This is a genomic window from uncultured Enterovirga sp. (assembly GCF_964242715.1).
Lineage (GTDB): Bacteria > Pseudomonadota > Alphaproteobacteria > Rhizobiales > Beijerinckiaceae > Enterovirga.
Genome location: NZ_CAXTAZ010000025.1, coordinates 20,015 through 67,517, shown reverse-complemented (window position 1 = coordinate 67,517; position 47,503 = coordinate 20,015). Strand labels below are relative to the sequence as shown.

At 67.4% G+C, this 47,503-nt stretch carries 45 protein-coding genes and 1 pseudogene; 22 read left to right on the top strand and 24 right to left on the bottom strand.

Annotation, left to right across the window (positions count from 1 at the left end; all coding sequences use genetic code 11):
- From ACFE87_RS13875 to ACFE87_RS13865, 3 genes are all read right to left on the bottom strand, one after another.
- Window positions 1-1,214, bottom strand: a 1,214-nt coding sequence (locus ACFE87_RS13875; protein ID WP_375460231.1) for a replication-associated recombination protein A, incomplete at its 3' end; no start/stop codon positions are given.
- Window positions 1,215-1,724: 510 nt separating this feature from the next.
- Window positions 1,725-3,155 (bottom strand): Do family serine endopeptidase, encoded by a 1,431-nt coding sequence (locus tag ACFE87_RS13870; RefSeq protein ID WP_375460230.1) that lies wholly within the window; start codon window positions 3,153-3,155, stop codon window positions 1,725-1,727.
- A gap of 80 nt (window positions 3,156-3,235) precedes the next feature.
- Window positions 3,236-4,480, bottom strand: a complete 1,245-nt coding sequence (locus ACFE87_RS13865; RefSeq protein ID WP_375460229.1) for a glycosyltransferase — start codon at window positions 4,478-4,480, stop codon at window positions 3,236-3,238.
- 154 nt (window positions 4,481-4,634) lie between these two features.
- On the opposite strand from ACFE87_RS13865, the pseudogene ACFE87_RS13860 reads away from it, so the two are divergent.
- A pseudogene (locus ACFE87_RS13860) lies at window positions 4,635-4,871 on the top strand (BLUF domain-containing protein); the annotation flags it as partial.
- Window positions 4,872-5,158: 287 nt separating this feature from the next.
- On the opposite strand, the gene rplQ reads toward ACFE87_RS13860, so the two are convergent.
- The 5 genes from rplQ to ACFE87_RS13835 form a co-directional block, all read right to left on the bottom strand.
- Window positions 5,159-5,581 (bottom strand): 50S ribosomal protein L17, encoded by a 423-nt coding sequence (gene rplQ / locus ACFE87_RS13855; protein WP_375460228.1) that lies wholly within the window; start codon window positions 5,579-5,581, stop codon window positions 5,159-5,161.
- Between the two features lie 96 nt (window positions 5,582-5,677).
- Window positions 5,678-6,694, bottom strand: a complete 1,017-nt coding sequence (locus ACFE87_RS13850; RefSeq protein WP_375460227.1) for a DNA-directed RNA polymerase subunit alpha — start codon at window positions 6,692-6,694, stop codon at window positions 5,678-5,680.
- A 108-nt stretch (window positions 6,695-6,802) separates the two neighbouring features.
- Window positions 6,803-7,192 carry a 30S ribosomal protein S11 gene (gene rpsK, locus ACFE87_RS13845; RefSeq protein ID WP_375460226.1) on the bottom strand — a complete coding sequence of 130 codons (390 nt, stop codon included), beginning with the start codon at window positions 7,190-7,192 and terminating at the stop codon, window positions 6,803-6,805.
- Between the two features lie 188 nt (window positions 7,193-7,380).
- Window positions 7,381-7,749: a 30S ribosomal protein S13 gene (rpsM, locus tag ACFE87_RS13840; protein ID WP_375460225.1), complete on the bottom strand. Its 369-nt coding sequence runs from the start codon at window positions 7,747-7,749 to the stop codon at window positions 7,381-7,383.
- Window positions 7,750-8,275: 526 nt separating this feature from the next.
- Entirely contained in the window at window positions 8,276-8,410 is a 135-nt protein-coding gene (locus ACFE87_RS13835) for a hypothetical protein (RefSeq protein ID WP_375460224.1), read from the bottom strand.
- Between the two features lie 845 nt (window positions 8,411-9,255).
- Between ACFE87_RS13835 and ACFE87_RS13830 the strand changes: the two genes are divergently transcribed.
- Together ACFE87_RS13830 and ACFE87_RS13825 are read left to right on the top strand one after the other, a co-directional pair.
- A complete protein-coding gene (locus ACFE87_RS13830; protein ID WP_375460223.1) occupies window positions 9,256-9,672 on the top strand; it encodes a DEAD/DEAH box helicase in 417 nt (138 codons plus the stop codon).
- A gap of 3 nt (window positions 9,673-9,675) precedes the next feature.
- Window positions 9,676-10,080 carry a hypothetical protein gene (locus tag ACFE87_RS13825; protein WP_375460222.1) on the top strand — a complete coding sequence of 135 codons (405 nt, stop codon included), beginning with the start codon at window positions 9,676-9,678 and terminating at the stop codon, window positions 10,078-10,080.
- A 15-nt stretch (window positions 10,081-10,095) separates the two neighbouring features.
- Here the strand turns inward: ACFE87_RS13825 and ACFE87_RS13820 are convergent, their stop codons facing one another.
- Window positions 10,096-10,380 (bottom strand): hypothetical protein, encoded by a 285-nt coding sequence (locus ACFE87_RS13820; RefSeq protein WP_375460221.1) that lies wholly within the window; start codon window positions 10,378-10,380, stop codon window positions 10,096-10,098.
- Between the two features lie 125 nt (window positions 10,381-10,505).
- Between ACFE87_RS13820 and ACFE87_RS13815 the strand changes: the two genes are divergently transcribed.
- The 8 genes from ACFE87_RS13815 (at window position 10,506) to ACFE87_RS13780 (ending at window position 20,284) form a co-directional block, all read left to right on the top strand.
- Window positions 10,506-11,450 (top strand): polyprenyl synthetase family protein, encoded by a 945-nt coding sequence (locus ACFE87_RS13815; RefSeq protein WP_375460220.1) that lies wholly within the window; start codon window positions 10,506-10,508, stop codon window positions 11,448-11,450.
- 81 nt (window positions 11,451-11,531) lie between these two features.
- Window positions 11,532-13,460, top strand: a complete 1,929-nt coding sequence (gene dxs, locus ACFE87_RS13810; protein ID WP_375460219.1) for a 1-deoxy-D-xylulose-5-phosphate synthase — start codon at window positions 11,532-11,534, stop codon at window positions 13,458-13,460.
- A 17-nt stretch (window positions 13,461-13,477) separates the two neighbouring features.
- Window positions 13,478-14,473 carry a hopanoid-associated sugar epimerase gene (hpnA, locus tag ACFE87_RS13805; RefSeq protein ID WP_375460218.1) on the top strand — a complete coding sequence of 332 codons (996 nt, stop codon included), beginning with the start codon at window positions 13,478-13,480 and terminating at the stop codon, window positions 14,471-14,473.
- Entirely contained in the window at window positions 14,470-15,357 is an 888-nt protein-coding gene (gene hpnC, locus ACFE87_RS13800) for a squalene synthase HpnC (protein WP_375460217.1), read from the top strand. Before hpnA ends, hpnC begins: the two co-directional genes overlap by 4 nt.
- Window positions 15,354-16,196: a presqualene diphosphate synthase HpnD gene (gene hpnD / locus ACFE87_RS13795; RefSeq protein ID WP_375460216.1), complete on the top strand. Its 843-nt coding sequence runs from the start codon at window positions 15,354-15,356 to the stop codon at window positions 16,194-16,196. Before hpnC ends, hpnD begins: the two co-directional genes overlap by 4 nt.
- Window positions 16,193-17,482: a hydroxysqualene dehydroxylase HpnE gene (gene hpnE / locus ACFE87_RS13790; protein WP_375460215.1), complete on the top strand. Its 1,290-nt coding sequence runs from the start codon at window positions 16,193-16,195 to the stop codon at window positions 17,480-17,482. Before hpnD ends, hpnE begins: the two co-directional genes overlap by 4 nt.
- A complete protein-coding gene (gene shc / locus ACFE87_RS13785; protein ID WP_375460214.1) occupies window positions 17,479-19,449 on the top strand; it encodes a squalene--hopene cyclase in 1,971 nt (656 codons plus the stop codon). Before hpnE ends, shc begins: the two co-directional genes overlap by 4 nt.
- Before the next feature lie 25 nt (window positions 19,450-19,474).
- Window positions 19,475-20,284 carry a phosphorylase gene (locus tag ACFE87_RS13780; RefSeq protein WP_375460213.1) on the top strand — a complete coding sequence of 270 codons (810 nt, stop codon included), beginning with the start codon at window positions 19,475-19,477 and terminating at the stop codon, window positions 20,282-20,284.
- On the opposite strand, the gene hpnH is transcribed toward ACFE87_RS13780, so the two are convergent.
- The 5 genes from hpnH to ACFE87_RS13755 all read right to left on the bottom strand — a co-directional run bounded on the left by hpnH (window position 20,234) and on the right by ACFE87_RS13755 (window position 24,360).
- The gene (gene hpnH, locus ACFE87_RS13775; protein ID WP_375460212.1) at window positions 20,234-21,394 is read right to left on the bottom strand and encodes an adenosyl-hopene transferase HpnH; all 1,161 of its coding nucleotides are present in this window, start codon (window positions 21,392-21,394) and stop codon (window positions 20,234-20,236) included. The genes ACFE87_RS13780 and hpnH overlap by 51 nt on opposite strands.
- Window positions 21,395-21,422: 28 nt before the next feature.
- A complete protein-coding gene (gene ispH, locus ACFE87_RS13770) occupies window positions 21,423-22,379 on the bottom strand; it encodes a 4-hydroxy-3-methylbut-2-enyl diphosphate reductase (protein ID WP_375460235.1) in 957 nt (318 codons plus the stop codon).
- 319 nt (window positions 22,380-22,698) lie between these two features.
- A complete protein-coding gene (gene ybgC / locus ACFE87_RS13765) occupies window positions 22,699-23,106 on the bottom strand; it encodes a tol-pal system-associated acyl-CoA thioesterase (protein ID WP_375460211.1) in 408 nt (135 codons plus the stop codon).
- Complete coding sequence (locus ACFE87_RS13760; protein WP_375460210.1) at window positions 23,103-24,008, bottom strand: metallophosphoesterase; 906 nt, start codon at window positions 24,006-24,008, stop codon at window positions 23,103-23,105. Before ACFE87_RS13760 ends, ybgC begins: the two co-directional genes overlap by 4 nt.
- Before the next feature lie 43 nt (window positions 24,009-24,051).
- Window positions 24,052-24,360 (bottom strand): hypothetical protein, encoded by a 309-nt coding sequence (locus ACFE87_RS13755; RefSeq protein WP_375460209.1) that lies wholly within the window; start codon window positions 24,358-24,360, stop codon window positions 24,052-24,054.
- A 313-nt stretch (window positions 24,361-24,673) separates the two neighbouring features.
- Between ACFE87_RS13755 and ACFE87_RS13750 the strand changes: the two genes are divergently transcribed.
- From ACFE87_RS13750 to ACFE87_RS13715, 8 genes are all read left to right on the top strand, one after another.
- Window positions 24,674-24,919 carry a hypothetical protein gene (locus ACFE87_RS13750; RefSeq protein WP_375460208.1) on the top strand — a complete coding sequence of 82 codons (246 nt, stop codon included), beginning with the start codon at window positions 24,674-24,676 and terminating at the stop codon, window positions 24,917-24,919.
- Window positions 24,920-24,961: 42 nt separating this feature from the next.
- The gene (locus tag ACFE87_RS13745) at window positions 24,962-26,008 is read left to right on the top strand and encodes a putative FMN-dependent luciferase-like monooxygenase (protein ID WP_375460207.1); all 1,047 of its coding nucleotides are present in this window, start codon (window positions 24,962-24,964) and stop codon (window positions 26,006-26,008) included.
- 45 nt (window positions 26,009-26,053) lie between these two features.
- The gene (locus ACFE87_RS13740) at window positions 26,054-26,656 is read left to right on the top strand and encodes a CMD domain protein (protein WP_375460206.1); all 603 of its coding nucleotides are present in this window, start codon (window positions 26,054-26,056) and stop codon (window positions 26,654-26,656) included.
- Between the two features lie 13 nt (window positions 26,657-26,669).
- Complete coding sequence (locus ACFE87_RS13735) at window positions 26,670-27,275, top strand: alkylhydroperoxidase domain protein (protein ID WP_375460205.1); 606 nt, start codon at window positions 26,670-26,672, stop codon at window positions 27,273-27,275.
- Between the two features lie 155 nt (window positions 27,276-27,430).
- Entirely contained in the window at window positions 27,431-28,480 is a 1,050-nt protein-coding gene (locus ACFE87_RS13730) for a rhamnosyl transferase (protein WP_375460204.1), read from the top strand.
- A gap of 28 nt (window positions 28,481-28,508) precedes the next feature.
- The gene (locus tag ACFE87_RS13725) at window positions 28,509-30,617 is read left to right on the top strand and encodes a glycosyltransferase (RefSeq protein ID WP_375460203.1); all 2,109 of its coding nucleotides are present in this window, start codon (window positions 28,509-28,511) and stop codon (window positions 30,615-30,617) included.
- A 42-nt stretch (window positions 30,618-30,659) separates the two neighbouring features.
- A complete protein-coding gene (locus tag ACFE87_RS13720) occupies window positions 30,660-32,726 on the top strand; it encodes a glycosyltransferase (protein ID WP_375460202.1) in 2,067 nt (688 codons plus the stop codon).
- 127 nt (window positions 32,727-32,853) lie between these two features.
- A complete protein-coding gene (locus tag ACFE87_RS13715; protein WP_375460201.1) occupies window positions 32,854-33,771 on the top strand; it encodes a class I SAM-dependent methyltransferase in 918 nt (305 codons plus the stop codon).
- A gap of 37 nt (window positions 33,772-33,808) precedes the next feature.
- Here the strand turns inward: ACFE87_RS13715 and rfbD are convergent, their stop codons facing one another.
- From rfbD to ACFE87_RS13685, 6 genes are all read right to left on the bottom strand, one after another.
- Window positions 33,809-34,675 carry a dTDP-4-dehydrorhamnose reductase gene (rfbD, locus tag ACFE87_RS13710; RefSeq protein ID WP_375460200.1) on the bottom strand — a complete coding sequence of 289 codons (867 nt, stop codon included), beginning with the start codon at window positions 34,673-34,675 and terminating at the stop codon, window positions 33,809-33,811.
- On the bottom strand, window positions 34,672-35,214 hold the full coding sequence (rfbC, locus tag ACFE87_RS13705) for a dTDP-4-dehydrorhamnose 3,5-epimerase (RefSeq protein WP_375460199.1): 543 nt from the start codon (window positions 35,212-35,214) through the stop codon (window positions 34,672-34,674). The genes rfbD and rfbC overlap by 4 nt, the downstream gene beginning before the upstream one ends.
- Window positions 35,214-36,473, bottom strand: a complete 1,260-nt coding sequence (locus ACFE87_RS13700) for a methyltransferase domain-containing protein (RefSeq protein ID WP_375460198.1) — start codon at window positions 36,471-36,473, stop codon at window positions 35,214-35,216. Before ACFE87_RS13700 ends, rfbC begins: the two co-directional genes overlap by 1 nt.
- A gap of 25 nt (window positions 36,474-36,498) precedes the next feature.
- Window positions 36,499-37,587: a CDP-glucose 4,6-dehydratase gene (gene rfbG / locus ACFE87_RS13695; protein WP_375460197.1), complete on the bottom strand. Its 1,089-nt coding sequence runs from the start codon at window positions 37,585-37,587 to the stop codon at window positions 36,499-36,501.
- Window positions 37,572-38,345, bottom strand: coding sequence for a glucose-1-phosphate cytidylyltransferase (gene rfbF, locus ACFE87_RS13690; RefSeq protein ID WP_375460196.1), 774 nt, complete (start codon window positions 38,343-38,345; stop codon window positions 37,572-37,574). Before rfbF ends, rfbG begins: the two co-directional genes overlap by 16 nt.
- A 102-nt stretch (window positions 38,346-38,447) precedes the next feature.
- Window positions 38,448-38,666, bottom strand: a complete 219-nt coding sequence (locus tag ACFE87_RS13685) for a hypothetical protein (protein ID WP_375460195.1) — start codon at window positions 38,664-38,666, stop codon at window positions 38,448-38,450.
- A gap of 350 nt (window positions 38,667-39,016) precedes the next feature.
- Between ACFE87_RS13685 and ACFE87_RS13680 the strand changes: the two genes are divergently transcribed.
- Window positions 39,017-39,223 carry a hypothetical protein gene (locus tag ACFE87_RS13680; protein ID WP_375460194.1) on the top strand — a complete coding sequence of 69 codons (207 nt, stop codon included), beginning with the start codon at window positions 39,017-39,019 and terminating at the stop codon, window positions 39,221-39,223.
- A 15-nt stretch (window positions 39,224-39,238) separates the two neighbouring features.
- Here ACFE87_RS13680 and ACFE87_RS13675 read toward each other — a convergent pair whose 3' ends face one another.
- Together ACFE87_RS13675 and ACFE87_RS13670 are read right to left on the bottom strand one after the other, a co-directional pair.
- Complete coding sequence (locus tag ACFE87_RS13675; RefSeq protein WP_375460193.1) at window positions 39,239-41,539, bottom strand: putative bifunctional diguanylate cyclase/phosphodiesterase; 2,301 nt, start codon at window positions 41,537-41,539, stop codon at window positions 39,239-39,241.
- Window positions 41,540-41,798: 259 nt separating this feature from the next.
- Complete coding sequence (locus tag ACFE87_RS13670; protein ID WP_375460192.1) at window positions 41,799-42,740, bottom strand: enoyl-CoA hydratase-related protein; 942 nt, start codon at window positions 42,738-42,740, stop codon at window positions 41,799-41,801.
- Window positions 42,741-43,037: 297 nt separating this feature from the next.
- On the opposite strand from ACFE87_RS13670, the gene ACFE87_RS13665 reads away from it, so the two are divergent.
- Both ACFE87_RS13665 and ACFE87_RS13660 read left to right on the top strand, forming a co-directional pair.
- A complete protein-coding gene (locus ACFE87_RS13665) occupies window positions 43,038-44,501 on the top strand; it encodes an amidase (RefSeq protein WP_375460191.1) in 1,464 nt (487 codons plus the stop codon).
- A complete protein-coding gene (locus ACFE87_RS13660) occupies window positions 44,498-44,761 on the top strand; it encodes a hypothetical protein (RefSeq protein WP_375460190.1) in 264 nt (87 codons plus the stop codon). The genes ACFE87_RS13665 and ACFE87_RS13660 overlap by 4 nt, the downstream gene beginning before the upstream one ends.
- A 28-nt stretch (window positions 44,762-44,789) precedes the next feature.
- Here ACFE87_RS13660 and ACFE87_RS13655 read toward each other — a convergent pair whose 3' ends face one another.
- On the bottom strand, window positions 44,790-45,752 hold the full coding sequence (locus ACFE87_RS13655) for a Bug family tripartite tricarboxylate transporter substrate binding protein (RefSeq protein ID WP_375460189.1): 963 nt from the start codon (window positions 45,750-45,752) through the stop codon (window positions 44,790-44,792).
- 50 nt (window positions 45,753-45,802) lie between these two features.
- On the bottom strand, window positions 45,803-47,446 hold the full coding sequence (locus tag ACFE87_RS13650) for a thiamine pyrophosphate-binding protein (RefSeq protein WP_375460188.1): 1,644 nt from the start codon (window positions 47,444-47,446) through the stop codon (window positions 45,803-45,805).
- Between the last annotated feature and the right edge of the window lie 57 nt (window positions 47,447-47,503).

The window sequence follows — 47,503 nt, the reverse complement described above, 5'->3', positions numbered from 1 at the left end:
TGCCGCCCGAGCTTGTCCGGCCAGTAATCCTGGCCCGAGAAGGCGTCCGGCTCGTCGTGGTCGTAGCGGTAGCTGGCTCCGTAACCGACGCTCTTCATCAGCTTCGTCGGGGCGTTCAGGATCGTCTTCGGCGGCATCAGGGAGCCATGCTCCTTGGCGCTCGCGGTCGCCTCCTTGAAGGCCGTGTAGAGCGCGTTCGATTTTGGAGCGGTGGCGAGATAGACGGCCACCTGCGCCAGCGCCAGCTCGCCCTCCGGTGATCCGAGAAAGTCGTAGGCATCCTTGGCCGCGTTCGCGACGACGAGGGCCTGCGGGTCGGCCATGCCGATATCCTCGAGCGCAGCCCGAACGAGCCGCCTGGCGATGAAGAGCCTGTCCTCGCCGGCATCCAGCATGCGGGCGAGATAATAGAGCGCCGCGTCCGGGTCCGAGCCGCGGATGGTTTTGTGGAGCGCGGAGATCAGGTTGTAATGCCCCTCCTGCGCCTTGTCGTAGATCGGCGCCCGCCGCTGAACGATCTCCTGCAGGGCCTCCTGATCGAAGACCTCCCCGGGCTTCGCGGAACGCCACACCTCCTCGGCAAGGGTCAGCGCGGCGCGGCCGTCCCCGTCCGCCATCCGGGCGAGGGAGGCGCGCGCAGTCTCGTCGAGCGGAAGCGCCCTCCCCTCCGTCGCTTCCGCTCGGGCGAGGAGCTGGGTGATCGCGGCCTCGTCGAGCGCGCGGAAGATCATCACGCGCGCTCGGGACAAGAGCGCGGCGTTCAGCTCGAATGACGGGTTTTCGGTCGTCGCCCCGACCAGCGTGACGGTGCCGTTCTCCATCACCGGCAGGAAAGCATCGAGCTGGGCGCGGTTGAAGCGATGGATCTCGTCCACGAACAGCATGGTGCCCTGCCCGGTCGACCGCCGCCCACGCGCAGCCTCGAACAGCTTCTTCAGGTCCGCCACGCCGGAGAAGATGGCCGAGATCTGCTCGAAATAGAGCGATGTTTGTCCGGCGAGGAGACGGGCGACCGTGGTCTTGCCGGTGCCTGGCGGACCCCAGAAGACGAGTGAACCCATCGAGCCGGCCTCGATCAGGCGGGTGAGCGCACCTTGCGCACCCACTAGGTGGTCTTGGCCCACGACCTCGGCGAGCAGGGTCGGCCGGAGCCGGTCCGCGAGCGGCCGCGCCACGTCCTCCTCCAATCCGGCGCTGCTGAAGAGATCCGTCATGTCGCCCCGCGGTCGCAGCTTTCGTCGAACCGCGGTACCCGACCTTAACGTCGTTCCTCAACCTTCCGCTCAAGTTCTCCGGCGATACTCGGGCCCGAACAGGTCGGTCCGCATGCCTCGCCTCACACTCGCTTTCGCCTTTTTCGCGCTGGCCGCCGGCACCTTGGCTGCAGAGGCCCGGCCCCGCTTCCGCCTCGGGACGTCCCCGAAGCCTCCACCAGTTCCCGCCGCGTCGACCCGGGCACCGGGCAGGGAGCCTAGCACCGGCTCCTACCGTCCTGGCTTCGTCGTCCTGCCGGGAGCCCGTAGCCCGATTTCGAGCACCTCGCGGCCCGACCTGCCGACCGGATCCGTCGTGCCGGCTCTGGTGACGCCGGCGGTCGCGACTCAGGGCGCACCGAAGGAACATGCCAGGCCGTCACGGGACCCCTGCCCCTCCAGCCAGTTGTTCGGCACCGGGGTAGGCTTCTGTGCGGTGGACTAGGCCTCGATCAGAATCACAGGCCGCGCTCAACCACCGAACACGCTCGTCAGCGTCTGGCCACCACGGTTGATCGTCACCTGCCAAACGTTCGCACCTGCCCTGACGGTCCTGTCCAGGTCCTTGGTGGAGGCAAGCCGGTCGTTGTTGATCGCCAGCACGATGTCGTTCTTCTGAAGGCCTACGCGCTCGGCCGTACTGCCCTCCTCCACGTCCGCCACGACCACACCGTCGGAGATGTCGAGACGCATCTCGTCCGCGACCGCGGGCGAGATGTTCACGAAGGTCGCGCCCGTGAACGGGGTGCGGCCTCGCGGTGCGACCGGCTCCCGGGCCGGGATCTCGGGCGGTCCCTGGAGGCGGACCATCAGGGTCCGACGCACGCTGCCGCGGTTGATCCCGAGCGGCGTCTCGCCCGAGATCCCCCTCAGCGCGAAGCGCCAGCCGAAGGCATCCGGATCGTCGATGGCGCGGCCATCAACCTCCAGGATCACGTCGCCTCGTTTCAGACCCGCGACGTCGGCCGGGCTCTTGTCACGGACCGCAACGACGAGCGCCCCTGAAGGCGGGTCGAGGCCGAGCCCTTCGGCGATGTCGGCACTGACCCGCTGCAGCGAGGCCCCGAGCCAGGGCCGCTGCATCGTCTTCGCGCCGGCCTTCGCGGAGGCCACGACCGCCTTCACCATGTTGGCCGGGATGGCGAAGCCGATTCCGACGCTGCCGCCCGATTGCGAATAGATCGCCGAGTTGACCCCCACGAGCCGCCCGCGCATGTCGACCAAGCCGCCACCCGAATTGCCGGGATTAATGGCAGCGTCGGTCTGGATGAAATAGCCGTAATCGGTGACGCCGACATTCGTGCGCGCGAGGCCCGACACGATCCCCTGAGTAACGGTCTGGCCGACGCCAAAGGGGTTGCCGATCGCGAGAACCAAGTCGCCGACCTCGAGCCCATCGGCGTCGCCGATCTCGATCGCCCTGTACTTGCCGGCTCCCTTGAGCCTAAGGACCGCGAGATCGGCGCGCGGGTCGCGGAGCAGGATCTCGGCCTCGACCTCGCGCCGATCGTTCAGCGCGACCTTCACCTCGGTCATGTTCTCGATGACATGGTGGTTCGTGACGACGAGCCCCGACGCGTCGACAATGACCCCCGAACCCAGCGACCTCTGGGTGCGATCCGGCGCCATGTTGGGCGCCTGCTCCCCGAAGAAGCGGCGGAAGAACTCGTCCATCACGGCCCTGCGGCGGTTCTTCTCCACTCGCGCCCCATAGACGTTGACGACGGAGGCCGTGACGCCGCGCACCACGGGCGCGAAGGAGAGCTGAACGTCCGTCGCGCTCCCCGGTACCGTACGGGCCGTTTCCACGGCCCGGTTCTCCTGTCTGGCAGGTGCCTGTGCTGCCGCGATCCCGGGGATGGCCAGGATCAGCGCCGCAAGGGCATATCGCGGAAGTCGCATGGCTTGATCCGATCGAGGGCGCGCGCTCAAGGCGATATATGATCTTTGACGGAATCCTGGAAAGGGGCCGTGCCGCGGCGTCAGGTTGAGGCCGCCCAGCTCTGAGAAATCGCTGGCCGACCGGCGAGCATCCCGTCGTAGAGACGGATCAGTTTCCGAGCGTGCGAATCAGGATCGAGCGGTGCCGCCCAATATCGCTCGTGGGCCAGACGACCCATCCGGGCGACCAACTCGTCGTCGCGGAGTAACCGGAACGCGGCCGCGAGCGCCTCGATGGAGGGTTCGACGACGAACCCCGTCGCCCCGTCAGCCACCTTCTCGGCCGCGCCCGAACGCCCGGACGCGACCACCGGGACGCCGGCCGCAAGCGATTCGTAGATCGTGAGAGGGCCTGTCTCGTACCAGCGCGAAGGGGCTGACACGGCCCGGATGCCGCCTCGAAGCAACGCATCCACCTCTTCACGCGACCGCCAGCCCAGGAGAATCGCGTCGGGGTTCAGGCGGCGGATCTCGGCCTCTGCCGGCCCTTCGCCGACGAAGAGGACCGGCATGCCGGCGTCCCGTCCGGCCGCGGCCACGAGATCGGCCCCCTTCTCCCGCGTGAGACGACCGAGGAAGGCGATCCGGGCATCCGGCGCAATCGCGGCCGCCTCTCGGCGCTCCGCCTCGACGGGGTTGTCGATCCGGTGCTGAACGAGCCCCCGAGGCAGGAACGGCACGATCGTATCCCGGCCACGGTCGGAGACATGCACCACATCGAGCCGGGCCTCGCGAATTGCCGATCGGGTGGCTGCGGTCCGGAGGACCCGGATGGCCTTGTGCAGGGAGGAACGCGGATCGCAGGGAGCTGCGAGGCAGGCCGACGATAGCGGGACCAGGCCACAAGGCTCGCCCTCGTCGAAGCGGTAATAGACGCCGTTCGGACAGGCCATGAAGTAGTCGTGCAGCGTCACGGCGGCAGGATGGGACTGACCCAGCAGGACGGGCAGGACCGAGGGCGAGAGCGAGCGCGTCCATTGGTGGAGGTGCAAGATCGTCGGCCCACTCGGCAATCTCGCGAGCGCCTCCCCGAGGCGCCGGGCTGCCAGACGATTCCAGATACCGGCGAGGGCAGCCTTCCGTCCGGGCAGCGTCCAGACGTCGGCGAGCCCGAGCGAGACGACGTCGATGCCGGCCTCCTGCAGCCGCGGATCCACCGGGGCCGCGATGCCGTGGACGTAGGTGACGGCCATCCCGAGCCGGGCAAGCGCCAGAGCCGAGAGGATGGCGACCGCCTGCGCCCCGCCTGACGGCTCCGCGAAGTCGGCCAGGATCACGACGCGCATGGACCCTCCGTGCTCGCGCCGCAGATTAGCGCGAGGAACCTTTCCAGACCCTCGAGCCTGAAGCTGCCGCAAACCGAGACGTTCGGCCCGCCGATTTCGGGTTTAGCGGCCCCTTAACACGGTTCGGGAACACTTGCCCGAGCGGGAGCATCCTATGGCCCTAACTCAGATCGTGTATTTCAGCCGCAACAAGGCCGCTGAATCGGGCGAGCGGGCGCAATTGGAACTGCTTCGGTCCGTCCTGTCCTCGTCGCAACGCAACAATGCCCGAAACGGGATCACGGGATTTCTGCTGTTCGACCGAACCCGGTTCTTCCAGATCCTGGAAGGTGAGCGTGGGCCTGTGCTCGCGACCTATGAACGGATCCAGAAGGACCGGCGCCACGGCGACGTGACCCTGATGGCCCTCCGGGACGCGAAATCACGCGCCTTCTCGACCTGGTCGATGGGCGGCGCCGTGCGCAACATCGACCAGGACGAGATTTTCTGCGGCACGGCATCTCGGGCCCACTTGACCCGTCCCGGGTTACGGCTCCGACGCTCGTCGCCCTCGGCATGGACCTGCAGGATCACCAGACGGCGCAGCGACTGTGCGCCACCAAAGCGGCGGCCTGAGCCGGCACCGCCGACGCGCTCAGGTCAGGCGGAGCGACCGAGGCCGTTCCGCCGGGTCTCAGGTCAGCCGGCGGCCTCGTCGGACTGGACTGTCTGCACCGGACCGGAATCCAGCCCTTTCGCATTCACGTCGCGGTCGACGAATTCGATCACGGCCATCGGGGCGTTGTCGCCCTGCCGGAAGCCCGCCTTCAACACGCGGAGATACCCGCCCGGACGCGCCTTGTAACGGGGCCCGAGCACGTCGAAGAGTTTCTTGGTCATCGCCAGATCGCGAAGGTCCGACATGACGTTGCGGCGGGCATGAAGGTCGCCGCGCTTGGCGAGCGTCACCATCTTTTCGACGACGGGACGCAGGTCCTTCGCCTTCGGCAGCGTCGTGATGATCTGCTCATGCTTGATGAGAGCGGCCGACATGTTGGCGAACATCGCCTTGCGGTGCTCAGTCGTGCGGTTGAACCGCCGACCCCGGAATCCGTGACGCATCTGGCTCTCCTGTGTTTACGGCCGCCGTGCCAAGGTACGGCCGTCCTTTGTGGTTCTGCGTCCGCCTCTCCCCGCTAGCGGGAAGAAGAGAGGGCGTCAGTAATGCTCCTCGAAGCGCTTCGCGAGGTCGTCGATATTCTCCGGCGGCCAGCCCGGCACTTCCATGCCGAGATGAAGCCCCATGCCGGCGAGCACTTCCTTGATCTCGTTCAAGGACTTGCGGCCGAAATTCGGGGTCCGCAGCATCTCGCCCTCGGACTTCTGGATGAGGTCGCCGATATAGACGATGTTGTCGTTCTTCAGGCAGTTCGCCGAGCGGACCGAGAGTTCGAGCTCGTCGACCTTCTTGAGGAGCGCGGGGTTGAACGGCAGCTGCGGCGCAAGCGTCTGCGCCTCCTCGCGGCGGGGCTCCTCGAAATTCACGAAGACCGAGAGCTGGTCCTGGATGATGCGGGCCGCATAGGCGACCGCGTCTTCCGGAGTGACCGCGCCGTTGGTCTCGACGACCATCGTCAGCTTGTCCTTGTCGAGATCCTGGCCCTCGCGCGTATTCTCAACCCTGTAGGACACCTTGCGAACCGGCGAGAACAGGCTGTCGACCGGGATCAGGCCGATCGGCGCGTCCTCGGGGCGATTGCGCTCCGACGGGACGTAGCCCTTGCCGGACGTGACCGTGAACTCCATCCGGATCTCGGCCGCCTCGTCCAGCGTGCAGAGCACGAGTTCGGGGTTCAGGATCTGGATGTCGCCCGTGGTGTTGATGTCGCCTGCCGTGACCGTGCCCGGGCCGGTCTTGCGAAGCGTCAGGCGCTTCGACGTGTCGCCCGTCATCCGGATCGCGATCGTCTTCACGTTGAGGACGATATCGGTCACGTCCTCGCGGACGCCCGGGATCGAGGAGAATTCGTGCAGGACGCCGTCGATATGGACCGCGGTCACGGCCGCGCCCTGGAGCGACGACAGCAGCACTCTCCGGAGCGCGTTGCCGAGCGTCGTCCCGAAACCGCGCTCGAGCGGCCCGGCGACCATCGTGGCCGTACGCTTCGGGTCATCGCCCGCCGAGATCTGCAGCTTGTCGGGTCTCGTCAGTTCTTTCCAGTTTTTCTGTATCACGGGCCTACCCCTAGGACGGCGGATGCGGGGCCGCGATTCGCACCGCACCCCGCCCTCTCGCATTGGACATTCATGAGCCGGCCGAGCGTGGCCGCCTCTGCGAAGACGTCAGACGCGACGCCGCTTTTTCGGACGGCACCCGTTATGCGGGATGGGCGTGACGTCTCTGATCGAAGTGACCGTGAAGCCGGTCGCCTGCAGCGCGCGAAGAGCCGATTCACGGCCGGAGCCCGGACCCGACACCTCGACCTCGAGGGTCCGCATGCCATGCTCAGAAGCCTTGCGGGCCGCATCCTCCGCCGCGACCTGCGCGGCGTAGGGCGTCGATTTCCGTGAGCCCTTGAAGCCCATCGATCCAGCCGACGACCAGGAGATCGTGTTCCCCTGCGCGTCCGTGATCGTGATCATCGTGTTGTTGAAGGAGGCGTGCACATGGGCGACGCCGGAAACAATGTTCTTGCGCTCCCGGCGCTTCACGCGTGTTGCTTCTTTGGCCATGTCCTGATCCTTCAAGCGCGCCCGTCATACCAGGCGCTCGGGATGTTGAGGTGATCGGTCGAAAGGTATTCGACCCGGTGTCGTGCCGGACTTTGCCCGACCATTCCGATCAGCGCGGCACGGCACTGGATCGGGTCCCTCGGGTCAAGCCCGAGGGTGAGTCCGCGGCGCGCAAAGCGCGCCCAGGCTCACTTCTTCTTGCCGGCGATCGGCTTCGACTTGCCCTTGCGGGTACGTGCGTTCGTGTGAGTCCGCTGGCCGCGGACCGGGAGGTTCCGGCGATGGCGGAGGCCCCGGTAGGAGCCGAGGTCCATCAAACGCTTGATGTTCATCGACACTTCGCGGCGAAGATCACCCTCGACCTGGTAGTCGCGGTCGATCGTCTCGCGGATCTGAAGGACCTCGTGGTCGGTCAGCTGGTTCACGCGGCGCTCTGCCGGGATCGCGACCTTCTCGACGATTTCCTCAGCCTTCTTGGCCCCGATGCCGTGGATATACTGAAGCGCGATCACGACGCGCTTGTTGGTCGGGATGTTGACGCCTGCGATACGGGCCACGTCCACCTCTCCTCGGCCGGGACTGCTCGCCGCCGGACCTGTTGAACTTGCTGAAATCGGCCCAATCAACACGAAGAGCGCGACGACACTCCGGGCCGGAGCATCGCGCGGTCGCATGAGATGGCTCGATTGACGTTCGGCATGTACGGATTCGGGCCCGTCGAGTCAACGATAGTTCCGCTCGGCCGCTACGAGCGGGACCCGCCGAGGGCAGGTAACGGACCTGTGACGCTTCCATGAAGCCAGTGAGCCCTTGGCCGGGAACCGGGATGCAACGGCTCTGTTCACCGCACCGCTCACCATTGTCTTGCGTCAGATGCTCGCCGATGCCCCTGCCCCAGCGTTCCCGTCGTCCTCGCCCCGCCGCGCTCCAGGAGGAGGTGCAAGCGCCGCAGACCGAGGAGGCACTTGCCGTAGCTCTGCTCGGGATGGCTCGCCAGGCGGGTCCGGCAGGGCTTCTCTACATCGCCGGCAGCGAGAGCCGCCTCGATGCGCTGTGGTTCTCGCAGCGCGCGCATATGCCCGCTCAGAGGCCTTCGCCGAGCAGGACCGCGAAGCTTACGAGAGCCGAGTCAGATTCGACCGCGGGCAGGTACGCCCGCTGCCACCGGATCAGCTCTACCTTGGGCCCGACGAGCTCGCTCAACTCCTCGACGAGCACCGGGTGATCCGGTTCACAGAGGGGGAAGAAGAGGGCGCCTCGGAGATCCCTGCCTTCGCGCTAGCCCCCTAGACCGGGCGACGAGCTGCGCGCATTTGTCGCCGGTTAATGCGAAGCCGGACGCCGCGTGGTCGTCGCCGGACCGGCAGACCCGAACCATGACGCAGTCGCCCGGCGCATTGAAGGCGGCTGGCGGGGCGCGCATCATCGCAGCCGATCATTAGGACAAAGTGGCCTCGTCGCCCGCCGGGACCATCCTGACCATGGCCCTGCCCCTCGGTCAGGGCTTCCGCGCCGACGGGACGTCACCGTCATCACGCTCGCCGATGTGATCGGCAGCCGCGCCGGATCCGTGCTTGCCCCTCCGTCAGACGGGCTGCCGGCCGGAGATTTCGGCGAAACCAGCGAGCGTTTCCACCTCGGCGATGCCGTGATCCATCTCGAACACGGGGTCGGATGCTTCGCGGGATCGAGACCGTCGAGACTCCCGGTGCGGAAGCCGCCAATACGATTCGCCTCGAATACGCGGGCGGTGAAATCCTCATGGTTCCCGTCGAGGACATCGAATCAATGTGGCGGTGCGGCACCCTGAGGGAGGGCGTTTCGCTGGCCCGCCTCGGCAGCGATTCCTGGCCGAAGCGCCGGGCCAAAGCGGAAGTCGAGATCGGGGGCGCCGCGGCCTTCCTCGCCCGCCTGACCTCCGCGATCCGGGCACGCGAGGCGCCTCGCCTCGTGCCTCCCCGGCGGGATTACGAGCGTTTCGTCGCTCGATTTCCTATGCCGGAACCCACGGCCAGTTCGCAGCCGCTTCCGATATCCTGCGCGACCTCGCCTCCGGCCGGATCATGGATAGGCTCGTCTGCGGCGACGTCGTTTTCGGCAAGACGGAAGTTGCCTCGCGAGCGGCGGCAGCCGTCGTGCTCGGCGGTCGCCAGGTGGCCGTTGCAGCGCCCCCGACGGTGCTCGTCCGGCAGCATCTCGAGACCTTCCGGAGACGCTTCGCCGATCTCGGCATCGACGTCGCCCACCTCTCGCGCCTGGTCAGCCCGGCAGAGGCCCGGGAGGTCAGGGGCGGCTCCCGTCTGGAAGTATCACCGCCTCCTCGTCGCTGGGGCGATCCTGGACCGGCCCCGGTTCGACGCCGTCGCGGCGGTTCTCGATGCCCTTGCGCGCCGAGCCTTCGATCTCCTTGCGGACAGGCCGGCCCGCATGGCTTAAGGACCCGACGCCCGGCCGAGGACAGCCCGGCCCGCAAGGACTGATCCATGACGCGATGGTTTCGGCTCGCTCTCGCCGGCCCTTGTCTCGCCGCCCTCGTCGGCTGCTCGTTCGACACCGCAACCTACACGCTCGACCGCTACGGGCTGACCAAGGGCGTGAACGTCACGCTGCGATGCCGCGACACCTACGAGGTGTATGACCGCCCGGAGGCCGCGTCGCTGATCGTGATCACCAACGTTCTGAACGAAACCCTGGCGGCATGCGTCGACAACGGGCCTCCCCTGGCTGAACGCCAGCGCGAAGTTGCCCGCATCTTCCTCGACGAGAAGACGAACCGGCCGCTCTGCACCATTGTCGGCGAGACCCCTCTCACGGCGGTGCACCGGGAGTTCAGCTACCGGTGCCCGGCGGATCCCGCGGCCCAGTCTCCGCGGCCGTCGCGCAACTGAGAAGGCGGCGCGGGTTCAGCAGCCGCGGCAGATGCTTCGGGTGACCTTCAGCATCCGGGCCTCCCGGCGCCGATCGCGCTCCTCCGATGCCCGGATGGCGCTGTCGTCGCGGCCGGACGGTCCTGCGGCCGCGGCCGCCGGTGCCGTGGCCTTGGGTGCCGCCTTCGCGGCCGGTGCGGGCCCGGCGGATGGCGCGCGGTCGTTGACAGGGCTCGGCGAGGGGCGTCGTTCGGCGGCCAGGGCTGCCTGACCGACCAGACAGACCGTCGCCGCGATGGCAAACCCGAATGCGATGCGCATGAAGCCTCTCGAACCGGACCCAGACCTTCGGGCAGCCGATGACAGGGCCATACCACGGACCCGGCTGCCACGCTCCACGGAGTTGACCCCGTTTGCCGGATCGGCAAAGCCGCAGTTTCGCGAGGATGTCCGTTTCCGTGAGCCACGACGAGTTCCGCCGCCGCCTCGACCTGACAGCACAGGGGGTCGAGGACCTGCTCGACCGCCTGCTCGAGCCAGATCCGCTCCCGGGTGAGATCATCCGCCCCGGCCGGCTGCTCGAGGCCATGCGCTACGCCATGCTCGGCGGCGGCAAGCGCCTCCGGCCCCATCTCGTGGTGGAGGCCGCCCGGCTCTTCGGGCGAGAGGACCAAGGCGTGCTGCGGGCCGCCGCCGCGATCGAATGCGTCCACGGCTACAGCCTTGTCCACGACGACCTTCCGGCGATGGACGACGACGAGCTTCGCCGCGGCAAGCCGACCGTGCACCGCGCCTTCGACGAGGCGACCGCGATCCTGGCCGGCGACGCGCTCATCACGCTGGCCTTCGACATGCTCGCGGACGAGGCGACCGACCCCGATCCGGCTGTCCGCATCGCGCTCACGCTGTCGCTCGCCCGCTCCTCTGGGATCGGCGGGATGGCGGGAGGGCAGATGCTCGACCTCGAGGCCGAAGGCCGTTTCGCATCCCATGGCCGCCCGCTCCGGGGCGACGAGGCGGACACGCTCCGCCTCCAGGCGATGAAGACCGGTGCCATCTTGGTCGCCTGCCTGGAGATGGGCGCGATCGTCGGCCGGGCCGACGACGAGGCCAAACGGGCGCTCTCGGCCTACGGCCGCGCCATCGGGCAGGCTTTCCAGATCGCCGATGATCTGCTCGACGCGGAGGGCGAAGCCGGACTGGTCGGGAAGGCGACCGGCAAGGATGCCGCCCGCGGCAAAGCGACCCTCGTGTCACTGCTCGGGATCGAGACGGCCCGCGCTCGTCTGTCGCGCCTCGTGGACGAGGCGCAGGGGGCGCTTCAGCCCTTTGGTCCGCGAGCGGACACGTTGCGGGAGACGGCGTCCTTCGTGGCCGCGCGCCGAAGCTGAGGGCGCCGTAAACCTCGCCTGCGGTTTTCGGTTCTCTTTTGGGTCAAAACGGTGCAGGAGAGCCTGGAACGAGATCAAGAAATGGCGAGTGCCGCGTTGCCCATAACGACTCCGCTCCTCGACACGATCGATACACCCGAAGACCTCCGGCGGTTGTCGGAGTCGCAACTCGCGACCCTGGTCGACGAACTGCGCTCCGAGACCATCGACGCCGTATCCGTGACAGGTGGTCATCTCGGGGCGGGGCTCGGCGTTGTCGAGCTGACCGCTGCGCTGCATTACGTGTTCGACACGCCGCGTGACCGGATCATCTGGGATGTCGGGCATCAGGCCTATCCCCACAAGATCCTCACCGGACGCCGCTCGCGGATCCGGACGCTGCGCCAGGGCGGCGGGCTGTCGGGCTTCACCAAGCGGTCCGAGAGTGAATACGACCCCTTCGGCGCCGCGCATTCCTCGACCTCGATCTCGGCCGGGCTCGGCATGGCGGTGGCAAGAGACCTCGAGGGTGGCACGAACAATGTCGTAGCCGTGATCGGTGACGGCTCCATGTCGGCCGGCATGGCCTATGAGGCGATGAACAATGCCGGGCATCTGAAGAGCCGGCTGATCGTCATCCTGAACGACAACGACATGTCCATCGCGCCGCCGACCGGCGCCATGTCGGCCTATCTCGCCCGCCTCGTCTCCGGGAAGACCTACCGCTCGCTGCGCGAGGTCGCGAAACACCTGGCCGAGAAACTGCCGAAATTCCTGCACGACAAGGCCCTGAAGGCAGAAGAATACGCCCGTGGCTTCGTCACCGGCGGGACCATGTTCGAGGAGCTCGGCTTCTACTACGTCGGCCCGATCGACGGGCACAATCTCGACCACCTTCTCCCCGTGCTGAAGAACGTACGGGATGCGAAAAGCGGCCCGATCCTCGTCCACGTCGTGACACAGAAGGGCAAGGGCTATGCGCCGGCCGAGGCATCGGCCGACAAGTATCACGGCGTCGTGCCCTTCGACGTGATCACCGGCACCCAGGCCAAGGCCAAGGCCAATGCGCCGGCCTACACCAAGGTCTTTGCCGAGAGCCTCGCCAAGGAAGCTCGCGCCGACGACCGCATCGTCGCGATCACGGCCGCGATGCCGTCCGGGACCGGTCTCGACCACTTCGCCAAGGAATTCCCGAACCGCACGTTCGATGTCGGCATCGCCGAGCAGCATGCCGTGACCTTCGCGGCCGGCATGGCGACCGAGGGCCTGAAGCCGTTCTGCGCCATCTATTCGACCTTCCTGCAGCGCGCCTACGACCAGGTCGTCCACGACGTCGCTCTGCAAAAGCTGCCGGTGCGGTTCGCACTCGACCGGGCCGGGCTCGTCGGCGCCGACGGCGCCACCCATGCCGGCTCGTTCGACGTCGCCTATCTCGGCTGCCTGCCCGACATGGTCATCATGGCGGCGGCGGACGAGGCCGAGCTTTGCCACATGGTTGCGACGTCCGCGGCCTATGACGAAGGCCCGTCGGCCTTCCGCTTCCCTCGGGGTGAAGGCGTCGGGATCGAGATGCCGGAACGCGGCCGCGTGCTCCGCATCGGCGAGGGCCGGATCATCCGCGAAGGGACGCGCGTCGCGCTTCTGTCGCTCGGGACGCGGCTGGCCGAGGCGTCGAAGGCTGCCGAGGAGCTCGAGGCGCGCGGTCTATCGACCACTGTCGCCGACGCGCGCTTCGCGAAGCCGCTCGACGAGGCGATGATCCTCCGGCTCGCCCGCGAGCACGAGGTGTTGCTGACGATCGAGGAAGGCTCGGTCGGCGGCTTCGGCTCCTTCGTGCTGCACCTGCTGGCGGAGCGCGGAATGCTCGACCGCGGCCTGAAATTCCGCTCCCTCTTCCTGCCCGACCTCTTCCAGGACCATGACAAGCCCGACCGCATGTATGCGCAGGCGGCGCTCGATTCGGCGTCGATCGTGAAGCGTGTGTTCGAGATCCTGGGCCGCAACACCGGCGCGTTGAAGGCGCGCGCCTGACGGCCCCTTCTGGTGCGATGGATCCGGTCATCGAGGAAAACGGCACCGTTCTGGTGACGGGCGCGTCGGGCTTTGTGGGCTCGGCTGTCGCGAACACCTTCCGGGATGCCGGCTACCGCGTTCGCGTCCTCGTGCGGCCATCGAGCCCCCGGACCAATCTCCACCCGGCCGACGAGATCGTCGAGGGCGACCTCCGCAATCCGTTGTCCCTTGGCCCGGCCTTGTCCGGCATGCGCCACCTGATCCACGTCGCCGCCGATTATCGGCTCTGGTCCAGGCGCCCTGACGAGTTGGTCGAAACCAATGTGGAAGGCACTCGCAGCCTGATGCGGGAGGCGCTGCGGGCGGGCATCGAGCGGGTCGTCTACACGTCCAGCGTGGCGACCATCATGCCCGGTCACGACGAGACGCGTCCCCTGACGGAGGGCGAAGCCATCGGGGTCTACAAACGGAGCAAGGTCCTGGCCGAGCGGATGGTCGAGACGATGGTTCGCGATGAGGGCCTTCCGGCCGTGATCGTGAACCCGTCGACCCCGATCGGACCGCGCGACGTGAAGCCGACCCCGACCGGTCGGGTGATCGTGGAGGCGGCGTCCGGCCGGATGCCGGGCTTCGTCGACACGGGCCTGAACCTCGTCCATGTGGACGACGTCGCGTCCGGCCATCTCGCCGCTCTGCGTCGGGGCCGGATCGGCGAGCGTTATATTCTCGGCGGCGAGAACGTCCTCCTGTCGCGCATGCTCGCCGACATCGCTGCCCTCGTCGGCCGGCGGGCGCCGACCTTGCGCATTCCGCGCCAGGCGATCTGGCCGCTCGCGATCGGGGCCGAGGCCCTGGCCCGGATCACGGGCCGGGAACCCTTCGTGACGCGCGACGCCCTGCGAATGGCGAAATACCGGATGTTCTTCGACGATGCCAAGGCGAGGCGGGAGCTCGGCTATGTGTCGCGTCCCTACCGGGAGGGCCTCGTGGATGCCGTGAGCTGGTTCAAGAGCGCGGGTGCGCTCCGATGAGCAATCCCAAGGGCACCTCCGCCACCGAAGCCCGGTCCGGCAAGGGCCATACGGACGAGAATTTTCCGGTCGCCCGGCTCATCCATCCGCGCCATCGCGGTGCGATCCTCGCTTTCTACCATTTCGTGCGCGCTGCCGACGATGTCGCCGATCACGCAACCCTCACTCAGGACGAGAAACTTCGGCTGCTCGATGGCCTCGATGATTCCCTGACGGGTCGCGGACCTCCGGATCGGGAGGCCGAACCTCTTTGCGTCGCCTTGGCCGAGCGCGGGATGCCGGCGACCCACGCGCAGGATCTCCTCGAGGCCTTTCGGCTCGATGCCCGTAAGTCGCGCTACCGCGACTGGGCCGACCTCATGCATTATTGCTCGCTGTCGGCCATGCCCGTCGGGCGGTTCGTGCTCGACATCCACGGCGAGGATCGCGCGACCTGGTCGGCCTCGGACCCCCTCTGCGCCGCCCTCCAGGTCATCAACCACCTCCAGGATTGCGGCAAGGATGCCCGCGATCTCGACCGGGTCTACCTTCCCGAGGACGCCCTCGCCCGGCACGGGGCCAGCGTCATAGACCTCAGGTCGACGCAGGCGACCCCAGCACTGCTCGCGACCATCCGCGACCTCGCCGGGCGCTCGGCCGGCCTTCTCGCGGACAGCGCCGCCTTTCCGGGCCGCGTTCGCGATCGCAGGCTCGGCCTCGAGGTCGCCGTGATCCAGACACTCGCCGAGGCGCTGGTCGGCAAGCTGAAGAGCCGCGATCCCTTGTCCGAGCGGGTCCATGCGACCAAGGCCGAAGCGCTGGGCTCGGCCGTCCTCGGCGTCGGGCGGGCGCTCTGGCAGCGGCGCCCCGGCACCCGCAGCCTTCGGATCGGAGCCGCCCGATGAGCGCGACGTTGCAGGCGGGCGCCACGGCCGCACCTTCGCTCCCGGCCGCCGGCTCTTCGTTCTATCTCGGGATGCGTATCCTGCCGAAGGCCCGGCGGGAGGCCATGTACGCCATCTACGCCTTCTGTCGGGCGGTCGACGACATCGCCGACGACGGCGGGCCGCGGCCGGCCCGCGAGGACGCGCTGGCGCGTTGGCGGCAAGATATCGAGGCCCTCTATGCGGGCGAGGTCCGGCCGGCCACGACCGCGCTCGCCCCTCATATCCGGCCGTTCCGACTCGACCGCGACGGCTTCCTCGACATGATAGACGGCATGGAGATGGATGTCCGGGCCGACATCCAGGCTCCTGATTGGGCGACGCTCGACATCTATTGCGACCGGGTCGCGAGTTCGGTCGGCAGGCTCTCGGCCCGGGTCTTCGGGCTGCCGGACAACGAGGCCGACGAACTTGCCCACCATCTCGGCCGGGCACTCCAGTTGACGAACATCCTGCGCGACCTCGACGAGGATGCAGCGATCGGGCGGCTCTATCTGCCCCGCGAAGCCCTGGAGCGGGCCGGGATGCAGGAGCTCTCGCCCTCTGCCGTTCTCGCCCATCCCGGTCTGGATCACGCCTGCGCCGAATTGGTCACGCGCGCACGGCACCATTACGACGAGGCGGATCGGGTGATGCGCGGCCAGCCGCGCCGCGTCGTTCGGGCGCCGCGCCTGATGGAGGCGGCCTACCGCTCCGTGCTCGACCGCATGGCGCGACGGGGTTTCGCATCGCCCCGGACCCGGGTCAGAACGGGAAAACTCAGGCTCCTCGTGTCGCTCATCCGGCACGCCTTCGGGTGAGCGCCGGGTGCGTGCATGTGGTCGGCGCTGGGGTTGCGGGCCTCAGCGCCGCGGTCCGGCTCGCCGAACAGGGCGAGCGCGTCGTGCTGCACGAGGCCGCAAAGGCTGCCGGCGGACGCTGCCGGTCCTACCATGACACAACGCTCGGTCTGACGATCGACAACGGCAACCACCTCCTTCTCGCCGGCAACCGCGCCGCGATGGCCTATCTCCGCCTGGTCGGCGGACTTGGCGCCCTCGAAGATCCGGACGAGGCCGTGTTCGACTTCGCCGATCTCGCGAGCGGCGAGCGTTGGCAACTACGCCCCAATGCCGGGCGCCTGCCCTGGTGGATCTTCGTCGCCTCGCGCCGCGTACCCGGCACGACCTTCCGCGACTATCTCGCGCCGCTATCGATCATGCGCGCGAAAACCGGACAGACGATCGGCGAGGTGATGCGCTGCGAAGGGGCACTCTGGCGCCGGCTCTGGCAGCCGGTGCTGCTGGCCGCCCTCAACACCGAGCCCGAAATCTCCGCCGCCAGCCTCGCCGCGCCCGTGCTCCGCGAGACGCTCGGAGCGGGAGGGCGGGCCTGCCGGCCCCTCGTTGCCACCGGCGGGCTGTCGGCCGCCTTCGTCGATCCGGCCCTCACCTATCTCGCGCAGCATGGCGGCCAATTGCGCCTCGGCACGCGCCTGCGCGCGCTGGAGACCGCAGAGGATCGGGTCCAGGCGCTCCATTTCGCGGAAGGGGATGTCGTGGTCGGGCCGGATGACGCCGTGATCCTGGCCGTCCCTCCGCCGGTCGCGTCCGGACTCCTCCCGGGCCTCACCATCCCGGGCGAGTTCCGGGGCATCCTGAACGCCCATTTTCGCATCGCGCCGCCCGCCGGCCAGCCGCTGCTCCTGGGACTGGTCGGCGGGACCTCGGAATGGCTCTTCGCCTATCCCGACCGCCTGTCTGTCACGATCAGCGCCGGCGATCGCTTCTTCGACGATTCTCGCGAGTCGCTCGCCGAGCGGATCTGGCGGGAGGTCGCCGCCGTGACCGGTCTCGATCCGGGCGCGCTGCCGCCCTGGCAGATTGTAAAGGAGCGTCGTGCCACATTCGCCGCGACGCCGGAGGAAACGGCGCGGCGGCCGCCCTGCGCGACCGCTTACCGTAATCTGGCGCTCGCGGGTGATTGGGTGGATACGGGGTTGCCCGCGACGATCGAAGGCGCGATACGGTCGGGCGAGGCGGCGGTCCACATGTTGCAACGCGGCGACAGTCGCGCCATGCGTTCTGTGTCAAGGGTTTGTCTGTGAATTTCGTCGCTCCCATACGGCACGAGCATGGTGCCGCTCCCGCGGAATTTGCGCTCGAGTCGTCCATCACCTCGGCGACGGCCGCCCTTCTCCGCAGCCAGCACGAGGACGGGCATTGGTGCTTCGAGCTCGAGGCCGACGCCACCATTCCGGCCGAGTATGTGCTGCTCCGGCACTACCTGGCCGAGACGCCGGATCTCGATCTCGAGGCGAAGATCGCGCGCTATCTGCGCCGAATTCAAGGCGAGCACGGCGGCTGGCCGCTCTATCACGGCGGCGCACTCGACCTGTCGGCGTCGGTGAAGGCCTATTTCGCCCTGAAGATGATCGGCGACGACCCGAACGAGCCCCACATGGCGCAGGCCCGGGAGGCGATCCTCGCCCAGGGCGGCGCGGCCTCGGTCAACGTCTTCACGCGGACGCTGCTCGCGCTCTACGGCGAGGTCTCCTGGAAGACGATCCCGTCGATGCCCGTCGAGATGATTCTCCTGCCGCGCTGGTTCCCGATTCATCTCGGCAAGATGTCGTATTGGGCCCGGACGGTGCTGGCACCGCTTCTCGTCATCATGGCGCTGAAGCCCCAGGCCCGTAATCCTCGGGGGATCGGCATCCCGGAACTGTTCGGCTCGACCCCTGCGCCCCGGCGCGGGACGCAATCGCATGCGAAGCGGGGCTGGGCGGCGCTGTTCAAGAGCCTCGACATCGTGCTCAAGGGCGTCGACCCTCATTGGCCGACGAAGCTCCGCGCTCGCGCGATCGATCAGGCCGTCGCCTTTACGCGGGAAAGGCTGAACGGAGAGGACGGACTCGGCGGAATCTATCCGGCGATGTCGAACTCGATCGTGATGTTCGACGCGCTCGGCTTCGGTGAGGACTATCCAGAACGCGTCGTCGCGCGGCGGGCGATCGAGAAGCTCCTCGTGGACGATGGCGAGGAAGCCTATCTGCAGCCCTGCGTCTCGCCGGTCTGGGACACCGCGCTGGCGGCCCATGCGCTTCTCGAGACCGGCGACGGCGAGGCCGAGCAGGCCGTCGTCGAGGCCATGCATTGGCTGAAGCCGCGCCAGATTCTCGACGTCAAGGGAGATTGGGCCGAGGATCGGCCCGACCTTCGGCCGGGGGGCTGGGCATTCCAGTACGGCAACGCCCATTACCCGGACACCGACGACACTGCGGCCGTGGTGATGGCGATGGACCGGCTGCGGCCGAAGCTCGCCGGAAAGAACGACTTCGACGAGCCGGTCGCACGTGCCCGCGAATGGATCGAGGGCATGCAAAGCCGCGATGGCGGCTGGGGCGCCTTCGACGTCGACAACACCTATGAGTACCTGAACAACATCCCCTTCGCCGACCATGGCGCGCTCCTCGACGCTCCGACCGTCGACGTCTCCGCCCGTTGCGTCGGGATGCTGGCGCAGCTCGGCGAGCCGTCCGACAGCCCGCGCATGAAGGCGGCTCTCGCCTATCTCGAGCAGGACCAGCGCGAGGACGGCAGCTGGTTCGGGCGCTGGGGCGTCAACTACGTCTACGGCACATGGTCGGCGCTCATCGCCCTGAACGCAGCCGGCGCGGACCTTTCCTCCCCGGTCGTGGCGCGGGCCGCTGCCTGGCTCGTCGCCGTCCAGAATCCGGACGGCGGCTGGGGCGAAGATTGCGACAGCTACCGCCTCAACTATTCCGGTTATCAGGCGGCGCCCTCGACGCCGTCGCAGAGCGCCTGGGCGCTCCTCGGCCTGATGGCGGCCGGCTGCGTCGAGAGCGAAGCGGTGGAGCGCGGCATCCGCTACCTCACCGAGACGCAGGAGGCGGACGGCCTGTGGCATCAAGACTCCTACACGGGCGGCGGCTTCCCGCGGGTCTTCTACCTCCGCTACCACGGCTACCCGAAATACTTCCCGCTCTGGGCCCTCGCCCGCTACCGCAACCTGAAGCGCTCGAACACGCAGCGGGTCGCCTGGGGCATGTGACGAGCGGCCCCTCCTGGGATCCTCCATGACGACCATCCTCGTCGTCTGCGGCCTCGGGCACGAGGCCAGGATCGCCGCCGGTTCCAACATCGTGACCGTTGCAGGAGGCGGGGTGCGGGCGATCCTCGAACGACGCCTTCAAGCGGTGCCTCGCGAGGGCATTGATGCCGTGATCAGCTTTGGCTTGGCTGGCGCCCTCGATCCGTTGCTCCGCGTCGGCGACATTCTCGTGCCGGATCACGTCCTGAGCCTCGACGGCGAAAGCTGGCCAACGACCCCTGAGCTTCGGGAGCGCTGGACCGGGTTCGGGATCGGCGAGCCTGACCGGCCTGCCTCGATGCCTCGTTCGTCCTCCGAGGCCCCGCTACGCGGGGCGCCTCAGGATGAGGAGGGCGGTGAAATCGATCCACGTCCTCGACCTGAGGTGCGAGTCGAACGCGAGCCTCGAATCACGCCGTCCGGCTCGATTGCGCTCCTCGGCGTCGATGCGCCGGTTCTAGGAACAGCAGACAAGGCTCGGCTACGGGCCGACACCGGCGCCGCCGCGGTCGACATGGAATCCCATATCGCAGCCCGCTACGCCGCCGCCCACGACCTGCCGTTTGCAGCTTTGCGGGCGGTTTCCGACGGAGCCGATCACAGCCTGCCGCCTGTCGCAGGTGCCGCCATGCGGCCGGACGGATCCGTGGATGTTCTCGGGGTGATCAGGGGGCTGGCCCGCGACCCGGGCCAACTAGCGGCGCTCCTCGCCACGGCCCGCGATGCGGGCCGGGCGTTCCGGGCATTACGCCGCGTTCGCGGCTTTCTGGGGCCGGGGTTCGGCCTTCAGCTCTGACAGCTTCTGCTGGACGTTGCGCGAGAAGACATACTCGGCCGGCCGCTGCTTCGAGAGGTCGACATCCGGCGCCATCTCGGCTTCGGTTCCGATGCCGAACAGCGCAACCTTCGCGGCCGCCCAGGGACGGCGAACCGTGTCCATCACGGCGGTCGCCTCGAAGCCCGAATGGACCATGCAGTCGGCGCACTTCTCGTAATTGCCGACGCCGTAATTATCCCAGTTCGTGTCTTCCATCAGCTCCTTGAAGGTCTTGGCATAGCCTTCGCCGAGGAGGTAGCAGGGCTTCTGCCAGCCGAACACGGTGCGGGTGGGATTGCCCCACGGCGTGCACTTGTAGGTCTGGTTGCCGGCCAGGAAGTCCAGGAACATCGTGGACTGGTTGAAGGCCCAGCGCTTGCCGCCCGCCCTCGCCTTCTCCTTGCCGCGCCGGAACACGCCGCGGAACAGGTCCTTCGTCGTCTTCCGGTTCAGGAAGTGCTTCTGGTCGGGCGCGCGCTCATAGGCGTAGCCCGGCGACACCGTGATTCCGTCGACGCCCATCGCCGTGACCGTGTCGAAGAAGTTCGCCACGCGCTCCGGATCGGAATCGTTGAAGAACGTGCAGTTGATCGTGACCCGGAAACCCTTGTCCTTGGCGAGCTTGAGGGCCGCGGTGGCCTTCTCGTAGACGCCAGCCTTGCAGACGGACTTGTCGTGCATCTGCTCGTCGCCATCGAGATGGATCGACCAGGTGAAATACGGCGAGGGCTTGTACTGGTCGATCTTCTTCTCGAGCAGGAGCGCGTTCGTGCAGACGATCGCGTATTTCCGCCGCGCGACGATGCCGTCGACGATCTTCGGCAGGTCCTTGTGGATGAGCGGTTCGCCGCCCGCCATGACGACGACCGGGGCGCCGCATTCGTCCACCGCGCCCAGCGCGTCCTCGACCGAGATGCGCCGGTTCAGGATTTCGTCCGGATAATCAATCTTGCCGCAGCCGGCGCAGGCGAGGTTACAGCGGAAGAGCGGCTCCAGCATCAGCACCAGCGGGTAACGCTTGTTACCCTTCAGATGCTGCTTCACGACATAGCTGCCGACCGACACGATCTGTCGAAGAGGAATACCCACGCTGATCTCTTGCTTTCGTTGCGGGCCGTCAGGCCGCCGCGTTCTGGGCTGCGGCTGGCTCGGGGCTGCGCAGCTCGAACGGAAGGTTGAAGGTGATGTTTTCCTCGGTGCCGTCGAGGATCGAGACCTCGACCGGTCCGATCCGCCGGAGCGCGTCGATCACGCTGTCGACGAGCACCTCGGGGGCCGAGGCGCCGGCCGTGAGCCCGATCGTCCTCGCGCCGACGAGCCAGGCCGGATCGACCTCGCTGCCATCGGCCACGAGATAACTCGGGAGCCCCGCCTCTTCGCCGACGTCGCGCAGGCGGTTGGAATTCGAGGAATTCCGTGCGCCAACGACGAGGAGGACGTCGACGAGGCCGGTCAGCTGGCGAACGGCCGCCTGCCGATTCTGAGTCGCGTAGCAGATGTCGCGGATATCGGGCCCGATCACGTCAGTGAAGCGGGAGGTCAGAGCCTCGATGATGGAGCGGGTATCGTCGACCGAGAGCGTCGTCTGGGTGATGTAGGCGATCGGCGTGTCGAGGGCGAGCGGCAGCGTCGCGACGTCGGCCGCGGTCTGGACGAGATGCACCTCGGCGTCGATCTGGCCGAGGGTGCCGACGACCTCCGGATGCCCTGCATGCCCGACCAGAACGAGCTTTCGGCCCTGGGTCACGTAGCGGCGGCCTTGGTTGTGGACCTTCGTCACCAGCGGACAGGTGGCGTCGAGCACCGGCAGGCTGCGGAGCTTCGCGTCATCCTGGACCGAGCGGGCCACGCCATGGGCGGAGAACACCGTCACGGCGCCGGCCGGGACCTCGGACAGCTCCTTCACGAACACGGCGCCCTTGGCCTTGAGCGTCTCGACCACATGTCGATTATGAACGATCTCGTGGCGCACGTAGATCGGGGCGCCGTATTTCGTGAGCGCACGCTCGACGATGTCGATCGCCCGAACCACGCCCGCACAAAATCCTCGCGGCTGGGCGAGCACCACCTTCATCGTCACACCCTTGTTGCCGGAGCCCCGAGCTGCGGGCTCGGCTGCGATCCCTTCGAGAGGATCGGACAATCGCCGATAGATATTATGCACCCTGCGACGCTGGTCGTCGAGGATGAGCTCGTGATCACCCTTAATGGTCGAGGACACGATGCGAAAGCGCCTTCCACCTGTCCGTCCGGTTGCGCCGGGCAGAACCGACCACCCCGCCCGCGGAGACGCGGACGAATCTTCGGTCAGCCAACCATTCTCACATGGTGATGGTCGCACCGCGAGATGGTGCGGCGCGGTGTAGCGACGCGCTCGGAGCCCTGGGCGTCGGCTACGTGCCGTCTCCGACGAGCTTGGGACGGAGCCAGTCCGGGATCCGGACCGGCCGGCCGCCGGACAGAGCGGCGACGAGAACCGTTGCCGTGATCAGCACCTCGCCGTCCCGAAGGATGCGCTGCTCGATATCAAGCGTGGCGCCCCGAATCGCTGCCGTGCGGGTCTGGATGGTCACGATGTCGTCCATCCGGGCAGGCCTGACGAAGTCGATCAGCATCCGGCGCACGACAAAGCCCATCCCGCTGCCTTCGGCGTGAAGGCTGGATTGGTCGACGCCCGCGCTCCGGAGATGCTCCGTGCGACCTCGTTCGAGGAAGCGAAGGTAGCTCGCGTGGTAGACGACCCCGGAAAAATCCGTGTCCTCGTAATAGACCCGGACCGGCATCTGGTGGGGCGGGTTCATGCCGCGGACCCGAGTTCGACGAGGGTGATCTCGGGCGGGACCCCGAACCGGACCGGGACAATGCTGTAGCCGAGCCCGCCCGAGACGACGAGGTCCGTATGCTCGCGGACGTGGCCATAGGCGTAGCGATTACGGAACCGGGATGGGACCACCGGCGAATAGCCGAAGAGGCGGACCTGGCCCCCGTGGGTGTGCCCGCACAGGGTCAGCGCGACATGAGCCGGGACCTGCGGGAAGATATCCGGCTCGTGAGCCAGGAGGATCGAGGGGGCGCCCTTCGGGATCGCGGCCAGGGTTCCCGGCAGATCCTCGATCCCGAGCCGTCGGGAGGGGTCGCGCCGCCTCGCCGGCAGGAAGGCGAGCTGGTCGCCGAGCCCGGCGAGCCATACGTCTCCGGACGCGGTGCGGAGCGGAACCGCCTCGTTCTGGAGCACCCGGATGCCGGCATCCTCCAATGCGCGCCGGGCAACCGGGCTCTCTCCCGTGCGCTGCGCCGTCCGGTCATCCCACCAATCGTGATTGCCGAGGACGGCGTGGACGCCGAGCGGCGCCCGCAGCGGTGCAAGCGCTCGGGACCAGTCCCGCGACTCGACGTAGGAGGCGACGATGCGGCTTCCGGCGACGAAGTCCCCGAGGAGAACGATCAGGTCCGGTTCGAGCGCATTCGCGGCCTCGGCAATCCGCCGGATGCGGGCCGCGCTCATGTAGGGATCGCTGGCGTGAATGTCGGACAATGCAGCGATCCGGATGCGAAGGCCCTCCGGCCAGGGCGCCTTCGGGACCATCTCGTGCCGGGCCACCACGAGCCGCATCGGCTCGACGCCTGCGGCATAGCCGGCCCCGAGCGCTCCCGCGAGAACCCCGCCGCCACCGACCTGCAGGACGCGCCGTCGCGTGACCATCAGCGACCCGACGGCGCCGGCTCGGACGGCCAGGGTAGTCTCATCAGCGGGAGCAATCCTTCTGGAGCCGGGCCGCGAGATCGGCCGCGGCCGCCGCCCATTCCGCCATCACGGGCTGGAGATTGGCATTGGCGTCCTCCAGCCGGGCGATCGCCTGCCGGGTCTCCTCGCCCACACGGGAGCGGACCGATCCGAGATCGATCTCGCGGGCGCCTCTCGCAAGACCCTTTACGCTCTCTCCGGCCGCGTTCAGCATCGGTCCGTAGGCAGCGCATTCGATGGTGGACAGGGCCTGCGCCTGGACCGGGATCGGCAGTGCGGCGAGGAGCATCATCAAAGGGACCAGGCGCATGGCGTGTCTCCAGATCCGGTCGTCCCGGGCGACCCGTGCCTCGGATGGCGCGCGCCCGAGCCCGTCCCGAACGAGGTAGCCGGCCGTAGGGCGAAGGTCGAGCCCGGCTCGGGTCCAGTATTTGGCGGACGCGAAGGGACGGCCCGGACACGGCCTTGCGGCGTCGCCTGCCGATTCTCAGGAAACAGGCCGAACTCCGCCACGCCGGGATATGCTGCCGCGTGCTGCAGCGCACAACCAGCCTGAGACTCGAGCCCCATATCGGCTCATCGCCACAAGGCCGCGACGAGCGGCCGAACCTCAGAGCCAACCCATGACCCGTCTCACCACCTTGATCCTGTCCGCCGGTCTGATCGCCGCGTCGGTCCCTGCCCTTGCCGAGCATGGCGGTGATCGCGAGGCGGCCGGAGGCGCCTTCATGTCGAGCTACAGCCGGAGCCCGTATGCGGCCGCGGGTGCGCCGACGTCGGCCTACGCCACGCCTGCACCGTCCTATGCCGAACCCGAAGCGACCGGCAGCGTCACTCCTCGGGCTCGCAGATCCCGGCCCGTGCGCTAAGCTTCGGCCACGCGCCACACCGGCCGCCGCTTCGGAAAGCTCATGACGCCAGACGACGGCCGGAAACGGATCGGCTTCTTCACCCGGATTCTCGATCCGGATGAGCCACGGGACCGATACCGGGCCGCGTTGGATCAGATCATGCTGGCCGAGGCGCTCGGCATGTCGTCTGCCTGGGTGGCCCAGCATCACTTCGATGGCGACGAAGGGGGATTGCCGTCCCCCTTCGTGTTCCTGGCAGAGGCCGCCGCCCGCACGGCGACCATCCGTCTCGGCACCGGGATCGTGACTCTCGCGCTCGAACAGCCGTTGCGAGTGGCGGAGGATGCGGCGGTGCTGGACATCCTCTCCGGCGGACGGCTCGAACTCGGCTTCGGCACGGGCGGGTCGCCCGGCTCCTTCGCGGCCTTCGACCTCGATCCCGGTAAGAAGGGCGTGGTCTTCGCCCGCCATCTCGGCCGGTTCCTCGAGGCGATCGACGGGCAGCCGATTGCGGGAGGCGCCCGGCTCTATCCGGCCGCGCCGGATCTTCGGCGCCGCATTTGGCAGGCGACATTCTCGGTCGAGGGCGCCGAGCGGGCGGGCCGCTCCGGTGACGGCCTCATGCTGTCCCGGACCCAGCCGCGACCGCCCGGCCGGGCTCTGACGCTCTCTGACCTCCAGAACCCGATGATCGAGGCCTATCTCGGCGCCCTCCCTCCGGGCGCGAGCCCGCGGATCCTCGCCTCCCGCAGCATCTTCGTGGCAGACGATCGTCGCGAGGCTTTTCGCCTTGCGGAAATCGGGATCGACCGCTTCTTGCACCGATTGCGGGCCGTCGGCCGCCCGACCCCGTCCGGGTCGCTGGCCGAGGTCATCGCCACGCTGGACATGCATGTGGGGACGCCGGACGACGTGATGCGGTCGCTCCGGGCCGAGACCGCCCTCACGCACGCGACCGAGGTCGCCGCACAGGTCCATCCTGCCGATCCGCCGCCCGCCCTCACGCTTCGGTCGATGGAGCTTTTCGCGACTGTCGTCGCCCCAGCCCTCGGTTGGACCACATCGAGCCGGCCGGCGACCCTTACGGCCGTTCGACAGGCCGGCTGAGCCGCGATAACCACCGCCCGGAAGGTTCCAGGAGGCAGAGGCAGAATGGCTCAGGGTGACGTCATCGACCGGCTCGTCGGGATCGAGCCGGGTTCGCATCTGGACACGATCCGGACCACGCGCCCGCAGACCCGCGACAACGCGCAGGCGAGCTTCGACGCGCTGTTCCGGCCCGTGGAAACCGGCGACGTGTCGCTCGAAGAGCGCTGCGCCCTCGCGCTGTTCGTGTCCGGCCTGCACGGCTCGGAGCCTGCCGGGGCATTCTATGCCGGCCTGCTGGAGGCCGATCCCGAAAAGGGCGGCCTCGTCGACAAGGTCCGGTCGGAAATCCGGCTCGCCGCCGCCGAAGGGCCGGCTGGGCATTATCCGGAAGGGCCGTTACGGCCGGAGAGCACGGACGGCCCGACCTACCGGGTCGGCGCAGATCGCAGGACCGGTCTCGGCGCGCGCCTCTCGGCCGCCTTCGACCACGCCCACATGCTGGTCTATCGGCCGCGCGAAGCCGCGCCCGAGGCGCTCCAGGTGCTGCTCCAGGCCGGCTGGACGACGACCGGGATCGTAACGATCTCGCAGATCGTCGCTTTCCTGGCTTTTCAGCTCCGGGTCGTTTCGGGCCTGCGTGCCCTCGCTGCCGCGCCCCGATCCTGACGAGGTGAGTTCGATGACCGACACGACCCTCACGCATCCGTCGCTCGACCGGCCGCCCGTCTTCACGCAGGAGGAGCTCGACTGGCTGCCCTGGCTCGAGCCGCTGCCGGCCGACCAGCTCACCGACCGCCATTGGGCCGGGCTGGTCGACGCCGCGCGGTCGAAGTCGGATTATTTCATGCTGCTCGCGCGGGATCCGGACATCCTGGGTGCGCGGACGAAGACCGACAAGGACATCTTCTACAACACGAAAATGGGTCTGCCGCGGGCCGAACGCGAGCTCTCGGCCGCCGCCGCCTCGCGCTTCAACGGCTGCATCTACTGCGCCTCGGTCCATGCCCGTTTCGCGAGCCAGTTCTCGAAGCGGCGCGAGGATGTGCAGCGCCTCCTCGACGAGGGCGTCTCCGTCACGATCGACTCGCGCTGGGACGCCGTGGTCTCGGCCTCCGTCGCGCTCAGCCGCACCCCCGCCGCCTTCGGCCAGACCGAGGTCGAAGCCCTCCGGGAAGCGGGGCTCGACGACCTCGAGATCTCCGACGTCATTCACGGCGCGGCTTTCTTCAATTGGGCCAACCGGCTGATGCTGTCGCTCGGTGAGCCGGCGCGGAGGGCGGCCTGACGGCACGCCGGAAGGTCCGGTCCGGTGCGGCCGACAGCCCCGCATTCCGTGAATGCGCCGCTCACGCGAGGGCACAAATGGTTGGCAAAGCAGGATGCCGGCGCTAGCAGTTCGGCCCGGCCTAAAGCATCCTGCGAAGGGCAAGACGCGATTTCATGACCACCCCTCAGCCGGGCCTGCGCGGCGTCGTGGCCTGTGTCCATGACGACGTTCGCAACGGCGCCGAACGGGATGCCCCCCCGAATGATCGTGTGATCGTCGACGCGAATGCCGGCATCGTGGTCTTCCACCCGGACGAGGCGCAGCTGACGCGCCTCGTCGCCCGGGTCGCGCCAGAGACACGAGAGGTCGCGGTCTTCGCCAATTCTCCGGTCTCGGCCGAGCTCGAAGCCCGGCTGCGAGACGCCTCCGGTACGACGGCTCTCGCCGTCCTGCGTCCGGAGGACAATGTCGGCCTCGGTCGGGCCTACAACGATCTCGTGTCTCGTGCGGTCAGCCAGGGCCTGCAACACCTTTTTCTGCTGGACCAGGACAGCCTGCCCGAGCCAGGCTCGCTGGCGAGGCTCGCGGAGACGCGCCGGATTCTCCGGGCAGGTGGAGAACGCCCGGCCATCGTCGGACCGCGGCCCTACGGCCCCGACGGTCGGCCGATGAGGATCGCCCGGCTCGCGGGGCAGACCGCACGCCCCATAGATGCGGCGGCCACGCCCGTGCAGTTCGTGATCTCGTCGGGCTCCCTCATCGGGCTCGAAGAGGCCGGGGCCATCGGTCCCTTCCGTCCCGATTATTTCATCGACGCGATCGACCTCGAATGGTGCTTTCGGGCGAATGCGCTCGGCTTCTCGATCTGGATCGCCGACGACATCCGCATGGACCACAGCCTGGGCCGTGGCGTGATCCGGCTTCCGGGCGGCCTTCTCCTCGCGGACCAGCCGCCGCGGCGGCTCTACACCTTCATCCGCAACCAGCTCTCGATGCTGCGGCTGCCCCACATACCGGTCCGGCACAGGGCGAAGACGGTTCTCTCGCTGCCGGTCCGCATCCTCGTCTACCTGGCCCGCAACCGCTTCTCGCGCGAAACCCGCGCGGCGATCCGGAACGGCGTCTTGGACGGGATACGGAACCGGCTCGGCCCGCCGGATCGGGCTTTTGCGCCCTGGCGTGGGACTCGGGTCAGCGCGAAGTCTAGCGGGATCGCGTCGTGACCTGGCCGACAGGACAGAGGAGGCCCGTATGGGGACCGGCCTCGGGCAGCTGATCGGTCATCCGCCGCTGAAACCCCTCCGGGCGCGGATCAAGCAGGCGCTGATCGCGTCGAGCGATAGAACCCTCGGCCGGCAGGCGACTCAAGGCCGGATCGGCCCGGATATCCGCTACAACCTGGCCATTCCCGGGCTGACGGGTCCCTGTCTTCTCACCCGGAACCGCGTGACCGTGTCAGGCTGGGTGCTCGACCTCGCGCGCGGATGCCCGCTTCCCTGGCGTGCGCGGATCGGCGGGCGCCTGCTCCCTGCGGAGCCGGTCGAGCGCGCCGACGTGGCGGCCGCCTTCGCGCCGCTGGCGGAGCTCCCCCTCCGTTGCGGCGGGACCCTGGGGACGCGCCTGCGGCCCGGTCCGCACCTCCTTCGCGTCGAGGCCGAGACGCAGCCGGGCCGCTGGGCGCCCGTCTTCCGCTGTCTCGTCCTGTGCCTCGACACCGATTTCGGCACGTTCGACCCCTGGGACATCAGCGACTATCCCGGATGGCGCGAGCGGGAGGCCCGTGTGCAGGCAGCCGACGCTGCGAGCCAGCGTGCCTACGCCGCGATGGTCGGATTTAGGCCCAGCGTCACGGCCATTGTCGAGGGCGGGGCCGGCGCGGCACGGGACGGCACCCTCCGGTCACTCGAGGCTCAGACATTCGAGGCCTGGACCGCGATCCTCGTCGGGCCGGATCCGTCCGGCAGCGGCCATGACGTCGCGCCGAACCTCGCCGCCGCCCTTGCCCGGGCCACCGGCGACTACGTGCTGCCCCTCAAAGCGGGCGACCGGCTGACGCCAGACGCGCTCTACCACCTTGCCGCGGCGGCCCAGGCCGATCCCGGCCTCGACCTCCTCTATGCCGACGAGGAGGGCGACACGGGGGGCTCCGATCCGCTGCCCTTCTTCAAGCCCGCCTGGAGCCCGGACACGCTGGAGAGCTTCGATTATCTCGGCGCGCCGGCGCTGTTTCGAGCCTCGCTCGTGCGCAACATCCCGGCGGAGGCGGCCTACGATCTCGCGCTTCGCTTCACCGAAACCACGGGACGCGTCCGCCACGTTCGGAAGGTCCTTTGCCACCGCCCTCACGCGTTTCCGAAACCTCGGCCGGAGGACGAGGCTCAGGACTTTCGCGCCCTGATGGGTCGCCTTCAACGGACCGGCCGAGCCGGCTCCGTCAACTCGATCGGGAACGGCCAGGCCTGCTACCGCCTCGACCTGTCTCTGTCCGCCTCGCCGCTCGTCTCCATCGTGATCCCTTCGGCAGGGCGCAACCTCGAGGTAGCCGGCCGACGGCGGGACCTCGTGGTCGAGTGCGTGCGCGACATTCGCGAGCGCTCCACCTACCGGAACGTCGAGATCGTGGTCGTGGTGAATCCCGATCTCGCTCCGGAGAAGGCCGAGGCGCTTGCGGCGCTCGGCTGCCGCACCCGTCTCTACGACGACCCCGACTTCAACGTCGCCCGCAAGCTCAATCTCGGGGCCGAACGGGCAACAGGCGAGTACCTTCTCCTCCTCAACGACGATGTCGAGGTGATCGCCCCCGACTGGATCGAGCGCCTTCTGGCACAGGCCCTGAAGCCGCATGTCGGCGTGGTCGGGGGCAAGCTGCTCTACCCGGACGGCACCGTGCAGCATGCCGGCGTCGTGACGCTGCACGGCAACCCGAACCATGTGCGGCGCGGCTTTCCGGATGCCGATCTCGGCTACGCCTTCAGCTCGGTCGCACCCCGGAACTACGGCGCTGTCACAGGCGCCTGCATGATGACCCGGACGGAGGTGTACCGGCAGGTTGGCGGCTACGAGGAAGCGTTCCCCATCCACTTCAACGACGTCGATTTCTGCTTCAAGGTCCGCCGGCTCGGGCTTCACATCGTCTACGAACCGGCCTGCCGGCTCTATCATTTCGAATCCGCCTCGCGCCGGCCCGGCATCCACCCGGACGAACTCGCCCTCTTCCAGTCGCGGTGGCCGTCGGAGACCCTCGACGATCCGTTCTACGCCAACCACGCCTTTGGAACGGCGCCGCCGAATTTCGAGATCTTCATGCGAACTCCCAGGACACCACGCGCAGGACGCCCCCGTGCACGCGGCCCGACGTGACGCGCCGAGTTCCGGTCAGAAACCCGAGCCACGAGACAGGTCATGTCATTGAATGCGAGTGCCAAACAGGCAGGTTTTCGAGCGCTTGCGCGCTTTATTCCGCTTCGCCTGAAACTGCGCATCCTCGAGATCCTGGCCCGGTTCTTGGGCGGGAAATCCTACGGCGCCCTCCCTGGTTTGAAGAATGGCAGATACCGACTGACGATCCCGGATTCGAATGTGCCGCTCGTCTTCGCTAACAGGACGGTCCGCATCTATGGTTGGGCGGTCGACCTGGACGAAGGAACGATCATTCCGCTCCGAGTTCGAAGCCACCACGGCATCGTCGAACCGCAACTGGTGCATAGGCCAGACCTCGTCACCGCGTTCACCTGCTATGCACCCTTGCCGAGCCGATGCGGCATAGACCTTACTGTCCCAGTCTCGTTCGGCCTCTCGCTGCTTCGCGTCCAGGCATTGCTGCCCGATGGTCAATGGGCGACGATCCTGCGCTTGCTGGCAGTGTCCGGGACTGCTCGGAGAGCGAACGCGGGCGCCGCAGTTGGATCCGTTACGGGGACCAGCACTGGCACAGAGAGACCGACATCCGCCTTGCGGCAGGGTCCCAGCTTTACGATCATCATCGACGACGTTGGCCGAAGCGATCTCGCCTCCACCCTGGCCTCGATCGACGGACAGACATATGCGGCCGGCGAGATCATCGTCCTCGGCCCGACTACCAGCGTGTCCAGGTACAGGAGGGCCGAGAGCTTCGAAGAGGCAGTCCGCACGTCAGCACACACGTTTGTCCTACCACTGCGGTCTGGGGACCGGCTGAGGGCCGATGCGCTCGATCAACTCGCCCGCGCGGCGGTGGCGAACAACGATCCGGATGTCGTCTACGCCGACGAGGACGACGATCAGGCCGGCGAACCCGCGCCTTACTTCAAGCCCGACTGGAGCCCCGACACGCTTGAGGGCTTCAACTACCTTGGAGCGCCGGCGTGTTACCGTACGGAGCTCGTCAGGCTTCTACAGGCCGCAAACCCTTACGACCTGGCGCTGCGTGCAACGGAACTCACCACGAAGGTCGTGCACGTGGAGATCGTTCTCTGCCGCCGCAGCGTGGCCGCGACTGTCGCACTGGATCCAGCGGCGGATAGTGCGGCCCTTGAAGGCCGGCTTCTCCGGACCCAAAGAACCGGTACCGTCGAGCAGTCGTTTCCTGGTTTGGCCTGCTACGAATCCAGGGTCGTTCCCAACGGTACGCCGCTCGTCAGCATCGTCATTCCGACCGCAGCGAGGGAGATCACGGTCGGCAACCGACGCATCGATCTGATCGTGAACTGCCTTCGTGCCATCAAGGGAAGTTCAAGCTACGACAATATCGAGTTCGTGATCATCATTAACTCAGACATTCCGAGCCTGACTCTGGCAACCTTGAAACACCTAGGTTGCACCATCGTACGATACGAACATCCTGTCTTCAATGTAGCAAGAAAGATCAATCTCGGCATTGCACAGGCAAAAGGCGAATACCTCATTTTGATGAACGACGACATAGAGCCAATCTCACCAGACTGGATCGAGTCTCTCCTTTCGCAGGCCCAGAAAAAGCATGTCGGCGTAGTCGGAACGAAGCTCGTCTATCCCGCCGGCGACCTTCAGCATGTCGGCGTGGTCGCGCTGAGAGGCGACCCCGATCATGTCAGGCAACACTACCCCGGCCGAGACCTCGGATATTTTTTCAGCACTGCCGCGCCGAGAAACTACCTGGCTGTGACAGGTGCCTGTACGCTTGTGCGGGCTGATCTGTGTCGCCTTGTCGGCGGTTATACTGAAGAGCTTGGCGTCAGCTTCAACGACGTCGATTTCTGCCTCAAACTGCGGGAACATGGGCTTTTTGTTGTCTACGAACCTCGCGCTCAGCTGACCCACTTCGAGTCGGCCTCCAGGGTGGTCAGCCTCGATGAAGGAGAGCTCGTCACGTTCCGTCGGCGCTGGGGCGATCAGCTGACGCGAGATCCGTTCTACAACCACAGCGCGTTTCCCTCGGCACCTCCTGGTTTCGAGCTCTGGCCGCCAGACATCGAGGACTCGGATCTTCAAAGTGGCCGTCCGGTCCGATGAGGTTTGCGCCACCCTGCCGCCCCACGCTATGTGCGCCTCCCTTGCGGGCGAGCGTCCGCCACTCGGGACGCCACTCGCGGAAGCGACAAATCGCAAGTGTTTGCGCGCGCCCCGATTTGGACCAGCCATGACCCTCTCCACACTATTCTTCGAACATGTGGGCCATCAATCCGACAAATGGGAACAATATCTTGGGATTTACGAGGCCGAACTCGGCTGCTACGTCGACGAGGGCCGGCCGATCAGGCTCCTTGAGATCGGCGTGTCGAACGGGGGTTCACTCGAGATCTGGCGGAAGTTCCTGCCCGAGGGCTCGGAGATCGTCGGCATCGACATCAATCCCGAATGCGGCAAGCTCACCGTCTCGGAGGGCATCGAGGTCTTCGTCGGCGATGCATCCGACAAAGCGACGCTCGACGCCCTTCTGGGGGACCGCAGCTTCGACGTGATCGTCGATGACGGCTCGCACCGCTCGGATCATATCATCTCGACATTCGAGGCGTTGTTTCCCCGACTGCGCGGCGGGGGAAAATACGTCGTGGAGGACCTGCATGCCAGCTACTGGGAAGATTGGGGCGGCGGCTTCCGCAAACCGGGTGCTGCCATCGAATACTTCAAGGACCTGGTGGACGGGCTGAACGCGGATTCCTTTCTCGAAACGCCGGATCTCCCTGTCCTCGAGCGAGCGCGGCTGGAAGGCTTCGGCCGCGCAGCAACTCGGGTCACCTTCTACGATTCCGTTCTCGTCATCGAGCTTCTCGGGACGCCCCGGAGCGCTCCCTATCGGCAGATGTTCGCAGGGGAGACGGCGAAAGTGACCGATCCGGTGCTTTTGCTGATACACGCACCTCTGGCTCGAACGCAGACGATCCTCGTCGGGCAAAGCGCAGCGCGGCACATCGATCGCGTATTGCTGGCCGAGATCGATCGACTGCGCGCCGCCAAACAGGCCGTCGTCGAACTCGACCAGATGAAGCGCTCGACGTCCTGGCGGGTGACCGCTCCGCTCCGGGCCCTGAAACAGTGGTTTGGCCGACCAGCCTAACCGTTGCGAAATGCGCGACGTCTTGGTGCGGGGGCGTTCAACGAGAAGCAGTGAGGAGGTATTCCGAAAGCGCCTCCTGCCACGGCCTTAGCCTCACCCCGAAACCCGCAGCCAATCCGCCGTCCAGCACGGAATAGGCCGGCCTGCGCGCCGGCGCGTAGCGGCCCTCGCGATCGACCGGCACCACGCGCGTCGCCGAGCCGGCCAAGCGATAAATCTCGGCCGTGAAGCTCGCCCAGTCGCATGATCCCGTGTTGGTGAGATGGTAGAGACCGGCCGGCGCCTCTGAGGCCAGAAGGGCCAGGGTAGCGGCCGCGAGATCAGCGGCCGAGGTCGGCGTGCAGCGAAGGTCGGAGCCGATCTCGACCACGTCCCGGCTCCTCGCATCGGCCAGACGGTTGAGGACGAAGTTGCCGGCCTTCTGCCGGCTCGGCGCAAGACCGTACAGGCCGCAGCTCCGGATCACGAAGGCGCCTTCCGGGTGCGCGGCGAGGGCTGCCCGCTCGCCTGCGACCTTCGAGATGCCGTAGCACTGGATCGGATTCGCCGGGTCGGTTTCCCGGTACGGGACCTTGGCCGCGCCGTCGAAGGCATAGTCGGTCGAGACCGTCACGAATCGAGCCCTGGTTGCCTCGCAAGCCTTGGCGAGTGCCGAGACCGCGACGGCGTTGATCGCGAGTGCGTCCGCGAACCGGTTTTCGCACAGGTCGACGACGTGGAAGGCGCTGGCATTCACGACGAGGTCGGGCTTCGCCTCCGCAACCACGCCGGCAAGGCTATTCGGAGCCGCCATGTCGAGCAACTCGCGACCCGGCGCGAGGATGTCCCAGCCGTCCTGCGCCTGCCTCTGAAGTTCGGTCCCGAGCTGGCCGGAACCGCCGACGAGGAGCATGCGCCGCTTCATGGCCGGGACGCATCCGCGAGAAGCGGCCAGGCCCGGTCCTTGTCCGCGATTGCGCCGACCGGGAGGGGCCACCGCACGGCGATCGCGGGATCGTTGTGGCGCACCCCGCTGCCCGCGCCGGGCACGAAGGGGGGCGTGATCGCGTAGGCGATCTCGCTCTCGTCCGTCAGGGTCTGGAAGCCGTGCGCGAACCCGTCCGGGATATACAGCGCGAGCCCGTTCTGGGCCGTGAGCTCGAAGCCGCGCCATTGCCGGTAGGTAGGCTCGCCCTGGCGCAGATCGACGACGACGTCGTAGATCGCGCCCCGGGCGCAGCGTACGAGCTTCGTCTCACCATGGGGCGCGACCTGGAAATGCATGCCCCGCACCGTGCCGCGTGTCGCGTTGTACGAGAGGCTTGCCTGCGGAAAGGCCCTCACCAGACCTTCCCGCGCGAATTCCTCCGCACAGAAGGTCCTCGTGAAATAGCCGCGCTCGTCCGAAAGCCGTTCGGGCGTGACCAGGACGAGACCTGCGAGATCGCTGCGCTCGAAGTGCATCAGAGTATGGCGAGGGCCGGGATCGGCACCACGAACTTGCCGCCCCAGTCCCTGATGAAGGCGAGCTGCTCGATCACCTCGTCGCGAATGTTCCAGGGCAGGATCAGCACGTAATCCGGACGGTCCTCGCGGATGGCCTCGGGCGCCTTCACCGGAATCCTGACGCCGGGAAGGTATCGGCCCTGCTTCATCGGATTTCGGTCGACGGTGTAGTCGAGGAGATCGACGCCGACGCCGCAATAGTTGAGCAGCGTGTTGCCCTTGGCGGGCGCGCCGTAGCCCGCGATCGACGTGCCGGTCTCGCGAAGCTCGATCAGGAAGCGCAGGAGGTCGCGCTTCACCTTGCGGACCTTCTCATCGAACCCGGCATAGCCCTCGGCCCGGTCGTAGCCGCCCGCGACCTCGCGCGCCTTCAGGGCGGCGACGCTCGGCAAGACGGCGAGCGCCTCGTTCGCGGCGTGGCGGGCATAGATCCGGAGCGAGCCGCCATGGGTCGGGATCTCCTCGACGTCGTAGAGCGTGAGCCCCTGGGCGGCGAAGATGCGCTCGGCCGTGTGCAGCGAAAAATACGAGAAATGCTCGTGGTAGATGGTGTCGAATTGCATGCCCTCGACGAGCTGCACGACATGCGGGAATTCCATCGTCACGGTGCCGCCGGGTGCGAGGAGGCGCGCCATGCCGGCCACGAAATCGTTCACGTCCGGCACGTGGGCCAGCACGTTGTTGCCGAGGATCAGGTCCGGCCGTTTGCCTTCGCCCGCCAGCTTGTCGGCCAGGCGGGTGCCGAAGAAATCGACGATCGTCGGGACCCCTTTCCGCTCGGCCGCCCTCGCGACCGTGTGCGACGGGTCGATCCCGAGGATCGGGATTCCGCGCTCCTTCATGTATTGCAGGAGATAGCCGTCATTCGAGGCGAGTTCGACGACGAGGCTGTCGGGGCCAAGGCCGAGCCGCCCGACGATCATCTCGCAATAGGCGCGCGCATGGGCGAGCCAGCTGTCCGAGAAGGACGAGAAATAGACGTAGTCGTCGAAGATCGCCTCGGCCGATTGGTGCTCCGGCAACTGCACCAGGGTGCAGGCGTCGCAGACATAGGTCGTGAGCGGGAAGCTCGCCTCGGCCTTCGACAGATCCTCCGGCCTCAGGAAGGAGTTCGAGGGCGGCGTCGCGCGAAGGTCGCAGAAGACGCGCGAGAGCGGCGCGTCGCAATGGCGGCAGCGCGGCCCGGCCATGGCCGCCGCTGTTACAGGTTCCCTCACGCCTTGGCTCCCTTAGCCGCCGGTTTCATGCTCGGTCGCAGCCGAGGCTCTCATACCGGCTGATCTGGTCGAGCACGAGGCCCGCGGCCGGCTCGCCCGCGAGATGCCGGCGCTGCCACTCGACCGTCCAGGCCAGGGCGTCGCGCAGCCCGAGCCTTGGCTGCCAGCCGAGCCTTGCCCTCGCTTTCGAGGCATCGACCGCGAGAAGACCGGCCTCGTGCGGCTGCGCGCCCTCGACGAGATGCCAGGCCGCCTCCCCGCCCCACAAGTCGACGACTTGGACCACGACGGTCGAGACGGGCTGTACGTCGCCCATGTCCGGTCCGAAATTCCAGGCCTCGGCCGCGCCTGGTCCGCTTTCCCCATACAGGCGCTCGGCCAGCAGCAGATAGCCGCAAAGCGGTTCCAGCACATGCTGCCAGGGCCGGGTCGCGCGCGGATTGCGGATCGGGATCGATTCGCCGCGGCCGAGCGCCGCCAGGCAATCTGGAACCAGCCGATCCGGCGACCAATCCCCGCCGCCGATGACGTTGCCGGCCCGCGCGGTCGCGACGCCGACTCCGCGCGGGCCGAGAAAGGATTGCCGCCAGGCCGCCGTGACGATCTCGGCGCAGGCCTTGCTGGCGCTGTAAGGGTCGTATCCACCGAGCGCGTCGTCCTCGCGATAGGGCCAGACCCATTCGCGGTTCAGGTAGCATTTGTCGGTCGTGACCGAGACCACGGCCTTGACGCACGGGGTGGTCCGAACCGCCTCGAGGACGTTGATCGTGCCCAGCACGTTGGTCGCCACGGTCTCCACCGGCTCGGCATACGAGCGGCGCACGAGCGCCTGCGCGGCGAGGTGGAGGACGATGTCCGGTGCCGCCTCATCGACCAGCCGAGCTACGGCGTCTCGGTCCCGAATGTCCGCCAGGCGGGAGGTGGCATCCTGCCCGATCGCCGCGAGATCGTAGAGGCTCGGAATCGTCGCCGGTGCGAGGGCAAGCCCGAAGGGCTCTGCCCCGAGATGGCGAAGCCACAGCCAGAGCCAGGCGCCCTTGAACCCCGTCTGCCCCGTCAGGAGGACGCGCTTGCCCGACCAGAAGGCGGGATCCGGCCCTACCAGAGCCGCCACGGTGCCGATCCGCTCGCCCAAAGCTCTTCCAGGTGACGCTTGTCGCGCAGGGTGTCCATCGCCTGCCAGAAGCCTTCGTGCCGGAAGCAGTGAAGCTGGCCGTCGGAGGCGAGGCCCTCGAGCGGCGCCTGCTCCCACACGGTCGAATCGTCCGCGACACGGTCGAGGACGCGCGGATGCAGCACGAAGAAGCCGCCGTTGATCCAGCCGCCGTCGCCACCCGGCTTCTCCTGGAAGCCGGTCACCTCGTCGCCCGACATGCGCAAGGCCCCGAAGCGGCCGGCCGGCTGCACGGCCGTCACCGTCGCGTCGCGGCCATGGGATTCGTGGAAGGCGATCAGGGCGCCGATGTCGACGTCGGCAACGCCGTCGCCGTAGGTCATGCAGAAGGGCTCGTCACCGACATAATCCCGCACGCGGCGAAGCCGACCGCCCGTCATGGTCTCGAACCCCGTGTCGATCAGCGTAATCTTCCAGGGCTCCACTTGCCGGCGATGGATCGTGGTCTGATGGAGACTGAAGTCGAAGGTGACGTCCGACAGGTGCAGGCCGTAATTCGAGAAGTATTCCTTGATGATGTATCCCTTGTATCCGAGGCAGACCACGAATTCGTCGATCCCGAAATGGGAGTAGATCTTCATGATGTGCCACAAGATCGGCCGCCCGCCGATCTCGACCATGGGCTTCGGCCTGAGCTCGGTCTCTTCGCTGAGACGCGTTCCGAGCCCGCCCGCCAGAATGACGGCCTTCTTCACCATTCGCCTGTCCTGCCCTGCCAGAGCGGGACGCGATAGCCGGTTTCCTGACCAGCCGCAAAGGCTCTCCGCGAACGGGCGCCCAGCCTCCCGGCCGCCCTCGGATCAGCCCTCCTGGCCGGGCGAGATCAGTTTCGCGAGGGCAGCGGCCACCGCCGGCGTCACGCCCCGCTTATACTTTCGATGGACCATCTGGCCGTTGTGATAGACGTCCTGCTCGACATAGAGCCGTTCGCCGTCCCACCTGAGGATGTGGTCGCTCTCGACGGTTTCCTTCACGCCGAGTGCGGGTCTGAGCAGGGCGTCGTCGCTGCGGGCAGGCATGAGGAGCTCCGTGTCGGGCCCCGGTTCAAGGGCTCTGCCGCTCAGAGGTAAGCGAGACGCCTGCCTCCGTCGAGCCGACGCCTTCGCCTGCAGCGACGCCCGTGTTCCAAGACACAGGACGGCGAGTGCTTCGCGAAATCTTATCTTGACGAGATCACGGCCGCGGTGTTCATGCGTTACGGCAAATGGTTCAAGAACAACTTGACCACGTACAGCGTCGCGATGGATCGGTGACTTCGGAGAACTGGCCTCGGTAGCGAGACCCGTGTTCCGGGACCCGGGCTTCCCGCGAGTGCGGACAGAGGCGGGATGGAATGCCGGACCGGTTCAAGAAGGTGGTGGACCGAATCATGCGCGGCTCGTCCGCGCCGCCGATCATGGCCGATCAGGCGCCGCCGGAACGGCCGGACAGCTTCGGCTGGCTGCGGCGACCCGACCATGATGCTCCGGGCGGCGAGGCCTGGGAATTGCCCGACGGCCGCATCCGGATCATCACGCGGCTTCGGCAAGGAGAGAATGCGGATGTCCGTGGCCGCCCATCCCTCGACAGGGACTGAGCAACACCGTTGCGGTCAGGCTGCGTCCCGGCTGCGGGCCTCGGTCATGGCCTCGAGCGTCTGCGGCCGCCCGAAGAGCCAGCCCTGAGCCTGTTCGACACCGAGCGCGACGATGACGCGCCGCTGCGCCTCGGTCTCGATTCCCTCGACGACGACGCGCATCCCGAATTTCTGCGCTAGCTGACACACCACCTCAATGATGGCCCGCGACGGGCTGTCCGACGTGAGATGCTCGGCGAAGGTGCGGTCGATCTTGACCTTGGAGAAGGGATAGCGGGCCAGATAGGCGAGCGAAGAATAACCGGTCCCGAAATCGTCGAGAGAGAAGCGGACCCCGAGCCGGCGCAAGGTCCGGATCGCCTCCAGCGTGCGCTCCTGATCGGCAATCAGAAGTGATTCCGTCACTTCGAGTTCGAGCCGTTCCGGGCTGAGCCCGCTGATCAGGAGCGCGTCCTTCACGGCATCGATGAGCTTGCTCGGGGTCTTGAATTGGAAGGCCGAGACGTTCACGGCGACGCTGATCTTGTCCGGCCACGTGGTGGCATCGGCGCAGGCTTGCCGAAGCGCCCAGGCGCCCATGCCGACGATCAGTCCGGTCTGCTCGGCGATCGGGATGAAGTCGACCGGCGAGATCGGGCCCTTCTCGGGGTGGTGCCAGCGCATCAACGCCTCGTAGGAGCGCACCTGGTTGGTCCGTGCATCCACGATCGGCTGATAGTTCAGGAAAAGCCGGCCGGTCCGGGTCGCCTCGCGCAGGTCGGTCTCGAGTTCTCGGCGGTGCGACAGGGCGTCGGCGATAGCGGGCGTGTAGAGGATCGCCATGTTGCGGCCCCCGGCTTTGGCGGAATAGAGCGCCATGTCGGCCGACCGCATGAGCTCGCTCGGCTCCGCACCATGTTCCGGCGCGAGCGCGATCCCGATGCTCGCCGTCACCGACACCATCTTGCCCTGGAGGTCGATCGGCTCGGCCAGATCGGCGATCACCCGTTGCGCTAGGGTCAGCGCTATGGACTCGTCTGCGACGTTCACCAGCACCAGGAATTCGTCCCCGCCGAAACGGCCGACCAGACCGCCTTCGGGGATCACGACGAGGAGCCGCTCGGCCAGCTTGATCAGGAGGTGGTCGCCCGCCTCATGTCCCTGGCTGTCGTTCACGACCTTGAAGTCGTCGAGGTCGACATAAAAGAGCGCCAGCTTTCCGTCCGTGTTCACGCCCGCCTTGAGCGACGCCTTCAGGACCTCGCCGAACCGGAACCGGTTCGGCAGTCCCGTGAGGGTGTCGCAATGCGCCATCCGCTCGATTTGCGCCGCGGCGGCTTTCCGAGCCGACACGTCCTCGGTCAGCATTAGGATGCCGCCGTCACCCGTGATCTCGACGGTGACGACATAGGTCCGACCGCTCTCGGACAGCATCTCGCGTTCGCCGCTCTGGGACGATTCGGCCGCCCGCCGGCAGAGATCCTTGAGGTCCGCGACCGAGTAGGGGGTCAGCGTCTGGGCGTGCACCAGGCTCGCGCCGATCTCGTCGACGCCCACTCCGACCGGAACGTCGTCCGCTGATAATCCATAGAGTTCGAGGAATCGGGTGTTCGACACCTCGAGCTTCAGGTCGGGGCCGAACAGGCAGAGCCCATGCGTCATCGAGTTAAGGGCGGAATCGAGCGTCAGGTTCTTGTGCTGCAAAGAGGCTGCGAGGCGCTCCGATCGGCGCATCGCAGCCGCGAGCTGAAGCAGGTTCCGATTGAGCGAGAACACGATCGAGATGTTCGTCAAGATGAACAACACGATGTAGAGCGCGATCACGCTGTAGAAGCGGTCGGATGAGACGAGTAGGCCTGCCGCCATCGGCGCGCAAAAGCAGATCAGCTGCACGATCACGAACCGTGGCCGCCCAGCATTGCGGGCGACGTAGCCCGACGAGAACGAGATCACGATCCCGATCATCATGATGTGGGACGGAACGTTGTGGGTGAAGGCGAGGGCCGCGAAGCTGACCGTACCGATCAGGAGGGAGAACAAAGTCGCCCCGACGAAGTATTCGCGGTCCCACGACCACAAGGCCGAGATGGAAAACCCGCCCGATCGGGCCATCCGGTAGCGGAGGAGTGTGCTCAGGCGGAAGACGGCCACGATCGCAGCCGCGAGCGTGTACCACTTAAACATCTCGTTTTCCGACGCGTACCAGCAGAACAGGGGCGCGAGAGTGCCGACGATCGTTCCGATGACGAGCGTGGTCGGCGAGGAGAACAGGGAGTCGATGAGGACGCGGTAGGCCTGCGGGTTGGCGATCGCGTCGGACGGTGGTCGACCGAGCAAAGACAGAGTCCGGACCTTACCGGTCCGGGTGGTCGGCCTTTGCGTCCCCGATACAGCCACGTAAGACTCCTGCGGAAGCGCCAGCACCCGGCTCGGCAGCTGGGATATCGACGTGAAGCTTCGCGCTACGCAGTCTTGGCAAGTGATCCTTAATGTATCGTGCAGCTTTGCATCAAAGCTTCGTTAGGACGGGCATGCGTGAGGCGGATGCTCGTCGAACCATCGTGCCCCGCCTCGCCTGCCGCCGGCCGATTCGGCCTCAGGACACCGCCGGTGCCTCGACCGGATTCCTGAGCAGTCGCCCCAGCATCCGCTCCTGGGCTGCCGTGATGCGCTGCAGCTTCGAGATCTCGAGCGGGGTGAGCGTCATGATGTGGGACACCCAGGACGCGACTGCCCCTTCGAGAGCACTCGCGAGGTCTCCCGATTGCGCATTGAAGGCTGCAAACAGGGCGACCCTGGCGGCATGGGATGCCTGGGACCCGGCGCAATACCGCCGGATCCAGTCCTCTCCGGAGCCTTTCGGCACGAGCGCGTTCACCACCCCGCGATCGAGGAACTCGGCTGCACTGTAATCTCGGCCGGAGAGAAGGATCTTCTCGGCTTCGACAGCGCCGGTGTGCCTGGACAGGATCGGCACCGCCGAGATCGGGAAGTGGTTATAATTGACCTCAGGATAGCAGAAGGTCGCGTCTTCCTCCGCCACCATGACGTTGCAGCCGCGGGCCGAATCGACGCCTCCGCCCATGACGCGGGCATGCACCGCCGACAGCGTGATTACCGAGCCGTTGAGCCCGTTTCGGCTCATAAGGATGACATCGGAAGCGGCGCGTGCGTAATCGACAAGGCCTGCTTGGTCGTTTCTCGCCAGGCAGTCCAGATAGTAATCGAGATCTCCCCCGAGCGAATACACGCGACCCCGGCTGCGGCAGGCCATGAACAAGATGGGACGGTCGGGCGCCCTGCCCCACATTTCCCAGACGGATATCTGCACCTTCCGGATGCTCTCGATCAGAGGGAGCGTTAAAACAGGCTTCGGCTCGGGCCGAAGCGTGATCCAGAGCAGCTTGTGCTCGGCCTCGTAGGTCAACGAGATCTGCGGGAGCGCGCCAGCCCGCCTCTGCAACGCTTCCAGGACGCCTCCCGACGCCCCGTCGGAGAGATCCGTCCACCGCTCCACCGCCATCGCTGCATCCAACATGGGCCACTCCACCAGCCGTCCTGACACGCAGCTAAGCGCAGAGTTAAGGAGCTGTAAATGCAATCGGAGGAAAAAGGTTAATACAACCTGTCGGATTTTCGTCGTCGTATTTGGAGCTCGGTTTTTAAGTTCTTCGCCTCATCGTTGATGTTTAACATGGTTAAGGTTTCGTAGCCCGGAGTTGCGGAGAGCGGGTTCGGATAGAATGCGCAGAGATCGTGCCATCGGCGGCCCTCCTCTACCGCGCATCACGTGCTAGATGAGGCGCCGAGGCTTAAGCGGCCTGTGGAGCGCAGCATGTCGACTTCCCCGGACATCGCCGAGTGGGACAGCGTCACTCTCTCGGGAGCGATTGCCGACCGACAGATCTCCTGTTTCGAGGCGTTGGACGCATATTTGGCCCGCATCGAACGGCTGAATCCCGTGGTGAACGCGATTGTGTCGCAGCAGGATCCGGCCGGGCTCAGGAAGGAGGCCAAGGCTCGAGACGACGAACTCGCGCGGGGCGTCCGCCGCGGCGTGCTGCACGGCTTCCCGCAGGCCATCAAGGACCTCACGGCGACAAGGGGCATCGCGACCACGCAGGGATCGACGATCTGGCGCGACACCGTCCCGGATGCCGACGCGATCATGGTCGAGCGGATGCGAAGGTCGGGCGCCATCTTTGTCGGAAAGACCAACGTGCCGGAATTCGGGCTCGGCTCGAACACCTTCAATCCAGTCTTCGGGCCGACGCTGAATGCCTACGACCAGAGCCGCACGGCCGGCGGATCGAGCGGCGGCGCCGCCGTCGCCCTTGCGCTCCGCATGCTGCCGGTCGCCGACGGCAGCGACCATGCCGGCTCGCTCCGGAACCCCGCTGCCTACAACAACGTGTTCGGCCTCCGCCCGAGCTACGGACGCGTGCCGGCCGGGGGCGACGAGGTCTTCCTGCCGGCGCTCGGGGTCGCCGGGCCGATGGCCCGCACGGTGCCGGACCTCGCGCTGCTCCTCTCCGTGCAGGCCGGCTACGATGCCCGCATGCCGAATGCGATCGAGGAGGATCCCGCCGTCTTCACCCGCCCGCTTGAGGGTGACGTCCGGGGTCTTCGGGTCGGGTGGCTCGGCGACATGGGGGGCCGGCTTCCGATCGAGGCCGGGATCCTCGACCTCTGCGAGGCGGCGCTCCGGGTCTTCACGGATCTCGGAGCGGAGGTCGAAGCCGCAGCCTTTCCGTTCTCGCCCGAAGCGCTCTGGGAGAACTGGATGGTGCTTCGGGCCTGGACCGTCGCGGAGACGCTCGGGCCGATCTTCGCCGATCCGGCGCTCCGGGCGCAGATGAAACCCGAGGCGCAATGGGAGGCGCAGCGCGGCACCGCGCTCTCGGCCCACGAGGTCTACCGGGCGTCCCAGATCCGCTCGGCCTATTACCAGGCCATGCGGCAGCTGTTCGAGCGCTACGACGTCCTCGTCCTGCCGAGCGCGCAGGTCTTCCCCTTTCCGGTCGGCACGCATTGGCCCAAGACGATCGCGGGCCGCTCCATGGACACGTATCATCGGTGGATGGAGGTGATGATCCCCTTCACGATGGCCAATTCTCCGGCGATCAGCGTACCGGTCGGGTTCGGGCCGGAAGGGCTGCCGATGGGCATGCAGATCGCCGGCCCGAATCATGCCGAGTGGAAGGTCATGCAGGTGGCGCACGCCTATGATCAGGCGACCGGCTGGGTAGCGAAGCGACGGCCGGCATTGCTGCAAGAGAACGAGGGGCGATCGAGATGAAAGACCAGGCCGAGGTTCTGAGAAAGGCGCGCGAGAATTTCGTGCGCAAGCGCCGTGCGATGGCCGAGCAGATGATGCCGGCCGGCGCCGCCGGCTCCCATTTCGCGCCGAACTTCGTCGAGATACAGCTTGCGATCGAGGCGATCGATCGGGCCATCGCCGACGAGGAAGCGCTGCCCGACGATTACGCCGCCCCGTCCGTGATCGAGCTTGCGACGGTGGATGGGGCAAACGTGGACCGGGATTACGATCCGGCGTGACGACATCCAGCCGTGGGCGCGCCCGGTCTCACGGCATCTTGATGCCGGCCTTTTCGACGACCGGACCCCACTTCTCGAGCTCCGACCGGATGAAGGCCCCGAAACCCGGGCCCGCCAGGGTGCTCGGCACGGCGCTGAGCTGACGCAGGCGCTGCTGCACCGCGGGTTCGGCCGCAACGGCGGCGAGTTCGGCGACGAGCCGGTCCGCGATCGGCGCCGGCAGGTCGGCCGGCGCGACGAAACCGAACCACGTCAGGGCCTCGAAGCCGGGCAGCGTCTCGGCCAAGGCCGGCAGGTCGGGAAGTTCCTCGAGCCGTTTCAGCGAACTGACCCCGATTCCCCGCACGGTCCCGGCCTTCACTTGGGACACCGCACTGGCGGCGTTGTCGCAGGCGACCTTCACGTGGCCGGCGATGACGTCCTGGATGACCTGGTTCGAGGCCCTGTAGGCGACGTGCGGGAGCGTGACCCCCGTCTGCGCCATGAGGAGTTCCATGCAGAGATGAAGCGAGGTGCCGACCCCTGAACTGGCAAAACTCTCCCGGCCGGGATTGGCCTTCAGATAGGCGATCAGTTCGGACAGCGTCCTCGCCGGGACGGAAGGATGGACGACGAGCAGGTTCGGCTGCGTCGCCATCAGGTGCAGCGGCTTCAGGTCCCGGGCCGGGTCGAAGGGCATCTTCTCCCGGTAGACATGCGGGTTGATGGCGATCGTGACCGAGGCGACGCCGAGCGTGTAGCCGTCCGGCGCCGCGCGCGCGGTCGCCGCGACCCCGGTATTGCCGCCCGCCCCGGTTCGGTTTTCGATGAGGAATTGCTGTCCCATCCGGGCCGAGAGCCGCTCGGCGAAGATGCGCCCGAGCGCATCCGCCGTGCCGCCGGCCGCGAACGGCACGAGCACGACGACGGGTCGGGCCGGATAGGCCGATTGCGCGGCGGCCGTCACGACGGCCGCGAGCAGGATCGCTGCACCGGCAAGAATGATCCTCATGCGTCTCTCCCCCGCCTTCGATCGCGGCTTTCGGTCCGTCGGTATCGGTTTCAGCTCGGCCTTCGGATCACCGGCGCCGGCACGCGCTCCAGGACGACGTTGATGCAGGCTGGCAGCCCACTCGCGAGCGCCCGCTCGATCGCCGGGCCGAGTTCGGCCGCGGCCGTGACATGCTCGCCATAGCCGCCGAAGGCCTCCACGACGCGGTCGTAGCGGGTCGGCAGGAGTTCGCAGCCATGCGCCCGGTCGGGGCCGTAGAGGCGGAGCTGGATCTGGTGCTCGGCATTCCAAGTCGCGTCGTTGCCGACGACCACCACCATCGGCAGCCCGTTCCGCAGCGCAGTGTCGAACTCGGCGAGGTGGAAGCCGAAGGCGCCGTCGCCCATAACGGCGATCACCGGCGCGCCGGTCGCTGCCCGCGCCCCGACCGCGAAAGGCACGCCCGCCCCGATCGAGCCCGCGACGCCGTTGATGACGCGGCGTCCCTCGCGCCGGATGGTCTGCGGCCATTGGCCGATCTCGCCGCCGTCGCAGCAGAGGATGGCGTCCGGATGCCGCTCCAGCACGATCGCGAGTTCGCGGCAGAGTTCGGCCGGGTGGACACCACACTGCCCCGGCGAGGCGAGGGTCGCCCAGGCGGGCGGGCGATACCGGACCGCGGCCTCGACCTCCTCGCACCAGCCGCCATCGTCGCGAATGAGCGGGTTCATCCGGCCAATCAGGGCTTCGGCCGCCGGAGCCGAATCCGCCGCGGCCCGGACCGTGAGACGGTCGCCTTTCTCGCGGGCGACCCGCTCGATCAGGTCGGGATCGGGATCGACCACGACGAAGCGGCATCCTCCATCGACGAAGGGCGGTTCGCCGAAGCGGATCGTGAAATCGTGCGGCTTGCCGAGCAGCACGATCAGGTCGGCCCGCGCGAGCATTTCGGCGAAGGCTCCGAGACACGGATCGTTGATGCCCCGAGGACTCTCCATGCCGATCGAAGGCACGCCGCTCGCGCGGGCGAGCCGCGCCAGCACGTCGCCCGCGGCGGCGTGGCAGAGGGACGGGCCGGCCAGGATCAGCGGGCGTTCGGCCCTCATGATCTCGGCCGCCACCGACTCGGCATCGGCCGGGTCGAGCGGCTGCGCGACCGGCCGAAAGGCAGCCTCCTCCGGCCAGAGCCGGGGCTCGTCGTCGAGCATCTCGTCGAGGAGGTCGGCCGGCAGGCTGAGATGGACCGGACCGGGCCGTCCCGTCAGCGCGATCCGGACCGCCTCCGCAATCTCGTGCCCGAGCGTCGCCGCCGAGCGGGCCGTCCAGGAGGCCTTCGTGACCGGCACGGCCATGTCGGCCTGTTCCAGTTCCTGGAAGGCGCCGCGCCCGAGTTCACCCAGACCGGCATGTCCGGAGAGAAGGACGAGCGGAGCTTCCGCGGCGAGCGCCGTCGGCAGCGCCGCGACCGCGTTCGTATGCCCGGCCCCGCCCGTCACCAGCGCGATCCCGCATCGGCCGGTCAGCCGCGCGTAGGCGTCGGCCATATGCACGGCCGCCGCCTCGTGCCGGACATGGATCAACCGGAGGCCGGTCCCGATCGCGGCGTCGAAGACCGGCATGATGTGGTTGCCGGAGAGCGTGAAGATGGTCGTGAGACCGGCCCGGTCCAGCACTTGGGCGACGAGGTCGGCACCCCGCAATCGATTGGCCGTCATCACCGGACGCCACTCCCGTCATTCCGGAGGCGGTGACGCCCTCGCCCGTCATTCCGG

Coding starts and splice junctions, on each gene's coding strand:
- hpnC (WP_375460217.1), top strand. CDS start 14,470: ATGAGCAATCCCAAGGGCACCTCCGCCACCGAAGCCCGGTCCGGCAAG.
- rfbD (WP_375460200.1), bottom strand. CDS start 34,675: ATGAAGCGGCGCATGCTCCTCGTCGGCGGTTCCGGCCAGCTCGGGACC.
- ACFE87_RS13680 (WP_375460194.1), top strand. CDS start 39,017: ATGCGCGGCTCGTCCGCGCCGCCGATCATGGCCGATCAGGCGCCGCCG.
- dxs (WP_375460219.1), top strand. CDS start 11,532: ATGGCGAGTGCCGCGTTGCCCATAACGACTCCGCTCCTCGACACGATC.
- ACFE87_RS13655 (WP_375460189.1), bottom strand. CDS start 45,752: ATGAGGATCATTCTTGCCGGTGCAGCGATCCTGCTCGCGGCCGTCGTG.
- rpsK (WP_375460226.1), bottom strand. CDS start 7,192: ATGGCCAAAGAAGCAACACGCGTGAAGCGCCGGGAGCGCAAGAACATT.
- ACFE87_RS13865 (WP_375460229.1), bottom strand. CDS start 4,480: ATGCGCGTCGTGATCCTGGCCGACTTCGCGGAGCCGTCAGGCGGGGCG.
- ACFE87_RS13685 (WP_375460195.1), bottom strand. CDS start 38,666: ATGCCTGCCCGCAGCGACGACGCCCTGCTCAGACCCGCACTCGGCGTG.
- ACFE87_RS13650 (WP_375460188.1), bottom strand. CDS start 47,446: ATGACGGCCAATCGATTGCGGGGTGCCGACCTCGTCGCCCAAGTGCTG.
- ACFE87_RS13740 (WP_375460206.1), top strand. CDS start 26,054: ATGGCTCAGGGTGACGTCATCGACCGGCTCGTCGGGATCGAGCCGGGT.
- ACFE87_RS13715 (WP_375460201.1), top strand. CDS start 32,854: ATGACCCTCTCCACACTATTCTTCGAACATGTGGGCCATCAATCCGAC.
- ACFE87_RS13735 (WP_375460205.1), top strand. CDS start 26,670: ATGACCGACACGACCCTCACGCATCCGTCGCTCGACCGGCCGCCCGTC.
- ACFE87_RS13760 (WP_375460210.1), bottom strand. CDS start 24,008: ATGGTCACGCGACGGCGCGTCCTGCAGGTCGGTGGCGGCGGGGTTCTC.
- ACFE87_RS13720 (WP_375460202.1), top strand. CDS start 30,660: ATGTCATTGAATGCGAGTGCCAAACAGGCAGGTTTTCGAGCGCTTGCG.
- ACFE87_RS13815 (WP_375460220.1), top strand. CDS start 10,506: ATGTCCGTTTCCGTGAGCCACGACGAGTTCCGCCGCCGCCTCGACCTG.
- ACFE87_RS13665 (WP_375460191.1), top strand. CDS start 43,038: ATGTCGACTTCCCCGGACATCGCCGAGTGGGACAGCGTCACTCTCTCG.
- ACFE87_RS13745 (WP_375460207.1), top strand. CDS start 24,962: ATGACGCCAGACGACGGCCGGAAACGGATCGGCTTCTTCACCCGGATT.
- ACFE87_RS13730 (WP_375460204.1), top strand. CDS start 27,431: ATGACCACCCCTCAGCCGGGCCTGCGCGGCGTCGTGGCCTGTGTCCAT.
- rplQ (WP_375460228.1), bottom strand. CDS start 5,581: ATGCGTCACGGATTCCGGGGTCGGCGGTTCAACCGCACGACTGAGCAC.
- hpnD (WP_375460216.1), top strand. CDS start 15,354: ATGAGCGCGACGTTGCAGGCGGGCGCCACGGCCGCACCTTCGCTCCCG.
- rfbC (WP_375460199.1), bottom strand. CDS start 35,214: ATGCACTTCGAGCGCAGCGATCTCGCAGGTCTCGTCCTGGTCACGCCC.
- ACFE87_RS13830 (WP_375460223.1), top strand. CDS start 9,256: ATGGATAGGCTCGTCTGCGGCGACGTCGTTTTCGGCAAGACGGAAGTT.
- hpnA (WP_375460218.1), top strand. CDS start 13,478: ATGGATCCGGTCATCGAGGAAAACGGCACCGTTCTGGTGACGGGCGCG.
- ACFE87_RS13870 (WP_375460230.1), bottom strand. CDS start 3,155: ATGCGACTTCCGCGATATGCCCTTGCGGCGCTGATCCTGGCCATCCCC.
- ACFE87_RS13670 (WP_375460192.1), bottom strand. CDS start 42,740: ATGTTGGATGCAGCGATGGCGGTGGAGCGGTGGACGGATCTCTCCGAC.
- ACFE87_RS13755 (WP_375460209.1), bottom strand. CDS start 24,360: ATGCGCCTGGTCCCTTTGATGATGCTCCTCGCCGCACTGCCGATCCCG.
- ACFE87_RS13750 (WP_375460208.1), top strand. CDS start 24,674: ATGACCCGTCTCACCACCTTGATCCTGTCCGCCGGTCTGATCGCCGCG.
- ACFE87_RS13660 (WP_375460190.1), top strand. CDS start 44,498: ATGAAAGACCAGGCCGAGGTTCTGAGAAAGGCGCGCGAGAATTTCGTG.
- ACFE87_RS13780 (WP_375460213.1), top strand. CDS start 19,475: ATGACGACCATCCTCGTCGTCTGCGGCCTCGGGCACGAGGCCAGGATC.
- ybgC (WP_375460211.1), bottom strand. CDS start 23,106: ATGAACCCGCCCCACCAGATGCCGGTCCGGGTCTATTACGAGGACACG.
- ACFE87_RS13825 (WP_375460222.1), top strand. CDS start 9,676: ATGACGCGATGGTTTCGGCTCGCTCTCGCCGGCCCTTGTCTCGCCGCC.
- ispH (WP_375460235.1), bottom strand. CDS start 22,379: ATGAAGGTGGTGCTCGCCCAGCCGCGAGGATTTTGTGCGGGCGTGGTT.
- ACFE87_RS13820 (WP_375460221.1), bottom strand. CDS start 10,380: ATGCGCATCGCATTCGGGTTTGCCATCGCGGCGACGGTCTGTCTGGTC.
- rfbF (WP_375460196.1), bottom strand. CDS start 38,345: ATGGTGAAGAAGGCCGTCATTCTGGCGGGCGGGCTCGGAACGCGTCTC.
- ACFE87_RS13725 (WP_375460203.1), top strand. CDS start 28,509: ATGGGGACCGGCCTCGGGCAGCTGATCGGTCATCCGCCGCTGAAACCC.